Annotated in this window: 53 protein-coding genes (1 of these 53 only partly in view); 33 read left to right on the top strand and 20 right to left on the bottom strand. The window is 48.7% G+C overall.

The features are described from left to right. The 5 genes in view from DEU29_RS06015 to DEU29_RS05995 are tightly spaced (at most 56 nt apart) and all read left to right on the top strand, a layout consistent with a single transcriptional unit that may run on beyond the window. Positions 1 to 535, top strand: the 3' portion of a protein-coding gene (locus tag DEU29_RS06015; protein ID WP_133539350.1) for an SDR family oxidoreductase. It extends 272 nt beyond the left edge of the window; 535 of the gene's 807 nt are visible here — the last part of the coding sequence; its start codon lies off the left edge, out of view; its stop codon occupies positions 533 to 535. Continuing rightward, a complete protein-coding gene (locus DEU29_RS06010) occupies positions 522 to 1181 on the top strand; it encodes a tetratricopeptide repeat protein (RefSeq protein ID WP_133539349.1) in 660 nt (219 codons plus the stop codon). The genes DEU29_RS06015 and DEU29_RS06010 overlap by 14 nt, the downstream gene beginning before the upstream one ends. 15 nt (positions 1182 to 1196) lie before the next feature. Then, complete coding sequence (locus DEU29_RS06005; protein ID WP_133539348.1) at positions 1197 to 1859, top strand: response regulator; 663 nt, start codon at positions 1197 to 1199, stop codon at positions 1857 to 1859. Further along, complete coding sequence (locus tag DEU29_RS06000) at positions 1850 to 3226, top strand: histidine kinase dimerization/phospho-acceptor domain-containing protein (protein WP_243734493.1); 1377 nt, start codon at positions 1850 to 1852, stop codon at positions 3224 to 3226. The genes DEU29_RS06005 and DEU29_RS06000 overlap by 10 nt, the downstream gene beginning before the upstream one ends. A gap of 56 nt (positions 3227 to 3282) precedes the next feature. Then, positions 3283 to 3777 (top strand): cytochrome b, encoded by a 495-nt coding sequence (locus DEU29_RS05995; RefSeq protein ID WP_133539347.1) that lies wholly within the window; start codon positions 3283 to 3285, stop codon positions 3775 to 3777. Positions 3778 to 3826: 49 nt separating this feature from the next. On the opposite strand, the gene DEU29_RS05990 is transcribed toward DEU29_RS05995, so the two are convergent. Beyond that, a complete protein-coding gene (locus DEU29_RS05990) occupies positions 3827 to 4753 on the bottom strand; it encodes a D-2-hydroxyacid dehydrogenase (protein WP_133539346.1) in 927 nt (308 codons plus the stop codon). 29 nt (positions 4754 to 4782) lie between these two features. Continuing rightward, on the bottom strand, positions 4783 to 5220 hold the full coding sequence (locus DEU29_RS05985) for a YqaA family protein (RefSeq protein ID WP_133539345.1): 438 nt from the start codon (positions 5218 to 5220) through the stop codon (positions 4783 to 4785). A 77-nt stretch (positions 5221 to 5297) separates the two neighbouring features. On the opposite strand from DEU29_RS05985, the gene DEU29_RS05980 reads away from it, so the two are divergent. The 5 genes from DEU29_RS05980 to DEU29_RS05960 all read left to right on the top strand — a co-directional run bounded on the left by DEU29_RS05980 (position 5298) and on the right by DEU29_RS05960 (position 8805). Beyond that, positions 5298 to 5903 (top strand): DUF502 domain-containing protein, encoded by a 606-nt coding sequence (locus tag DEU29_RS05980; protein WP_133539344.1) that lies wholly within the window; start codon positions 5298 to 5300, stop codon positions 5901 to 5903. Between the two features lie 76 nt (positions 5904 to 5979). Beyond that, positions 5980 to 6357, top strand: coding sequence for a photoactive yellow protein (pyp, locus tag DEU29_RS05975; protein ID WP_133539343.1), 378 nt, complete (start codon positions 5980 to 5982; stop codon positions 6355 to 6357). After that, the gene (locus DEU29_RS05970; RefSeq protein ID WP_133539342.1) at positions 6357 to 7619 is read left to right on the top strand and encodes an AMP-binding protein; all 1263 of its coding nucleotides are present in this window, start codon (positions 6357 to 6359) and stop codon (positions 7617 to 7619) included. The genes pyp and DEU29_RS05970 overlap by 1 nt, the downstream gene beginning before the upstream one ends. Positions 7620 to 7735: 116 nt before the next feature. Further along, entirely contained in the window at positions 7736 to 8365 is a 630-nt protein-coding gene (locus DEU29_RS05965) for an OmpA family protein (RefSeq protein ID WP_133539341.1), read from the top strand. Then, on the top strand, positions 8362 to 8805 hold the full coding sequence (locus tag DEU29_RS05960; RefSeq protein WP_133539340.1) for a GNAT family N-acetyltransferase: 444 nt from the start codon (positions 8362 to 8364) through the stop codon (positions 8803 to 8805). Before DEU29_RS05965 ends, DEU29_RS05960 begins: the two co-directional genes overlap by 4 nt. Here DEU29_RS05960 and DEU29_RS05955 read toward each other — a convergent pair. From DEU29_RS05955 to DEU29_RS05945, 3 genes are all read right to left on the bottom strand, one after another. Beyond that, positions 8802 to 8951 carry a DUF2256 domain-containing protein gene (locus DEU29_RS05955; protein WP_133539339.1) on the bottom strand — a complete coding sequence of 50 codons (150 nt, stop codon included), beginning with the start codon at positions 8949 to 8951 and terminating at the stop codon, positions 8802 to 8804. The two genes, DEU29_RS05960 and DEU29_RS05955, sit on opposite strands and share 4 nt — an antisense overlap. Beyond that, complete coding sequence (locus DEU29_RS05950) at positions 8920 to 10377, bottom strand: FAD-binding domain-containing protein (protein ID WP_133539338.1); 1458 nt, start codon at positions 10375 to 10377, stop codon at positions 8920 to 8922. The genes DEU29_RS05955 and DEU29_RS05950 overlap by 32 nt, the downstream gene beginning before the upstream one ends. Positions 10378 to 10938: 561 nt before the next feature. Then, positions 10939 to 11829, bottom strand: coding sequence for a LysR family transcriptional regulator (locus tag DEU29_RS05945; protein WP_133539337.1), 891 nt, complete (start codon positions 11827 to 11829; stop codon positions 10939 to 10941). A gap of 116 nt (positions 11830 to 11945) precedes the next feature. Here DEU29_RS05945 and DEU29_RS05940 point away from each other — a divergent pair, with 116 nt between their 5' ends. The 3 genes from DEU29_RS05940 (at position 11946) to DEU29_RS05930 (ending at position 15629) form a co-directional block, all read left to right on the top strand. Beyond that, a complete protein-coding gene (locus DEU29_RS05940; protein ID WP_243734492.1) occupies positions 11946 to 13955 on the top strand; it encodes a ligand-gated channel protein in 2010 nt (669 codons plus the stop codon). Positions 13956 to 14031: 76 nt separating this feature from the next. Continuing rightward, positions 14032 to 15051 (top strand): zinc-dependent alcohol dehydrogenase family protein, encoded by a 1020-nt coding sequence (locus DEU29_RS05935; protein WP_133539336.1) that lies wholly within the window; start codon positions 14032 to 14034, stop codon positions 15049 to 15051. A gap of 65 nt (positions 15052 to 15116) precedes the next feature. Beyond that, positions 15117 to 15629 carry a protein disulfide oxidoreductase gene (locus tag DEU29_RS05930; RefSeq protein WP_133539335.1) on the top strand — a complete coding sequence of 171 codons (513 nt, stop codon included), beginning with the start codon at positions 15117 to 15119 and terminating at the stop codon, positions 15627 to 15629. A 17-nt stretch (positions 15630 to 15646) separates the two neighbouring features. Here the strand turns inward: DEU29_RS05930 and DEU29_RS05925 are convergent, their stop codons facing one another. Beyond that, positions 15647 to 16033: a BON domain-containing protein gene (locus DEU29_RS05925; protein WP_133539334.1), complete on the bottom strand. Its 387-nt coding sequence runs from the start codon at positions 16031 to 16033 to the stop codon at positions 15647 to 15649. A 91-nt stretch (positions 16034 to 16124) separates the two neighbouring features. Here DEU29_RS05925 and DEU29_RS05920 point away from each other — a divergent pair, with 91 nt between their 5' ends. After that, positions 16125 to 16991 (top strand): mechanosensitive ion channel domain-containing protein, encoded by an 867-nt coding sequence (locus DEU29_RS05920; protein WP_133539333.1) that lies wholly within the window; start codon positions 16125 to 16127, stop codon positions 16989 to 16991. On the opposite strand, the gene DEU29_RS05915 is transcribed toward DEU29_RS05920, so the two are convergent. After that, complete coding sequence (locus DEU29_RS05915) at positions 16988 to 17188, bottom strand: hypothetical protein (protein WP_133539332.1); 201 nt, start codon at positions 17186 to 17188, stop codon at positions 16988 to 16990. The two genes, DEU29_RS05920 and DEU29_RS05915, sit on opposite strands and share 4 nt — an antisense overlap. Before the next feature lie 88 nt (positions 17189 to 17276). Between DEU29_RS05915 and DEU29_RS05910 the strand changes: the two genes are divergently transcribed. Further along, positions 17277 to 17423 carry a DUF3149 domain-containing protein gene (locus DEU29_RS05910; protein ID WP_133539331.1) on the top strand — a complete coding sequence of 49 codons (147 nt, stop codon included), beginning with the start codon at positions 17277 to 17279 and terminating at the stop codon, positions 17421 to 17423. Positions 17424 to 17425: 2 nt separating this feature from the next. Here DEU29_RS05910 and DEU29_RS05905 read toward each other — a convergent pair whose 3' ends face one another. Then, positions 17426 to 18607, bottom strand: a complete 1182-nt coding sequence (locus DEU29_RS05905) for an MFS transporter (protein ID WP_133539330.1) — start codon at positions 18605 to 18607, stop codon at positions 17426 to 17428. A 143-nt stretch (positions 18608 to 18750) separates the two neighbouring features. On the opposite strand from DEU29_RS05905, the gene DEU29_RS05900 reads away from it, so the two are divergent. From DEU29_RS05900 to DEU29_RS05880, 5 genes are all read left to right on the top strand, one after another. Further along, the gene (locus tag DEU29_RS05900) at positions 18751 to 19665 is read left to right on the top strand and encodes a M14 family metallopeptidase (protein ID WP_133539329.1); all 915 of its coding nucleotides are present in this window, start codon (positions 18751 to 18753) and stop codon (positions 19663 to 19665) included. A gap of 27 nt (positions 19666 to 19692) precedes the next feature. Next, positions 19693 to 21051, top strand: a complete 1359-nt coding sequence (locus DEU29_RS05895) for an MBL fold metallo-hydrolase RNA specificity domain-containing protein (RefSeq protein ID WP_133539328.1) — start codon at positions 19693 to 19695, stop codon at positions 21049 to 21051. 143 nt (positions 21052 to 21194) lie between these two features. Further along, complete coding sequence (locus tag DEU29_RS05890; RefSeq protein ID WP_133539327.1) at positions 21195 to 23270, top strand: cytochrome D1 domain-containing protein; 2076 nt, start codon at positions 21195 to 21197, stop codon at positions 23268 to 23270. 3 nt (positions 23271 to 23273) lie between these two features. Beyond that, positions 23274 to 25454, top strand: coding sequence for a TonB-dependent receptor (locus DEU29_RS05885; RefSeq protein ID WP_133539326.1), 2181 nt, complete (start codon positions 23274 to 23276; stop codon positions 25452 to 25454). 150 nt (positions 25455 to 25604) lie between these two features. Further along, complete coding sequence (locus tag DEU29_RS05880) at positions 25605 to 26165, top strand: porin family protein (protein ID WP_133539325.1); 561 nt, start codon at positions 25605 to 25607, stop codon at positions 26163 to 26165. A gap of 1 nt (position 26166) precedes the next feature. On the opposite strand, the gene DEU29_RS05875 is transcribed toward DEU29_RS05880, so the two are convergent. Next, the gene (locus DEU29_RS05875; RefSeq protein ID WP_208107610.1) at positions 26167 to 26892 is read right to left on the bottom strand and encodes a nucleoside-binding protein; all 726 of its coding nucleotides are present in this window, start codon (positions 26890 to 26892) and stop codon (positions 26167 to 26169) included. A 273-nt stretch (positions 26893 to 27165) separates the two neighbouring features. Here DEU29_RS05875 and DEU29_RS05870 point away from each other — a divergent pair, with 273 nt between their 5' ends. The 3 genes from DEU29_RS05870 to DEU29_RS05860 all read left to right on the top strand — a co-directional run bounded on the left by DEU29_RS05870 (position 27166) and on the right by DEU29_RS05860 (position 30305). Beyond that, positions 27166 to 27720, top strand: a complete 555-nt coding sequence (locus DEU29_RS05870; protein WP_133539324.1) for a DUF6436 domain-containing protein — start codon at positions 27166 to 27168, stop codon at positions 27718 to 27720. 70 nt (positions 27721 to 27790) lie between these two features. Beyond that, on the top strand, positions 27791 to 29392 hold the full coding sequence (locus tag DEU29_RS05865; RefSeq protein ID WP_133539323.1) for a sensor domain-containing phosphodiesterase: 1602 nt from the start codon (positions 27791 to 27793) through the stop codon (positions 29390 to 29392). Between the two features lies 1 nt (position 29393). After that, a complete protein-coding gene (locus DEU29_RS05860) occupies positions 29394 to 30305 on the top strand; it encodes a GGDEF domain-containing protein (RefSeq protein WP_133539322.1) in 912 nt (303 codons plus the stop codon). On the opposite strand, the gene DEU29_RS05855 is transcribed toward DEU29_RS05860, so the two are convergent. Beyond that, the gene (locus DEU29_RS05855) at positions 30298 to 31620 is read right to left on the bottom strand and encodes a DASH family cryptochrome (RefSeq protein ID WP_133539321.1); all 1323 of its coding nucleotides are present in this window, start codon (positions 31618 to 31620) and stop codon (positions 30298 to 30300) included. The two genes, DEU29_RS05860 and DEU29_RS05855, sit on opposite strands and share 8 nt — an antisense overlap. Positions 31621 to 31694: 74 nt before the next feature. Between DEU29_RS05855 and DEU29_RS05850 the strand changes: the two genes are divergently transcribed. Then, a complete protein-coding gene (locus DEU29_RS05850; RefSeq protein ID WP_133539320.1) occupies positions 31695 to 32150 on the top strand; it encodes a DUF3429 domain-containing protein in 456 nt (151 codons plus the stop codon). A 53-nt stretch (positions 32151 to 32203) separates the two neighbouring features. Here the strand turns inward: DEU29_RS05850 and DEU29_RS05845 are convergent, their stop codons facing one another. Further along, a complete protein-coding gene (locus DEU29_RS05845) occupies positions 32204 to 34984 on the bottom strand; it encodes a M16 family metallopeptidase (protein WP_133539319.1) in 2781 nt (926 codons plus the stop codon). Between the two features lie 213 nt (positions 34985 to 35197). Between DEU29_RS05845 and udk the strand changes: the two genes are divergently transcribed. Together udk and DEU29_RS05835 are read left to right on the top strand one after the other, a co-directional pair. Beyond that, a complete protein-coding gene (gene udk / locus DEU29_RS05840) occupies positions 35198 to 35830 on the top strand; it encodes a uridine kinase (RefSeq protein ID WP_133539318.1) in 633 nt (210 codons plus the stop codon). A gap of 11 nt (positions 35831 to 35841) precedes the next feature. Further along, positions 35842 to 37050 carry a NupC/NupG family nucleoside CNT transporter gene (locus DEU29_RS05835; RefSeq protein ID WP_133539317.1) on the top strand — a complete coding sequence of 403 codons (1209 nt, stop codon included), beginning with the start codon at positions 35842 to 35844 and terminating at the stop codon, positions 37048 to 37050. A gap of 121 nt (positions 37051 to 37171) precedes the next feature. On the opposite strand, the gene tesB is transcribed toward DEU29_RS05835, so the two are convergent. Further along, positions 37172 to 38032: an acyl-CoA thioesterase II gene (tesB, locus tag DEU29_RS05830; RefSeq protein ID WP_133539316.1), complete on the bottom strand. Its 861-nt coding sequence runs from the start codon at positions 38030 to 38032 to the stop codon at positions 37172 to 37174. Between the two features lie 277 nt (positions 38033 to 38309). Here tesB and acnA point away from each other — a divergent pair, with 277 nt between their 5' ends. Further along, positions 38310 to 40982 (top strand): aconitate hydratase AcnA, encoded by a 2673-nt coding sequence (acnA, locus tag DEU29_RS05825; protein ID WP_133539315.1) that lies wholly within the window; start codon positions 38310 to 38312, stop codon positions 40980 to 40982. 516 nt (positions 40983 to 41498) lie between these two features. Here acnA and DEU29_RS05820 read toward each other — a convergent pair. Then, positions 41499 to 42206, bottom strand: coding sequence for an SDR family NAD(P)-dependent oxidoreductase (locus DEU29_RS05820; RefSeq protein ID WP_133539314.1), 708 nt, complete (start codon positions 42204 to 42206; stop codon positions 41499 to 41501). Beyond that, a complete protein-coding gene (folK, locus tag DEU29_RS05815; RefSeq protein WP_133539313.1) occupies positions 42203 to 42580 on the bottom strand; it encodes a 2-amino-4-hydroxy-6-hydroxymethyldihydropteridine diphosphokinase in 378 nt (125 codons plus the stop codon). The genes DEU29_RS05820 and folK overlap by 4 nt, the downstream gene beginning before the upstream one ends. Before the next feature lie 216 nt (positions 42581 to 42796). On the opposite strand from folK, the gene DEU29_RS05810 reads away from it, so the two are divergent. From DEU29_RS05810 to asnB, 5 genes are read left to right on the top strand one after another with little or no spacing between them, the layout of a single operon-like run. After that, the gene (locus tag DEU29_RS05810; RefSeq protein WP_243734491.1) at positions 42797 to 43282 is read left to right on the top strand and encodes a hypothetical protein; all 486 of its coding nucleotides are present in this window, start codon (positions 42797 to 42799) and stop codon (positions 43280 to 43282) included. Beyond that, a complete protein-coding gene (locus tag DEU29_RS05805) occupies positions 43275 to 44696 on the top strand; it encodes a sodium:solute symporter family protein (RefSeq protein WP_133539312.1) in 1422 nt (473 codons plus the stop codon). The genes DEU29_RS05810 and DEU29_RS05805 overlap by 8 nt, the downstream gene beginning before the upstream one ends. Further along, complete coding sequence (locus DEU29_RS14180; RefSeq protein ID WP_279513220.1) at positions 44696 to 44818, top strand: hypothetical protein; 123 nt, start codon at positions 44696 to 44698, stop codon at positions 44816 to 44818. The genes DEU29_RS05805 and DEU29_RS14180 overlap by 1 nt, the downstream gene beginning before the upstream one ends. Positions 44819 to 44822: 4 nt before the next feature. Next, complete coding sequence (locus DEU29_RS05800; RefSeq protein WP_133539311.1) at positions 44823 to 45890, top strand: aspartate/ornithine carbamoyltransferase family protein; 1068 nt, start codon at positions 44823 to 44825, stop codon at positions 45888 to 45890. An 18-nt stretch (positions 45891 to 45908) separates the two neighbouring features. Beyond that, positions 45909 to 47924 (top strand): asparagine synthase (glutamine-hydrolyzing), encoded by a 2016-nt coding sequence (asnB, locus tag DEU29_RS05795; RefSeq protein WP_133539310.1) that lies wholly within the window; start codon positions 45909 to 45911, stop codon positions 47922 to 47924. A gap of 10 nt (positions 47925 to 47934) precedes the next feature. Here the strand turns inward: asnB and msrB are convergent, their stop codons facing one another. Beyond that, positions 47935 to 49071: a peptide-methionine (R)-S-oxide reductase MsrB gene (gene msrB / locus DEU29_RS05790; protein ID WP_133539309.1), complete on the bottom strand. Its 1137-nt coding sequence runs from the start codon at positions 49069 to 49071 to the stop codon at positions 47935 to 47937. Positions 49072 to 49117: 46 nt separating this feature from the next. Here msrB and DEU29_RS05785 point away from each other — a divergent pair, with 46 nt between their 5' ends. Further along, on the top strand, positions 49118 to 50143 hold the full coding sequence (locus DEU29_RS05785; protein WP_133539308.1) for a hypothetical protein: 1026 nt from the start codon (positions 49118 to 49120) through the stop codon (positions 50141 to 50143). Here DEU29_RS05785 and DEU29_RS05780 read toward each other — a convergent pair. From DEU29_RS05780 to DEU29_RS05760, 5 genes are all read right to left on the bottom strand, one after another. Next, entirely contained in the window at positions 50098 to 51858 is a 1761-nt protein-coding gene (locus DEU29_RS05780; protein ID WP_133539307.1) for an ExeM/NucH family extracellular endonuclease, read from the bottom strand. The two genes, DEU29_RS05785 and DEU29_RS05780, sit on opposite strands and share 46 nt — an antisense overlap. Continuing rightward, complete coding sequence (locus DEU29_RS05775; RefSeq protein WP_133539306.1) at positions 51858 to 52340, bottom strand: MarR family winged helix-turn-helix transcriptional regulator; 483 nt, start codon at positions 52338 to 52340, stop codon at positions 51858 to 51860. Before DEU29_RS05775 ends, DEU29_RS05780 begins: the two co-directional genes overlap by 1 nt. A gap of 31 nt (positions 52341 to 52371) precedes the next feature. Further along, positions 52372 to 53460 carry a CsiV family protein gene (locus DEU29_RS05770; protein WP_133539305.1) on the bottom strand — a complete coding sequence of 363 codons (1089 nt, stop codon included), beginning with the start codon at positions 53458 to 53460 and terminating at the stop codon, positions 52372 to 52374. Beyond that, positions 53457 to 56942: a transcription-repair coupling factor gene (mfd, locus tag DEU29_RS05765; RefSeq protein WP_133539304.1), complete on the bottom strand. Its 3486-nt coding sequence runs from the start codon at positions 56940 to 56942 to the stop codon at positions 53457 to 53459. Before mfd ends, DEU29_RS05770 begins: the two co-directional genes overlap by 4 nt. 67 nt (positions 56943 to 57009) lie before the next feature. Further along, positions 57010 to 57639: a PilZ domain-containing protein gene (locus tag DEU29_RS05760; RefSeq protein WP_133539303.1), complete on the bottom strand. Its 630-nt coding sequence runs from the start codon at positions 57637 to 57639 to the stop codon at positions 57010 to 57012. Positions 57640 to 57671: the final 32 nt, after the last annotated feature.

The following is a 57671-nucleotide window of genomic DNA, read 5'->3' as shown; positions in this document are numbered from 1 at the left end:
GCATGAGGGATTATTCCGGGATGCGTCTGCAGAGGATATCGAGCTAGTTATTAGTACCAATTTAACCGCGCCCGTGGCGCTGACCCATCAGCTGTTACCGTTGCTTAGTAATGAGCAGGGCTGGGCATTAAACGTGGGCTCGGTATTCGGTGCTATAGGTTTTCCGGGGCAAGCGTTGTATTGCGCTAGTAAGTTTGGTTTGCGTGGTTTTACGCAAGCCCTGCAACGCGAATTAAAACCATCTGACGTACGCGTCATGTATGCAGCGCCACGAGCTATCAAAACGTCGCTTAATCACGGCGTACTAAATCGCTTAAATCAGCGTCTTAATACACCACAAGATCAGCCGCAACAGGTTGCGCAGCAATTAGTTAAACAAATTGAGCGACAACAGTTACTGCAAACTCTCGGTTGGCCGGAGCGGTTATTGGTGCGTTTAAACGGGCTATGGCCGGAACAAGTGAGTCGCAGTTTAGGCAAAACACGAAATATGTTGTATCAACTCATCGAGGAATACCGTCATGAAAAAAATTAACTTTACTGCCCTGGTCGTTGCCGGCTTCTTAAGCTTGCCGGTATCTTCTACCGCGTTGGATCTTAGTGACAACAGTCAGCAACGGTTGCATGACCTGCAACAACGCTGGGCAACGGTCAATTATGAACTAAAAGACGATGCTCAGGAAAAAGCGTTCGAGCAATTAGTTGCTGATGCCCAGCAATGGGTAACACAGGAGCCCAATTCAGCGCCTGCACATATTTGGCTGGGTATTATAAAAAGTACGTATGCCGGGGCTAAAGGTGGCTTAGGCGCATTGAGTCTCGCAAAAGAGTCGCGTAAATCGCTGCAGAAAGCCCTTGATTTAGAACCTACTGCACTGGACGGTTCGGCCTACGCGTCGCTGGGCACGCTGTATTATAAGGTACCGGGATGGCCGTTTGGGTTTGGCGATGAGGACAAAGCGCAGGAACTGTTAGAACAAGCCTTAACAATAAATCCGGATGGCATTGACCCGAATTACTTTTACGCCGATTATTGGTTCGAACAGGGCGATTATATAAAAGCTGAAAATTATGCTAATAAAGCACTCGCAGCAGCACCGAGACCTGAGAGACCGCTCGCGGACGAGTTTCGGCGAGAGGAAATTAAACAGCTGTTGGTGCGAATTAAAGGCGAAAAATAATAGCAAGGATAGTGCATGGACTTATTGTTGGTAGAGGACGATGCCATGTTGGGACAGGCCGTTGAAATCGGCTTGTCTGAACGGCAATTTTCAGTGCAATGGGTACGAACCGGTGCTGCCGCTATTAGTGAGAGCCAGCGCATACCTTATGACGTGGCGGTTCTGGATTTAGGGCTACCGGACTTAGATGGTAGTCGGGTGCTGTCGGCACTGCGTAAAAAGGGGCAAGTGATGCCGATATTAGTGCTGACTGCCCGTGATGACAGTTCGGAGATCGTCAAACTGTTAGATCTCGGCGCGGATGATTATATGGTCAAACCCTTCGATATGAATGAACTCGGGGCACGTTTGCGCGCACTGGTGCGACGCCAACGAGGCTATGCTACCCCGGAATTAGTTGTCGGACCTATCCGCGTTGATGAGTCAAACTTTCAGGTATGGGCACAAGAGCAACCGGTTAATTTATCCCGACGGGAGTTTGAGCTATTACGCGCATTGATGGCGTCACCTGAGCGCGTGCATAGTCGTGATAAATTAGAGCAGGTTGTGTTTCGTAACGAACAACAGTTAGAGAGCAACGCTCTGGAAGTGCATGTCCACAACCTACGAAAGAAACTAGGCAATAAAGAATGGATTCAGACCATTCGCGGCGTAGGATATCGTTTAGCATGTGGCTAACGAGTAGGGTAAAAACGAAACTTAACTCCATACGCCGGCGAATCCTTGTTGCTGTCTCTGCGGTTTACTTGTTAAGCGCAACGGTGTCTGCCAGATGGATTTACGCGGAAATAAGTCACGAGGTTGATGAGTTATTTGATGCAGAGATGGTTCAGCAGGCAAAAACCCTATTGGCATTATTGCCAAGTGATGGAGCTAGTGTAGCGCGTGACATAACCATTAGTCGTATCAATGCGCATTCATACGAAGACAAGCTCTCCTATCGTATTGAGACGATTAACGGCAAGCGCATAATGCAAACGGAAGGTTCGTTGGACCCCTCTGTTATCCCTTTTAAAGAAGGCTTTTCAGTTAAGACGGTAGATAGTGAACTTTGGCATAGCTTCGGTTTGAGTTCGCCGGCTAGAGACTATCGCATTCTTCTTTTGCAGCAAGATGAATTTCGTTCTGAAATACGCGGTGACCTGACGACCGATATGGTTGTGCCTATCTTAACTTTATTGCCATTAATGTTGTGGTTAGGTTGGTGGACCATAAACCAAAACTTTGCCAGCTTCAGAAGGCTGGCAGAAGCACTTAGGCGCAAGCGCTCAGACGATTATAGGCCGTTCGTTGAGTCGAATGACACTGAGGAAGTGTCGTTGGTGAAAGGCGCGTTAAATCATTATCTGACGCGTATTGAGCAAACATTCCTGCGGGAAAAACAATTTTCTGCAGATGCCGCGCATGAGCTCAGAACCCCTCTGGCAGGCCTAAAAGCGCAGTTGCAGAATCAGTGGCAAAAAGCTTCAACTCAGCAGCAAAAAGAAGAGCTGGAATCGCTGTTAGCCAGTACGGATAGATTAGTAAGTCTGGTCGAAAGTCTACTTTTACTCTCCAAGACGGAACTACCGCCGCAGCATTGGAAGCAGGTTAATGCTGCCGCTATTCTTCGGCAGGTTATTTCAGATTATTACCAGTGGGCTGATTTGCGGCGGTTAGTGATGGATGTGAATCTTCCCGACACCGTCTTATGGCGCTCAGAAGAGCGTTATCTAACGATGTTATTCAGTAACCTTGTTGATAATGCGATTAAATATGCAGCACCTCAGTCGTCGATTGACATTAACTGTGATGGCTCTCTTTTTACCATACGCAATCGTATTGAAAAATCTCACCACGTTGACGCTAAGCGGCTGACCGAGCGTTTTTATCGTGGTGGTCAGCTGAGGGAAGAAGGCGCTGGGTTAGGTCTGAGTATTGTCAGTAATTTAGCCAAACAGTTAGGGTTAAAGTTGACTCTTGCGCTTGAAGACGATTGGTTTGTTGCAAAAGTTGAGGTTGATCAAGCATCGGTTGAAAAGCCTGTAATCTCCAGACAGCCTTAATGTTGGCTTAATATTGTCCTGTTACTCTGAAGTCAATGACTAGAAGGAGTAACATTATGGATAGGCATTATTCGCCATTGTCGCGCACAATGCACTGGTTAGGCGCAATGGCTGTTATTGTCATGCTGACACTCGGGTTTATGATGTTTTTTGCCGACTCTCGGGAGGTAAAACATTTTTCTGAAGCGACCCACATCGGTGTTGGCTTTTTTGCCTTCTTATTAATAGGCTGGCGCAGTGTATTACGACTGTATCAGGGGTTCCCTGAGCCGGCCCACACTCTCACCGAAAAGGTTGCCAGATATCTTCATTACGCTCTGCTATTAACAATGCTGGTGTTAATTGTAACGGGACCACTGTATTTATTTACTGAAAATGAGTCGCTGTCAGTTTTTGGTTGGTTTGCCGTATCATTTGACTTAAGAGTTATCGAATGGATTCATGAGCCGGTAGAGGAAGTGCACAAGGTGTTGGGTGCTTATATACTGCCGTTGCTATTGATACTACATATTGGTGGCGGGGTTCGCAACTTCTATAAACAACGTGCTTAACTCGCGTTACTTTTCACGAGTTAAGCCGTTATCAGTAGTAAGAAGGCTATCATTTTAACGCTGAGATATTTTCAGCCGTTAATTCAATAATGCGTTGTCGTGCCTCCGGAGAGGTCCAGGCGTTATGCGGCGTTACAATGAGGTTCAAGGGCTCATTTAACGCATCTAGCAACGGATGACCGTCTTTTGGCGGCTCTTGCGGAAGAACATCCGTTGCATAGCCGCCAATTTGGCCTTTCCGTAATGCCTCCAGTACGTCGTGCTCGTTAGCAACGCCACCCCGGGCATTATTAATGACTAAAGTATGAGGCTGGCAATGCTTGATATTATTGCGGTTAAGCAAGCCTTTTGTGTCCTCGGTTAGCGGGCAATGAAACGAAATAACGTCAGCTTCAGGCAAAAGTGCGTCAAAACTTGGGCGCGAGTCGTCTGTTTTACCCGGTCGAGCGGTAAAGGTCACGCGCATACCCAATGCTTCGGCTTGTTTTTTTACTGCTTGTCCCAGTTCGCCTGAGCCCACAATAACTAAATGCTTGCCGGCCAGTTGATAGGTCGGCGGATCCAGCAAGGTAAATAACGGTGACTGCTGCCAGTCACCCGCCGCCATACGTTTTTGCATAACCGGCATTTTTGTTGCCAATGACAGCATCATCATCAAGGTATGCTGAACCACGCTGGGAGTTCCGTAAGCTTCGACATTCTTTACTGCAATACCGAGCTCGTTGGCGGTGTCGCGATCGATGTTATTCATCCCCGTCGCGAGCACGCAGATAAGTTTAATTTGGTTAGCATTGCGCAGCGTATCGCCGTTGAGCACCACTTTGTTAGTGATAACGATATCTGCATCAGCTATGCGCTGGTTAACTTCGTGCGGCGCGGTTAGTGGATGACATACCAATTCATCAACCTGTTGTTCGAGAGGCGACAGATCAATGCCTTCACCCAATGAGTCGGCGTCAAGAATGACTGCTTTCATAGCAACGTCCTCTAAAATATGTGTTTTGGTTACACCAAGCTTAAAACAACCGCATAACGAGCGAATTTACCTAGTGTTACCAGCACGATAAATAAACTGACTGGTGTTCTTAATACGCCCGCCACCAAGGTCAGTGGATCACCGATAATGGGCAGCCAGGCAAAAAGTAATGACCACCAGCCAAAACGATTGAAAACCTTCTCGGCTTGCTTTAACCGTTGCTGGCTCTTATCTGCAGGGGAGTTAACCAGTCGATGATGAGCCCAGCGCCCGATAGCGTAATTAACACAGGAACCCAGTACATTACCGGTAGTGGCAACGGCTAGCAAGCTTAATGGCTCGCCGCCCTGGTAAGCCAGCGTCAACAGTACCGCTTCTGAGCCCATCGGCAACAAAGTGGCAGCAATAAAGGCCGATAAAAACAGACCTAAATAGCCAAATGATAACAAGGTATCAGTAAATTCCATGCAAATCCGTGGTTTCAGTGATAGCGTTTACCAAGGTTTATAGTAACAGCAACTCGTCAGAGGACGGACTCATTGCCATGAAAATTATTATTCAGTCGTTATTAAAAGGACTTGCGATTCTGTTGCCGATTATTGTCACCGTTTACCTGGTGCAGTGGCTATTGGTAACAATAGAAACCTGGCTATCGCCTATTTGGAAGGCGGTACTGGGCGAGACCTATTACTTTCCGGGACTGGCATTTATCAGTTTTTTGGTGTTAACCGTATTAATCGGTTTTAGTACCCGTTGGCGTTTTATGAACTGGGTATGGCAACTGCCTGGTATGTTGATGAACAAGTTGCCTTTGCTGCGTAGTCTATACGGCACCGTTAACGATGTCTTTGAGATGATGTCGGGTAAAGATTTTGCTGAAGAGTCGGTGGTGTTGGTGACATTGCCGAACAGTGAAACTCGTCTCATTGGCATTGTGACGAAAAAAAGTGGTGACGACGATGACCGCCTCTCGAAGATGCTCAACGATGATCAAGTCGCGGTATTTTTACCGATGAGTTACAACGTGGGTGGCTATATGATTATGGTGCCGAAAAATTGCGTCGAATCTATCGATCTTAAGCCTGCGGACGCGCTGCAAATGACAATTAGTGCCGGGTTAGGCAAAAATCGCGATCATAAATCAAACTAATTTCCTTTAACCGCTGATCTAAATGGCAACCGTTCTTCTAAAAGAAGGTGAGCATTCGCAAAATTAGGAGAATTGAATGGAAATCGTGCAGTTTGGATCTAACGATATCGAAAATAAACTAGCGTCGATGGATAACGGTCAGTTAGATGACGTTGCATTTGGCGCTATTCAACTGGATGGCAACGGCAAGATTATTCAGTACAACGCTGCCGAAGGTGATATCACCGGCCGTGATCCATCAGCGGTAGTGGGCAAGAACTTTTTTACTGACGTAGCGCCGTGTACGAACAGTAAAGAGTTTAAAGGTAAGTTTGATGAGGGTGTTAAGAACGGTGACTTAAACACCATGTTCGAATACACCTTCGATTATGAAATGAAGCCGACTAAAGTGAAAGTACACATGAAGAAAGCCTTGTCAGGCGATAGCTACTGGGTTTTTGTTAAGCGTCTGTAATGAGTACCTTATCGCAGGCTTCAATTATTGCCATCATCGGCGCGCTGACGGCCGATGAACTGGCAAAGATCCGTAAAAAAGACAGCCAGCTCTGGAAGGGGCGTCAGTGGAAGTCAGATACGATTATCACTACCGCGTCGCGTGCTCAGGGCAATGATAACGAAGTTAAAGTAGACTCATTTGAGTGGATGTCGATTGCCAGTCGCGTGGTTGACTTTTTTCAGCTGGATAGTACTGGTTTGGAAGATTACTTGCTCCGTGTGTCTAGTTTGGGCGAGTGGGCTGAGGTGGTACAGACCAGCAGAGAGCAGGGCAGCAAGGATATTACCTTCTCGTCGTCAGGTTCGAGCGGACAGCCTAAGAAATGTAGCCAGCGCTGGGATGACCTTTACCGTGAAGCTGAATATTTTGCGAGCTATTTAGGTGATAACTTAGGTGACAACGATGCACAGATAAAGCGTGTTATAAGTGCCGTTCCCCCTCACCATATCTATGGCTTTATCTTTTCTGTGTTATTACCGGAAGTGATGAGTGTACCCGTCATCAGAGGGTTAAAGGCGTTCACGTTAACGCAGGGTCAGCGACTCGCTAACGGTGACCTTTTAGTTGGCTTCCCGGGTTGGTATCGACAGTTAGCACAAGCCAATGTGGGCTTCCCGCAACAAGCACATGCGGTTTGTTCCAGCGGGCCGGTGGCGTCAGATGTTTTACAACAGTTACACCAGCAGGGCTTGAGTCAAATAATCGAAGTCTATGGCAGTAGCGAGACGTCGGGCTTGGGCGTGCGCATTATGCGCGACGGTTGGTATGAATTATTGCCACGTTGGCAGCGCCGTGATCTGGAGCATGTCGTCGATATTTCGACCAATGACAGCGTTGCAGTTCCGGATGACCTTGAATGGCGTGACGAGCGTCATTTTAAACCGCTAGCGCGCAAGGACCATGCCGTACAAGTTAACGGCTATAACGTTTACCCTAAGCGCATCGCTGCGCTGATGGCAGAGCATCCGAGTATTAAAGAGGCGCGGGTTCGATTAATCGAAAGTGACAGTGACAGCGGTTTAAAAGCGCTAATTGTGGCTGAGCAACAAGCGTTGAATATGCCGACGGAAGCATTGATCGCCCAGGTGCAGTCGTGGCTTGCAGAAAAGCTTGATGATGCTGAAATGCCACGCAAATTTGCAGTCTCCGGCGATGTGCCTGTTAATGACATGGGTAAAGAGATTGACTGGGATCTGCAAGCGGACCTAATGAGTCGCTAAGTAGCGCGTGACAACGACTAAAATTTAATATCTGTAAAGATGCTGTAAACCATTACAGCGAAAATTTTTGATTATGCTAAAGTGATTATCAGTTTAGGCAAGAGGGAAGTGTCGCAATGAAAAAACTGATTTTAGTAACTGCATTATCGTCGTTTGTTGTTGCCGGTTGTGCCAACATGAACAATACTCAAAAAGGTGCGGCAATTGGTGCGGTAGCCGGTGCGTTACTTGGTAAGGGTACTGGCGACCATGATAAAAGCCGCTATGTATGGGGTGCTGCAGTAGGGGCCTTGGCCGGCAGCGCCATCGGTAACTACATGGATAAGCAGGAGCAAGAGTTCCGCGACGAATTATCCGGTAGTGGCGTACAGGTTATTCGCGAAGGTGACAATATACGCCTGCAGTTACCCGGTAATATTACCTTTGCAACGGACAGTGCCAGTATTTCACAGAACTTTTATCCGGTATTGGATGACGTAGCTAAAGTGCTGAAAAAATACGAAAAAACCACCATGATGGTTGAGGGTCACACCGATAGCACGGGTGATGCGGCCTACAACCAACAGTTGTCGCTAAATCGCGCTATGGCAGTACGCAACTATCTGGTCGGTAATAGTATCGATCAGCGCCGCTTAACGACCTATGGCTATGGCGAAAATCAGCCGATTGCTGACAACAATACGGCCAGTGGGCGTGAGCAAAACCGTCGGGTCGAGCTGAAAATCATTCCGAATACTCAGCAATGAGCAGTTTAATTCGGTTGGCGGAGGTTACAGATCTGCACAAGCTGTCGCTTTATGAGCGGCAGCTTTATGGTGCCGAAGGGTATCCAGAACTGTTGTTTTACCAGGCTTATCGGCAGTGGCCGCAGTTGCTTTTGGTATCGCAGAACGATGACGTTGCGTCGGGGTACAGTATGATGGTGCCACTGGATCCACAACGCGTGATGCTGATGTCACTATTGGTAGCAACAGACTTCCAACAGCTGGGGCTGGGCAAAGCGCTGTTGCAACACAGTATGGTCGTTGCCAAACAAGAGGGCTATGAGACTATGGAACTGAGTGTTGCGCCAACTAACACCAAAGCGGTAGCTCTGTATCAAAAAGCCGGCTTTAGTGTGCTTGACGAAGTTGCTGACTACCTTGGCAAGGACGAAGACCGCTTAATAATGAGTAAACAGCTTTAATTCGTCTGCTTGTGGCGTTGTCGTCTGCAACGTTCGGAGCAATACTTCACCTCGTCCCAACAATCCCGCCATTTTTTGCGCCAAACAAAAGGACGCTCACAAACCGGGCAAATTTTACTGGGTAAATTTTGTTTTTGGTGCGGCATGGCGATTGAGTATCCGTTTTTTATGCGCAAGAACTTGTGGTTTTTTACGCCAACTCCAGAGTCTGTCGCGGGCCGTTTTTGCCGCCGCATCGACATCGATAATGGGGGCAGGATAATCCTTTCCCAGGCTAAAATCATAGAGTTGCTGTTCCATGGCGGTAAGTTCCCACGGCTGGTGAATAAAGTTTACCGGTAACTCTGCCAGCTCCGGGCACCAGCGACTGATAAATTGCCCTTCGGGATCTTTTTCCTGCCCTTGTTTAATGGGGTTATAGAGCCGAATGGTATTAATACCGGTAACGCCCGCTTGCATCTGAAACTGGGCATAATGGATACCGGGCTCAAAATCCAAAAATAATCGTGCCAAATGGGTAACCCCCAAGCGCCAGTCGAGTGCCAGGTGATGAGTCAAAAAGCTCACCAGCATGGCGCGCATACGAAAGTTAATATACCCCGTGGTCTGCAGGCAGCGCATACAAGCATCAACCATTGGTATACCCGTTTGCCCCTGTTGCCAGGCTTTCAGGTGCTGTTGTGCCTGGTCGCCGGTGGTGAGTGGCATATCGTTATAGCCGGGATTAAGATGACGAAATTCCATTTCGGACTCGCTCTCAAATTTTTGAATAAAGTGGCAATGCCAATGCAGTCGGGAGCTGAAAGCCATGAGCGTGCGCCGCCAGCCCGGACGTTTCCATGACTTGAGCACAGTATGGTAAACCTGCCGTAAACTGATGTTACCCCAGGCTAAATAGGGTGACAGCCGCGAGCAGGCTGTTTCGGCGGTTAATGGGCTGGATAACTGACGGAAGTAATGCTGGCCACGGCCGGCATAAAAGTCGTTAAGCGTTGCCCAGGCGCTAGTTTCGCCACCGGTTTGAAAATTTTCGTCGGGTTGCTGCCATTCGGTCGGCAGAGTGTCTGATGTCGGCACATCAATTAACCATTGGGCATTATTTACATCGGGATGCTGGGCTTTAGCACGCATCACCTGATGCCAGTGTTTATCCCAATTTCTGCGATGAGTTAAGCCGCGGACAACGGCGCCGGTTGGCGACTCTGACCAATCAATGCCGCGGTTTTTGCACCATTCAGCAACCGCGAGATCACGTTTAAAGGTGTAATCCAGGCCGACTTCCTGATGGCTAAATAGTGCTGAGATACCGAATTCCTGGTGCAGCGCTTTTAACACCTCTAAAACCGGCGCACGTTTTACCCACAGCGCGATATCCGGACACTGACGCCTGAGGTCATCCAGGCTTTGCGTAATAAAACGAAAATGCCGCTCGCTTAAGTGCGGATCATTGACCATGTCAGGTTCAAATACGTATACCAATAAAACGGGCTGACCGGCTGCTATAGCCCGCTGTAGCGGCTCGTGGTCGTGCAAACGTAAATCGCGTTTTAACCATACAATAGACAGTGGCATGAATAACATGTGTAGTAAAAAAAAATTTAAACGTGTCTAAGTGCAAAAAAGATCATGTTGATGAAGGTTGGCTCAGATAGTAGGCTTTACTCCACATATTTTTTACATAACAACCATAAATCCCTCGGGTTTAGACAAAAGGCGACTAGATGAGCAGGACCAGATTGACGAATACACAGCGTGCGTTGATACGCTTTATTCTAAGTTATGTTGCTATCTTAATAGGACTTGTCATTTTTTCTTTATTTTTGGGTGTTCAACTTTCTGGCTATATGTTGAGCCCGATGTTGGCGGCTGTTTATGGTTATAATCACTTGGCATCACTCGTTGCACGTAAGCCATCGGCGAGGAAGAGACGCAGTTTATTTTTTATGGCATTGGCTTCTTGTTACTATGGAATATTTTCTTCATATATATAGCGGTCGTTGACGACGGAGTGATGGATTGGTTTGCCTATGGTGTGACGGTTACGTTACAAATGGTTTTGGATATTATCGGTCTACTAGTCGGAATTTTTATTGCCACGAAATCTAAACATATCCGCCAATTATCGACATAGACTTAAATCGCATTAAAATGCGCCTTTAACAGCTTAATAGCGGTTTGTGTTTTAGCCGGAATAAAATCGCGTTGAGGCGTCACTGCATGCACAGTATAGTTAGGTACAGTCCAGTCAGTCAGTAACTCAACTAGCTCGCCGTCAGCAAGTGCCTGTTCAACCTCGATCTTTGGCACTAAGCCGAAACCCACGTTATCTTTTATCATTTGAATAAGTGACTGCATATTATTGACCATCAGTCGGCGTTGTTTTAATTCAAATAACTCGCCACCCGGGTGCGATAGCTGACTAATCGTATTTTGTTCGCGAATATGGCTAATGTAATCTTGAGCGTGCAACTGTGAAGGATGTTTAGGCGGAGAGTCGGCCAGGGGGTGTTGGCGGCTCACACACAAGCACATCTGCCATTCAGCTAATTGTCTTGCCACCATCTGCGAGTCACTTAACGGGCCGATACACAGGCCCAGGTCGGCTCCCTGGCGTACTAAATTACAGGGCTCATCGGTTAATGTTAAATGCACACCCATGTCGGGAAACTCGCTCATCAATTGCTTTAACGGCCCACTAAGCAAACCGCCGCCAAAACCGGCCGGAGCGACTAACTTGATAACGCCTTGCGGTTGTTGTTTCAGCATCGCCAATTTTGACTGCATCAACTCGGCTTCGTCTGCAATTTTTCGGGTGGTTTGGTAATACAGTTCACCGGCCTCGGTTAATGACATCGAGCGGGTGTTGCGAACAAAAAGCGACAGGCCAATTTCCTCCTCCAATTTTTGTAACTGTTGACTGACGGCAGATACCGTCATATTGAGCTCGCGTGCCGCTTGGCTCATGCTGCCGGTGCATGCTGTTTGGTTAAATACCCGTACTGCTTTTAAGAGGCGCTGGTTCATTCCTTTAAGTGTTCCTTAATCCTGAATTTAACAGATTGCGATGGTTTGCGCGTTTACAATGCGTATTATAGCAAACACGAATAATTCGCATTAACAATTTATCAGGAGAATGAGAAATGTCAATTGCGCGATGCACGCAGACAAGAATTGCTGCAGCAATAACCATGGCAACGACGGTAGCTACTTTGGCCTTACCGGCTCATGCCCAGGATAAGCGGCATCACCACAAGCAGGAAAAGGTCATGGAAACCATGGTGATAACTGCGTCGGCCGGAGAGCAGTTGTTAAAGGATGCGCCGGCATCGATTAGCGTTATTGATAAGCGTCAGATATCTAAACGCTTTTACCGCGATCTGACCGATGCACTAACAGACGCACCTGGCGTTATCGTAACCGGAGGTGGAGACCGTCAGGATGTCTCTATTCGCGGTATGGGGCGAGATTACACCTTAATATTAGTGGATGGACAGCGGCAAACATCGCGTGAAACGCGCCCCAATAGCGATGGTCCCGGGGTAGAGGGTGCCTGGACGCCGCCGCTGGCTGCTATCGAACGAATTGAGATTATACGCGGACCGATGTCGTCACTTTACGGCTCTGATGCCATTGGTGGCGTTATTAATATTATCACGCGTAAAACGCCTGACGAGTGGCGCTCAGAAGTTCGCTTTGACGCCACCCTGCAACAACGTGATGAGTCGGGAAATATTTACCAAACGAACTTGTTCACTTCTGGCTCTCTGATTGATGACGTGCTTGGGGTTCAGTTATACGGGCAGTTCAGCAAACGTGAAGAAGATGCCATATACGAGGGTTTCCGCGGCCGCGAGGCAGATAATATTACGGCTAAACTGGCGTTCACACCGAGTAAATCACACGAGTTCTTACTGGAAGCAGTCAGCCAGAATCAAACCCTGGATGCAACCTTGGGTAAAACCGTTGAACCGCTGGCAGCAGGAGAAGAGTGTGGTCGTCGCGGTTGCCCTGAATCATCGACAACCGATTATCAGGGGCAGTCAATTTCTTTAGCGCATAATGCATTTTGGGATTTTGGCAGCTCACGGAGTTACCTTAAAAAAGACGAATTTGATAATAAGTCACGCTTGATCAGCGTCGACAATCTGGATTTTCAAACACTCTGGTCAGTACCGCTAAATGATCAACATAGCCTGAGTTTGGGCGGCTCATACTATAAAGAGGAGCTGACCGATTTAACCACCAATCAGGTTAGCGATTTAACCTTTGTCGAGGGTTATCAGTGGTCGCTGTTTGCGGAGGATGAATGGCGACTGGCGCCAGCGTTTGCAGTAACAGTTGGCGCGCGTTACGACGAGGATAAAACCTTTGGCGGTCATTGGAGTCCGCGTATTTATGGGGTTTGGACGGCAAATAACCGCAGCACGCTTAAAGGCGGTATTTCGACCGGCTTCAGAGCTCCCGGACTGCGAGAAATTACGCCGCAGTGGGGACAGGTCAGCCGCGGTGGTAACGTCTACGGTAACCCGGACTTACAGCCGGAAGAGTCGATAAATTATGAATTGGGTTGGTACCAGCAATGGCGCCATGGTAGCGGTAATATCACCGTTTTTTATAACGAGTTTAAGGATAAAATTACTCGCGTTGCGTGCCCTCAGACAATTTGTGATGCCGGGCCGAATGAATTCGGTAGTTTACCGACTACGCGAGTTAACGTGGATGAAGCGGTGACGCAAGGGGTGGAATTGAGTGCCAGCCACAAATTTACGCGTCGCTGGAAGTTATCGGGTAACTATACCTATACGGATTCAGAACAAAAAACCGGCGAATATGCCGGCAGTCCGTTAAATCAATTACCGAAACATCTGATTCAGTTATCTATGGATTATGCCTGGAATAAGCAGACCAACAGTTGGATACGTGTGCATTATCGCGGCGAAGAGAGCCAGCCGGTGACCGGCCCCTCGCAAGATAGCTTGATTGCACCATTTTATACGTTGACTGACCTGGGAGTTAATTATGCGCTAACGCCCGCAGTAAAATTGAGTGCCGCTCTTTACAACGTCTTTAACGAACAGATCATGGTTGCGGACTATGGATATGTTGAAGACGGGCGGCGCTTATGGCTGTCGGCTGCGGTAAGTTTTTAAGGTAACCTTATTGATCTAAAAGCGGGTCACGCAATTATAGTAAGGCGTGACCTTTTTATGCGATGGGGAGAACCTAATGGCTGAGCAAATTACTGCGTTAAAACTTAAACAACCCTTCGGCCTGGATAATATCGAAGCGACAAAAATAGACGATCCCGGCCAGCCGGGTGCGGGTGAAGTTCGCGTCCGTATCAAAGCGAGCTCTTTAAATTTTCACGATTTTGGTGTCGCCGCCGGTTTTATTCCAACCGAAGAGGGGCGCATTCCACTGTCAGATGGCGCGGGTGTGATTGAAGCCGTCGGCGAGGGCGTCGAGGATTTTTCCGTTGGCGATAACGTGGTATCGACGTTTTTCCCATACTGGCTCAGCGGGCCGGCGCCGATTGGTGATTTTCGCACAACGCCGGGAGATGGAGTCGATGGCTATGCCCGCGAGGTTGTGGTTTGCCCGGCGCACTTTTTTACTGAGCAGCCGCAGGGGTTTAGTCACGAGCAATCAGCGACATTGACCACTGCCGGATTAACTGCCTGGCGTGCTTTGGTGGTTGATGGCAATATCAAACCCGGCAACACGGTGCTGGTGTTAGGTAGTGGTGGGGTGTCGGTGTTTGCCTGCCAGATCGCAAAAAGTCTGGGCGCCACCGTTTTTGCGACCTCGTCGTCGGATGCAAAATTAGAACAGTATAAAAAGCTGGGCGCCGACTACCTCATCAACTATAAAGACGATCCCGAATGGGGCAAAACGGTGCGTAAGTTAACCCATGGTCGTGGTGTTGATCATGTTATCGAAGTCGGCGGCCCGGGCACCTTGCCGCAATCAATAAACGCCGTGGCGATTGGCGGTCATATCGCCCTGATTGGTGTGCTAACCGGTAACGAGGGTGAAATACCGACGACCCGGTTAATGGCTAAGCAAGCACGCTTACAGGGGCTTATTGTGGGCAGTCGTGACAACCAGAAAGACTTGGTGCGGGCGCTTAACGTTAACGGTATAAAGCCGGTCATTGATAAGACCTTTAAACTGGATGAACTAGCCGACGCCTTTCGCTATGAGGAAGCCGGCAAACACTTCGGTAAAATTTGCATTTCGTTTTAAAACAGATCGTTAATTAGTGATAAGCTGGGCCACAACAAGTGCACTACAGGTAGTTGGAGTTGTTTGTGGCCTTTAAAAATTCAGTATGGGCTAAACGCATCGCTAAAACGGTGGGTTATTTTGTTGCGATATTTATTATCGCGATGCTTGTCGACTGGTACCGCTCTGCAGATATAGAGACCACAGTCCCTGAGCAAAGCACCACATTGAGGACATTGCAGGGCGACACCGTCGATATTATTGAACGCTCAAAGGAAGCGCCTGTGTTGGTCTATTTTTGGGCGACCTGGTGCCCTTATTGCACGGTTGTTTCACCGATGGTTGATGGTATTGCGGAGGATTACGACGTTGTTACTGTGGCTTTTTCTTCCGGTGCTGACGAAAAAGTTATGCAAATTGCGCAACAAAAAGGTTATGAGTTTGCCACGGTTAATGACCAAACCGGTGTGCTGGCGAGGCGCTGGGGCGTGTCGGTAACACCGACCATACTGATTATTCGTGATGGTGAGGTTCAGTCAGTAACGACCGGGCTAACCACGTCGTTAGGCATGCGAGCCAGACTGATGCTGGCTCGCTAAAACAGCTATTACTCGTCTTAATTACCGCCGACAACAATATCGTTTTCGACGTCCTCAACACCCTCAACTCCCGCGGCCAGTTGCCCCGCGGTTTCTACATCGTTATCACTGGCAAGCGTGCCGGATAGGTAGACCGTACCGTCACGCGTTTCTACCGATACGTTGGCGCTGTCAATACCACCGTTATCGAACAGTGCGGTTTTAACTTTTGCAGTAATTTGCGCATCGCTAAGGTAGTCACCAGCTTGCTCCATTTGTGCTTTTGCCGCTTCGCCCATATCCTCGGCAGCCTGTGACGCCGAATCCATTGCATCTTCGGTTTTGCTGTCAGCAGATTCCTGACTACAACCGGCGATAGTAAATAAACCCAATAACGTCGCTGTCGCTAAAGTCATCTTTTTCATTATAAATTCTCCTTTCCTTGAAACCCAATAAAAACTATAGTTCAAGTCATTGAATTCGCCACCATCTTTACGACAATTTACTTAGAGAGTCATGAACTTACAGCAAATCGTTAACCAAATTGTGGAGCAACTTCAGGCTTCAGATTCCCTTTTACGACTATTACTCAGTACATCGGTTTTAATCGCTGTAGTGGTGTTTGCACGCTGGGTATTGCGCCGCTTTATTCGCCGTAACGTCAATTCCAGTGATTTACGCCGCCGCTGGCTGGTGCAGTTAAGGAATGGGCTATTGTTGGTGCTGTTGTTCGGGCTGTTCATGATTTGGAGTAATGAACTCAGAACCTTTGCGTTGTCATTGGTTGCGATTGCGGTGGCTTTGGTTATCGCGACCAAAGAGCTGATTATTTGTATTAGTGGTACTTTGATTAAAGGCGGCGCGCACGCGTTTCATTTAGGCGATCGTATTCAAATAAAAGAATATCGCGGCGATGTGATTGACCAAAACCTGTTAACGACTACGATTTTAGAGGTTGGGCCGGGTAAATACATGCAACAGCGCAGTGGTCGCATGATTGTTATTCCCAACTCTTTATTTGCTACGGAGCCGGTGATTAACGAAAGCTACAGTAAAGACTATGTGCTGCATACCTTTACCGTCCCTTTTAAGCGAACCGATAACTGGCAGCTTGCACAGCAGGAGTTGCTGCGAGTGTCACAGGCTTACTGTAAAGACTATATTGCCGACGTAAAACGACATTTTGACCGCATTAGTTACCGTACCGGCCTGGATACTCCGGCAGTTGAACCACGGGTAACATTGCAGGTTGAGGACCCGGAAGACATTACTTTGGTAGTACGTGTGCCCACCCGGGCAGAAGGGCGCAATTGGCTCGAACAAAGTATTCTCAGCGATGTTTTTAGTGCTAATGATTTTAGCCGAATTATTCCGACAACTTAATCGTCGTTGTTATCCTTAGCCTTTTCTGTACTTTGTTTGCGCTTCAGGGTAGCCCCATAAGCCACACCAAAAGCTATGCCCAGCGCGACACCCAAAGCAATTTGATCCATCACCACGCCAATGGCCGTGCCGACGGCCACGCCAACACCAATAGCAACGCCCATAGGGTCGGTTTCACTGGGTTTCTGTTCGCTCATAAGATTGATCCATATCAATTGGTTAAGTGAGTAAGTTTTATAAACTAAAACCATAAACTCAATAGGGTAATTTACAAGGAGTACCGTCATGAGCTTATGGCAGGAATTTTTTAAAGACCCGGTAATCTTTATCTCTTTTGTGGGCCTTGGAATCGTTATTGGCCTATGTATTTTTTACGCTATTTTCTTTTATAAGAAAATGGTTGCCGCAGAAAATAAACAGCGGCACTCGTAATTTTAAAGGCTTTCGGCGTAATTAACTTTACGGCTGTGATGTTTAGTGACAAAAAATACCAGCAAACCGGTTGCTGCCAGCAGACAACCGACCCATCCGGTACCCTGCCACTGCAATGGCGATACAATGGCGAGGCCGCCTAAATAGGCGCCCACGCCATTGGCGATATTAAATGCAGCATGGTTAAGTGACGCCGCCAGAGTTTGCGCTTGTCCGGCAACATCCATTAGCCGGACCTGCAAGGTGGGTACGAGTGCAGCGGTGGTGCCCAGTAAGAATACCATCGGCAAAATGGTTACCAGCTCATTGATGCTGAACGGAAAAATAAACAGCACCACGGTTGCCCAGGCGAGCGCACCGCCAATAGCCCACTTCATATTGACGTCAGTAGCCCAGCCGCCGACTAAACTGCCAACAAAAGAACCCACGCCGTAAATGAGCAAAGCGATAGGTATCCAGCCTTGGTTAACCTGAGTCGCTTCTAACAAGGTGGGGGCCAAATAGCTCAATACGGAAAACATGCCGCCAAAGCCAATACTGCCAATAGCCAGAGTTAGCAGCACTTGTTTATTTTTTAGCGCAGTTAACTCAGTTCGCGTGCGCGTGGACTCGCCGGCATTGATAGCGGGCACGGCCACAACAATTAGCATCGCAGCGGCCAGTGCGGTCATACCGACGCCCTGGTATACAACACGCCAGTCGAGCAGTTGACCAAACCAGGTTGCCAGTGGGTTGCCGACTAAAATGGCAATGGTTAATCCCATCATCACCAGAGTCACTGCCATACCGCGCTGATCTTTTCTGACCATTGCGGCTGCTAACAGGCATACGATGCCGCCGTAGGCACCGTGTGGCAAACCGCTAATAAAGCGTAACCACTGCAATTGCGTAAAGCTTTCGGCGTAAGCGCTGGCGATGTTACTGACGGCGTACAGGCTCATTAAGGCAATTAGCAGCGGCTTTTTGGCAAGCCGGGAAAACAACAGCGTGATTACTGGCGCGCCAACCACAACACCGAGCGCGTAAAGACTGATTAAATGCCCGGTTTGCTGGGATGAGGTGCCGAAATCAGCGCCGATGTTGGGCAACAATCCCATCATTACAAATTCGCCAATACCAATAGCGAACGTACCGATGGACATGGCGAATATTGCAGTGTAAATTTGCAATCTGGAATACGACATTGGATTCGAGGATCTCTTTGCAGCTGAAAGAAACAAGGATAATCAGATCTTGGCATAGTACCTTAAGCAGCTAAATATCGCTATCACCAAGGTGATTTATGTTAGTCTGGTAGCATGCTAACGTTGTTGAATAAGGAGTGAACATGACCGAGCAAAACCGTATTTATCCTATTGGTACGCCAGGCAAGCCCTGGGGTGAAGAAGAAAAGATGCAGTGGTTGCAAGCACAAACTAAAAAACGCGATTATCGCGAGCAGGTACTGACAAAGCTGGAGGCCATGGCGCCACGCTTTGATATTCAACAATATGGCAGCCTGGAGTACTCGGTAGGGCAGTATCCATTGTTTGTGGTGCGTAATAAAAACTGGAATAGCGAAAACCCAACGGTGTTAGTGACTGGCGGTGTGCACGGTTACGAAACCAGTGGTGTACAGGGCGCTTTACAGTTTATCGATACCGAATTGGAAAACTACAGCGAGCACTTTAATTTTGTGGTGTTTCCCTGCTTGAGTCCGTGGGGATACGAAACCATTAATCGCTGGAACCCTGATGCCGTCGATCCAAATCGCTCGTTTATTGATGACAGTCCGGCGCAAGAATGTGCACTGGTCATGGAACATTTGGAACAAGCAGACATTGATATTCTTGTGCATATCGACTTACATGAAACTACTGACAGCGATAACTCAGAGTTTCGTCCTGCTAAAGCGGCACGCGAGGGCGAAGTCAATACGAACTGGAATATTCCGGATGGTTTTTACCTGGTGGGTGATTCAGAAAACCTGCAATTGGACTTTCAGCAAGCGGTTTTAAACGAAGTCCGGCAGGTAACGCACATTGCTGATGCCGATGAGGATGGCAAACTGATTGATGCAACGGTTGATACCGAGGGCTTAATCAGCTTTCCGGTTAATTCCTTAGGTTTATGCATTAGCATGACCAATGCCATGTATACCACCACCACTGAGGTTTATCCTGATAGCGCCCGTGCTACTCCGCAAGAATGCAATCAGGCGCAAGTTGCAGCCGTAGTTGGCGGGTTAAAGTTTTTACAGTAGGTCGCAAATAGGCTGAGGAGGCCGGTTATGAAAATCATTTTTTTAGGTGGTACAGAAACAGTCTCCGGCTCCAAGTATTTAGTCGAGACCGAAAACACACGTATTTTAGTCGATTGTGGGTTATTTCAGGGCTATAAATGGCTGCGCAAACGCAATTGGCAGCCTTTGCCGATGGGCATAAACCACGTCGACGGTGTGGTGCTAACGCATGCGCATCTCGACCATTCCGGCTTTGTCCCGGTACTCTATAAAGAAGGCTACCGGGGCCCTGTGTTTGCGCATCAAGCGACCACCGAACTTTGCCAGATAATGTTGGCTGACAGTGGTCGAATTCAGGAAGAAGATGCCAAGTTCCTGGGTAAGCACGGCTTGAGTAAGCATAAAGATCCACAACCGCTATATGACGAAGCAACAGCCAATGCCAGTATAAAACTCTTTCAAAGTGTTGAGTTCCATCAGCAATTTGCGATTGGTGATATCCAGGTTACCTTGCAACCGGCCGGGCATATTTTGGGTGCAGCCAGCGTTATTATCGAGGCCGAAGGTAAACGGGTGGCCTTTTCCGGTGATATAGGCCGGCCCAACGACATCATGATGTATCCTGCCGAAAAACTACCCGCCGTTGATTTGTTATTACTTGAATCGACTTACGGTGATCGCCGTCACGAAGCGACAGACAGTGCTGAGCAGCAGCTGGCTGAAGTTGTTAACGAATGCGCATCGGGCGGCGGGGTGCTGATGATACCAGCTTTCTCTGTTGGCCGTGCGCAGCTGATGCAACACTTATTAGTTAAATTGATGGCAGAAGGACGGGTTCCGAAACAACCTATTTTTCTTGACTCGCCAATGGCCATTAACGTGACCGAAATTTATCGGCGTCACCATAAGCTTCATCGTTTAAGCAATGATGACTGTCAACGTGCTTTTAACACCGTTATCTATACGCGCAGTGTCGATGAGTCAAAGGCTATCGCATCGCAAAATGGCCCACATATTATTATTGCCGGTAGCGGCATGGCCACCGGTGGGCGTATTTTGCATCACTTTAAGCGCTGGCTTGCGGACCACCGCGCTACCGTATTATTTAGTGGGCATCAGGCTGGTGGCACACGCGGTGCGAAAATGTTGCAAGGTGTGGAATCAATCAAGGTTCATGGCAGCTGGCTGCCGGTTAAAGCACGTGTGCGGCAACTTGACGGCTTGTCAGGGCATGCTGACTACAGTGAACTCACAGACTGGCTGAAAGCATCTGAATTGCGTGCTGACACGCCGATTCAATTGGTTCATGGCGAACCTGACGCGATGGAAGCGTTTCGTGATCACTTGTCGCAGACAACTAACTTTGACGTCGACATTGCGGACTATCAGGGCGTTTATCACCTGTGATACCCACTTGTGGATATCACATAAGAACCTGAAAACACTCACTTTAGTTAATAGCTAAAGAATAAAAAGTCGCCTAATTTGGGTCTGGGAATAACACAAATCTATTGCTAGATGCCGTGTCCAGGTCCAAAGGAGGGCTATCAATGGCGACTTTTATAAAAACATACCTACCCAAACTCTCAATGATGTCGGTCGCGATTAGCGCGACCTTTATGCTGGTAACGCCAGCAACAGCTCAAGATGGCGAACAGGCTTACGCAAAAAATTGTCAATCATGCCACCAGGCAAATGGAACCGGTTTAGCCGGTGCCTTTCCTCCGTTAGCAAATAACCCGCACTTAGCTGACGACAAACTGCATGTGGTAAGAACGGTATTAAAAGGTATGTCGGGCCCTCTCGAGGTGAATGGCAACAAATACAACGCCATGATGCCGCCAATGCAGCATTTATCAGATGATGAGATAGCGGCCATTGCGAACCATGTGCTGTCGAGTTGGGGTAATGATTTTGGCTCGGTGAGCGTGGCAGATGTCGATGCTATGCGCGTTGAGTTGGGCTTAAAAGACCGCGCAGCGGGAAAACCTCATGCCGAAGCAACAGCCGCTGAGATGCAGTATAAAGGTGCGCCCACTGCGATGAAAGGTGGTAAGCAAGTGGTAACTCCGGGTGCGCCGCCAATGACTGAGGACGAGTTCGCCCAAGCGCAGGAAATTTACTTTCAACGCTGCGCTGGCTGTCATGGCGTTTTACGAAAAGGGGCAACAGGGCTTCCTTTGACAACCGATATTACGCAGGAAAAAGGTACTGAATACCTCAAAGCGCTTATAAATTATGGTTCGCCTGCTGGTATGCCAAACTGGGGAACATCCGGCGAATTGACTGCGGAAGAAGTCGATATGATGGCGCGTTTTATTCAGCACGAACCGCCAGTGCCGCCAGAATGGGGTATGCCGGAAATGAAGGACAGCTGGGTGGTACATGTCGCACCAGAGGATCGTCCTCAACAACCGCAACACGATTATGATGTCGACAACATGTTCGCTGTTACTCTGCGCGACGCGGGACAAGTCGCAATTATAGATGGGGATAGCAAAAAAGTACTGAACTATGTAGAAACCGGCTATGCAGTGCATATTTCGCGCGCATCCAGTTCAGGCCGCTATTTCACGACCATTGGCCGCGATGGCAAGATTGATTTGATTGATTTGTACATGGAAGTCCCGTCTGTTGTTGCTGAAATAAAAATTGGCTTAGAAGCGCGTTCAGTCGAAAACTCTCGTTTTAAGGGCTATGAAGACAAGATTGCGATAGCCGGCGCTTATTGGCCACCCCATTACGTGTTAATGGATGGACAGACACTAGAACCGCATAAAATAGTATCGACTCGCGGCATGACGGTTGATACCCAGGAATATCATCCGGAACCACGGGTAGCTGCGATTGTGGGTTCACACAAACACCCGGAATTTATCGTTAACGTTAAAGAAACCGGTCAGATTAAACTTGTCGATTATTCAGACATGGATAACTTACAGGTAACTACCATTGATGCCGCACCTTTCTTACACGACGGTGGTTGGGATTCGAGTGGTCGTTATTTTTTAACCGCTGCTAACGAGAATGACAAAATTGCCGTAGTGGATGCGCTGGAACGTGAACTCGAAGCACTGGTTGACGTTGAACGTATTCCACACCCGGGACGGGGCGCAAACTTTGTCGATCCTGAACATGGTCCGGTTTGGGCAACAAGCGCACTGGGTAATGCCAACATCACCTTGATCGGCACCGACCCGGAAGGTCATCCTGACAACGCTTTTAAAGTAGCCCGCATCTTAGAAGGTCAGGGCGGTGGTTCACTATTTATAAAAACCCATCCAAAATCGTCTAACCTTTGGGTTGATACACCGTTGAATCCAGATGAAGAAGTTTCTCAGTCGGTTGCCGTCTTTGATATCAATAATCTCGATGCTGGTTATGAGGTGCTGCCAATTGCCAAGTGGGCGGATTTGGGTTCGGGACCAAAACGTATCGTACAGCCGGAATACAACAAGGCAGGTGACGAAGTTTGGTTCTCTGTTTGGAGTGGCATGGAAGAACAATCAGCAATCGTCATTGTTGATGATAAAACGCGCAAACTTAAGCACGTCATCAAAGGTGAGAAGATTGTTACACCGACCGGTAAGTTTAATAACTACAATACACGAAACGAGGTGTATTAAACGATGCAGCAAAAACACATGGGTTTAGCGGGTGTTTTGTTTGCTGTGACAACGGGGCTATTTAGCCCCGTTGTTTTTGCGCAGCAAACAGACAACCAACAAGTTAATGATGCGTCGATTGAGCGTATTACCGTGGTGGCAACACGCCAGCCGCGGGCAGTTTCTGACGTTGCAGGAACTGTCAGCATAATTGATCAGCAACAGTTGCAACAAAACCTGGTCATTGATGCGGCAGATATGGTTCGCTACCAAGTTGGTGTTAGTGTTGATGAGAGCAGTACACGCTTTGGCAATGACGGCTTTAGAGTGCGTGGCATTGGCGGAAATCGCACATCAATTATTGTCGACCAGGTTCCTGTAGCGGAGCAGTTTGCTGTAGGTAGCTTTTCTAATAGTGGGCGAGGATTGCTTGAATTAGGCTTAGTTAACCAAGTCGAGGTGTTGCGTGGCCCGGCATCGACACTATATGGCAGTAAGGCGTTAGGCGGTGTAGTTGCGATTGAATTGTTGGATGCAGATGACTTGCTATTGGGTGAATCGTTTGCCGGTGTTTTTCGTAGCGGTTTTGATAGCGATAAAAATCAGGCGCGCCTGATGACAGCTGTTGCAGCTGAAAAAGACGGAAATCGTTGGTTATTAGGTGCCGCTGCTCAATATGGTGAAGAACGCCATGTTGATCCTCAACATCATCGCCAACAAGCGGTTTTACTGAGTTTTGAATCGCGTTTAGCCGCTGGTGAAATAAAGCTAAGTGTTGATGCGCTTAATGATGAACGTGACACCCAAATTGAATCAATCATCGGTACCGGAAGGCTTACTAACACCACAGCGATGCAGGCTGATGATCAACGAGAGCAATGGCGCGCATTACTTGAATATGACATCCGGGATCTGGATTTTGCTGACTCGATGCAGTCACGGTTGTTCATACAAAACAGTGAGGCGCAACAATACACGGATGAACAGCGACTGTCAGCGGATCCCGCATTATTTATTGAGCGCGATTTTTCCTACCAACATCGGCTGTATGGTGTTGGCGCAGACTTTGCCAGTAGCTTGCGTATCGGTGATGTTGATCAACAATTGGGCTACGGTTTTGAGTGGCTAAAGTCAACGTATACTGATCTACGTGATGCTGAGCAACTAAACTTGGAGACTGCCGAATCCACAAAAGTATTACTGGGTGAACAATTCCCGTTACGTGACTTCCCTACCACCGAAGTTCGAGAACTGGGCGTTTACGTGCATAACGAGATTGCATTAATGCCCAAATTAATGCCCAACGTGACGTTAATCCCAGGGCTGCGCTATGAATACTATGAGTTAGAAAACCAGCCCGATGCTTTGTTCGCTGAGCGCTACCCGCAAGCCGACGTAACCGATTTAAGCGAGGATGCGTGGCTGCCAAAACTTGGGTTATTATGGCAGAGTAGCAAGCGTAGCGAAGTTTTTGCACAGTACGCTCGAGGCTATCGCGCGCCACCTTTTGCCGACGTGAATGTCGGCTTGTATTATCCTCAGTTTGGGGTGTTGGCTATCTCCAATCCTGATCTTAAGGCAGAACGTGGCTACAGCCTGGAAGCTGGATTTAGACAACGTTTTGATGAGGGCCGCTGGCAGTTAGCCGTTTACGACAACAGCTACAGGGATTTTATCGAGTCACGGGCGCCGCAGGGGGTTGATCCGCAGCAGGGGTTGTTGATTTTTCAATCCGTTAACCGGGATCGTGTTTCTATCAAAGGAGTTGAACTAGAGTGGCAGCAAAATTGGAACCCTCGCTGGGCAAGTCAGGTCGCACTTTCTTACAGCACCGGGGAAGATGACAGAAGCGGCAGAGAGTTAGCCGGTGTTGCGCCGGCTCATGGCGTGTTTGAACTAAGTTATAAGCCCGGTTCTGGTGACTGGCAAAGCCGTTGGGTACTCACCGCATATGATGGACAACCCGAGCTTGAAAGTAGTGATGCCGAACCTTTGTATGAAAGCGCGGGTTACGCGACGGTAGACTGGTTAGTGAGTTGGTATCCGGCTAATAATATCGATATAAATATAGGGCTGTTTAATGTGTTTAATCGTGACTATTGGCATTACAGCAGTGTTCAGGGTTACGAGCCCGATAACCCTGCTATCAGCGGACTGAAGGCTGCTGAAAGACATCTGGCACTCAACTTCGCGTTGAACTTTTAAGACTTTACCAAATTTAGACTGTAACAGCAGGCTAAATCTCCTTAAGTTAGTCGTTTATCTCTGACAAAGGAATTCGCCGGACAGACCTGTTGTTTGTTATATGGAGTGCTATCATAGGGAAACTTTTGGCCCCTTAAGGAAGAGGAAATAATGCAAGGTATATTTAAAAAGCTATCATTGGTTACTTTGTCTGCGCTGGCGTCAACGTCCGCTTTGGCGCAACAACCCATGCAATGGAATGATTATTACATTGCGGTGCAGGGTAGCCAGTTCAGTGCGGATTCGGGAGCGGCGGACATTCCGACTGCTAAACCTAATGTGCTGAGCTTTGCGGTTGGGCAGACGATTCATCCTAATGTGGCGGTCGAGGCACGTTTAGGTTTTGGCGTAGCCAGCGACACCATCAGTTATGAAGTTATGCCGGGTACGTCGATTAATAGCGAAGTGGAATTAGATTACGCGGTCAGTTTATTGGCAAAACCGCAGGCGCAGTTAACCAATCAATTGTCGGTATATGCGTTGGCTGGTTGGTCACGCAGCGAAATTAGCAGTGGTGGCGCATCGGGTGCAGAGAGCGGCTTGAGTGTGGGTGCCGGCTTTGAAGTAAAAACATCACAACAGCTGGGTTTTTACTTGGATTGGTTGAGGCTAATGGACGAAGATTACTTTGAATTGTCGTCCATTAACCTGGGTATGACTTATCGCTTTTAGCTTAAAAATGCCACTTTAGCAGCAAGTTCGGATTATGCTCGTTTACTCCGTCAATATAAAACTTGTTGCGCCAGTAAACATATTCCAGGCCCACGTAAAGTGGGCTTTTTAATTCCAGGTAGGGGGCAATATCCAGTTTCAGCTGCGAGGTGAAGTTAAGGTTTGCCGGACCAACGCCGGAAATTCCCGAAGCATAGTCAATAAAACCATCATATAACCAGCGGCTATTACCTAAGCTAAAGGAGGTGGCCCAGGTTGCCGTTAACTGGTAGTTATTGGCGAACCCGTCGTTATTGCGGCGATAAGCGTCCAGCTCTAAGTAGTCGAACCCCGGAGCATTGAAAGCGACACCCAAACCATAAAGGTAGTGGGTAAAGCCATCACCGATTTCTACCGTGGTGGTAACGCTGGTGTTACTAACCCAACTGTCGCTGTGCTCGGTAAGATAAACTTCAGGTGACACCTCGATATAGGTTTCGGTATCACCATTTCCCGATTCTAACCGATCAGCGAAGCTAAACAATTTGCCCCAGCTATAGCCCGAGACGTATTCAAGGGTAAGCACTTGCCGATCACTATCGCCAACCTCGTAATCGTCGCCATACAAGTAAGTTAAGCTGGTATCAGACCAATATTGTTCTGCCGCTATCGGCGTGGTGGCCAACAAAGCCGACAGAGCGATTGACGGGGTTGCGATGCGCTTAACTATTTTTGAACGTTCATACATAAAAAAGTGGCCAATTGTCTAAAAAGGCGTCATTATATTTATCTCAGACGATTAATCCAGCCTTAGGCTAATTAACGTAAAAACGTCTGTACTTGCTGTGTTAGAGGCTTTCATGACCACTTACCCCTGGGTTCTTTCCGCACACCGCGTGTTTACTGGTGTTTTGCTTGCGCATGGTATCCGATCAGGAGCAGCGTTTGGTCGATAGTAACGATCGTAAAGCGCAGCAAATGGCCGAGGCGGCAGAGCGGTTGCGTCAGCAGGTGGAGCGCTTTGCTGTCTAAACGCTGGCGTCAGCGCAGCCTGTGGCTGTTGATCGTAGCTTGGTTTGGTGCCGTTCTGGTTGGTCTTTGGTGGCTGCTGGAGGCGCGCTTGGTATGGTTCGATGCCGAGGGCCGTTTACAGCAGCAGGTCAGTAGTAATGACTTTGAGCAGCGGCTGGCTAGCCAATTGCAACACATTGCGCCGGACCTGAGCTCATCGGTTTTTCACGTATTCGCGGAGAGTTGCCAATGCAACTGGCGTACACGCGCGCACCAGCAAGCTACAGAACGTTCAGTCAAGGTGCAAGGTGGTCACAATATCACCATTGATATCGATCAATACCCCGAATTAAAAACACTGCTACCGTCAACACCAGCGGTGATTATTTATAACGCGAACCAGCAGTTAGTGTATTTGGGACCATATGCTGATGGTGCGTTTTGTACTACTGAAACGAGCTTTGTCGAACAACTGCTACCCGAAATCAACAGCAACAAGTTAAAAGCCAACGGTGGCTGGGTAAACACAGTTGCAAATGGTTGTTATTGCAATGTCGCAATTTAATTCCAGTCGGGTTAGAGTAGAACGATAATAATAAAAAATTCACATTACAGTCGTTGTTAAGGGGTCGTTGGTGCATAATCAACAATTGCTCTCGCAATATGTTGCGGCATTAGAATCTTCCGCATTGTGTGCACGCTTGGATGCGCACGGGCGAGTTGTCTTTATCAGCGAGTCACTTCAGAAGCAGTTACACACTGATGCTGCCGTTATTGGCACACGTTTTACGCAATTTATTGAGCCATCCAACCGTGACCAATTAACCGATCGGATAAACTACGCGATTGAGTTTAAGCAGAGCTGGAATGGCATTGTGCGGTTGGTTTCCGCAACGACAACTGACAAGGACAGCGGTGCCTGGTTTAAGTGCTTGACTATTCCGTTATTCGAAAATGAACAGTTGTCAGAAATTGTCTTGTTGCTACAGGATATCTCCCGCGAAGTCTATCTGGATGAACTCCTCAACGAAACGCGTTTTGACGCAGTAACCGGGTTGGCAACCCGTGTTGATTTGCTTAATGACCTGAAAAAAGCTCGGGCACAATGTTTAGCGATATTAGATATTCGCAAATTTCGTTCGTTTGTGGACTTTTATGGCCTCGAGTTTGGTGACCAGTTACTGCGCGCATTCAGCAATTGGTCAGCTCAGTACTTATCCGAGAGTCGGTTGAATATTTACCGGCTCTATGGCGATAAGTTTGCCATTGCCGCCGATTTTAGAATGATCCCAAACCTGTTTGAAGTTCACTTACAGCAATACTACGATGCACTCGCCAAAGCGCAGTTCACAGTCGATGGCGGCGATGTTGAAATTGATATTGCATTAGGTATGGGAGTTGGCCGTAAAAAGCTTATTCAGCTGGCGGAAAGCGCTCTGGCAAAAGCTAAAAAAGTGTTTTCCGGGTACCAAATAGAGTGTGTTAAAGAGCGTGACTTTAGTCATTCGCACCAAATTAACTGGATGCCGAAGATTCAGGCTGCGCTGGACAATGATAATTTTGTTAATTATTACCAGCCGATAAAGAGTAGTAATGGTCAGCACGTGGATTATTATGAGGCGCTGGTGCGCTTACGTGACGGTAAAAATGACCTGCCGCCCGGTTTGTTTTTAGACAAAGCGAAAACCACGCGTTATTACAGTCAAATCACCCGCTCGGTTGTACAACAGGCGATGGTGCAATCGGAACGTCATCAGGTTGCGATATCGGTTAATGTTTCTATCGAGGATATCCTTAATCCGCAGACCGTGGAATTCATCCTGACAACTCTCGACCAACATCCCGCAGCGCAACTGATTTTTGAAATCACAGAGACTGAATCGACCGAGGATTTTTCAGCGGTCGAGGAATTTGCACAGCAAGTCCGTCAACGAGGAGCTAAAATAGCCATTGATGACTTTGGTGTGGGCTACTCAAACTTTTCGCGTTTGATTCAACTGCATCCTGATTATTTAAAAATTGACGGCAGTATCATCAAGAACATTCTGGAAGATAAAAGCAATGCCAGTATTTTAAATGGCATGATCAGTATCTGCCGCGAACTGAATATACCGATGGTTGCTGAATTTGTCGAAAACGAAGCCATTAACGGCTATCTGACTCAGCAACAAATCGAATACTTGCAGGGTTATTACATCGGTAGGCCGGCGCCGCACATATCGCAGTGGTTGAATTAATATGGAAATTGAAAAGACCTTTCGTGAATTCTTAGAAATCATTCCGGATGGTGCCCTGGTTATTGACCAGGCAGGGACTATTGTCGCCGCCAATATGGCCGCAGCAACTATGTTTGATTATAGTTCAAGTGGCTTGATTGATTTGCCGCTTGATCAACTCATTCCGGTCGAGTTTCGACAGGCGCATGCGGGGCATTTAAAGCACTTTTTTGAGCACCCGGGTAAACGCTCTATGGGCAATGGCCTGCGGTTTCCTGCGGTAAAACGCAGCGGTGTCACGTTTTACGTGGATATCATGCTTAATCAAATGGATGTCGACGGTGCGCTTTACGGCGTTGCCATTGTTCGCGATTATACCCTCCAGCAACAAGCCGAAGAGAAGATCCGCCGCGAGCTGGAATTTGAAAAGCGCCAGGCCTTAACCGACCATTTAACCGGCGTGATGAACCGCCGTGCGTTTGTGGCTCAACTGAATGAAGAACTGCAACAGCTAGCTGAGCATGGCACGCCTTTCGCGGTCGGTTTTATCGATTTGGATGACTTTAAAGAGGTGAATGACAAGTTTGGTCATCAATATGGCGATGAGGTGTTGCAGGCTATTGGTAAGATGATTACCTCGTGCAGTCGTCACTCTGATCATGTTGCCCGTATTGGTGGCGATGAGTTTGCCACCATTCATCCGATGATTTCAGCAGAAAATGCCCAACAGATGATGGAGCGGTTACGCACACAATTAGTCTCGGGTATCGCGTCAGAACACTTGCCTGTTACTTTATCTATCGGCTTATGCCAGTGCGACCAACTCTCTCAGGGGCATACGGTCGAAAGCATTATCGATATGGCTGACAAGGCTATGTATCAGGCAAAAAGCGCAGGTAAAAACGCGGTGGTGTTGGCTAAGCCGGCTAACTAACCGGCCAATCTGCAGCGTCAGTACTGTCCATCGAGCGCGTGGTATTGCCTTGCCAACGTGCAATAAACTCGCCATCCGGGTCAAACTGATTAGTCTGCTTGTCCAGGTTAAAATGCCTACCGCCGCGTGGGTCAGCGCCAACTCCCGCAATGTATTGCCAGTTGCCCCAGTTTGAACCGATATCATAATCCAGTAATTGTTGTTCAAAATAGGCGGCACCATAGCGCCAATCAATAGCTAATTCGTTAACCAGACAGCTGGCGACGATTTGACGGCCACGGTTGGACATATAACCGGTCTGGTTGAGTTGCTTCATACAGGCGTTAACTAATGGGAAGGGGGTAGTGCCGCAACACCATTGTTTAAACCGGGCAGGATAAAATGTCGTCTGCGGCTTGATATTATTAATGCCACCGACGGCGAAGACACGCTCCTGGTAATGCCGTAGATACCAGAAAAAATATTCCCGCCACAGTAATTCAAAGACAATCCAGTAGGTCGATTCGTTTTCGCCGTGCTCTGCTTCGTACTTGCGTAATCGGTTAATCACTTGCTGTGGCGAAAGGTTGCCGTGAGCAAGGTAGGCTGACAACTTGGTCGATTGATCAAAACCGTCCAGAGCATTACGGGTTTGTTTATAGGTTGCCGGTGCCGCGCTGCTAAAATAGCTGTGCAGGTGACGTTGTGCCGCAGACTCCCCCCCGCTTAGCCAGGTGTCAGACAGGTTTTGGGTAAGCTCAAGTGGGGGCGCCGTCGAGCCGCCCATTGCTTTGTGGTCAAAATTTATTGGCTGCTCCGGCTTCGCAGTAATGCTTAATGACAAAGGCTCGAGACGCCGCCGGAACTGGCTATAAGAAGCGGGAAACTGTTGCTCGTCAAAGGGCAGGTGGTGTTCACTCAACAGGGTACTATTGGCTGATGCGTTGAATGCAATAAACCGAAACTGCTTTTGCAGTTGTTGCCACCGGCGTCGCTCATAGACGCCGTTTTGAAGCCCGGCGAATACCGCTTCTGGTTGGTATTGGCTGATTAACTGGCTGATTTCGTCCAGTGGTTCTCCCACACGAATCAGCAGTTGGTGGCCGGCTTGTTCTAATTGGTGCTTTAGATCTTGCAGTGACTGCCAAATAAAACTGAGGCGTTGTTGACCAAGACTAGGCATACCATAGCGGCCGCGCGATAGGCTGTTTTTATCAATAACATAGCAGTAGCACAGTGCGTCTGATTGACGTTGTGCGGTTTGCAAAGCGATATTATCCGATAAGCGCAGGTCATGGGTAAACCAATAAAGCGAACGGGAATAAGTTTTACTCATCAACTAAACTTAACCAGGTTAATTCTCGTTATAACAGTCAATTACGCAAAAACTAACAAAATGGACGTGTTCTGATGGAATCTGCAAAAACAAAACTGATGCAACTTTTGGGTTATGCCGGGCTTGTTCCGTTCTTGATTTCTGCACTGGCCGAATTAATGGCACTAAACCTACCGATACCGGTGTCACCGATGACGCTGCTACTGACTTATGGTGCCATCATTTTAAGCTTTATGTCGGGCACGCTCTGGGGAAGAGCGATTCACAGGGCGGATAGTGAAGCGACTAATAGTTTGTTGTTACTCAGTAATCTATTTGCGTTGCTGGCCTGGTTAACATTATTGCTCGAAAGCGTGTTTTGGGCATTGTTGGTGCAGATGGTCGGTTTTGCGTTGGTGCTTGTGTTTGAGCGTACATTGGCCCGAGGCACACTAATGACAACGCAGTCAGGCTATTACCCCATGCGTCTTATTCTTACCACCGGCGTTATTGTTTGTCAGCTGTTGGTGCTGGGTAATCATATCTTTTAGACACAAAAAAAGTGCAGGACACGGGTCCTGCACTTTTTAGTTTTAAGGCGCTGTTATTTTACGTCGTCAAGAATCGTGACTTCGCCCAGATTTAGCGAACGGACTTTCTCTTCGATTTGCTCTAAATCACCAACGATAACCCATGTCATGGCGTCGGGACGCAGCACACTATCAGCAGTTTGCTTAACGCTATCCAAATCGATATTTGAAACACGTTGCGCATAGGCTTCTAAGTACTGCATGTCTTTGCCTTTGTTCAATGTGTCACTGACTGCATTGATCAATTGACCTTTGGTCTCGTAAGCGCCCGGCAATTTAGCTACTTTATTAGCTTTTACTTTCGCTAACTCGTCAGCAGTAGCAGGATTTTCACCCTCGTATTGAGTAAATTCTTTAACAATTTCCTCAATTGACTCCTGGGTTTTATCCGTTTGTACCGGAGCTAAGGCGATTAACAGGCCCGGACCCAGGTTATCTAACCACATGGAGCGCGCTCCGTATGACCAACCTTTGTCCTCACGCAAGTTCATGTTTAAGCGGCTGGTAAAGCTACCGCCTAAAATGGTATTCATGACATCGATAGTATCAGCATTATCTACCGTACCCGATGGGGCTAATTGACCTGCGATGATCAATGATTGCGGTGTGCCGGGTTTATCGATCAGGAATACCCGCGCTTGTTCCTGCGCAGCAGGGCGTTCTAAGACTTTGCTCGGCTTAGCGCTCGCCGGAGCCTGCCAGTCTGCCAGTTGCTGCTCCAGTAACGGCTTAATCTGCGCCTCTGTGGTGTCACCAACAATAACCAGTCGGGCGTTATCCGGACGTAACCAGGTTTGTACATGGTCGACTAAATCGTCGCGTGTTAACGCGTTGATTGAATCAACAGTACCTGAGCCCGTTAACGGCTGGCTGTAAGCGTGGTCTTCACCAAACATTAAACCGGGTACAACGCGCAGTGCCTGAGTTTGCGGACGAGCCTGTTCTTTGCGAATGTCTTCAAGCCAGTTAGAGCGTTTACGATCGATTTCAGCTTGTGGGAAGGTCGGCCGCAAAATAATCTCGCTCATCAAGCCTAAGCTTTGTTCCAGGTTAACGGTCAAGCTGTTAAGGCTAATGGTTGAGGTGTCTAAGCTGGCGTATGCATTCAAACCCGTACCCAGATTTTCCAGTTTTGCGGCAAGCTCCATAGGGCCATAATTTTCGGTGCCTTCTTTAAGCATCGACATGGCAAAGCTGGCGGTACCGGCGTGAGTGCCTGCGTCAGCTGCGTAACCGGCGTCAGCAACCAAACGCATTTCAACGGTAGGTGTATCGTGGCGTTCGGCAAGATATACTTCCAGGCCATTGGACAGCGTAAAGGTATTTAATTCCGGTAACTCAAGTGTTGGCAGATCACCAACGTCCGGAAGTTGGTCACGGCTTGCCTGCGCTTCGCCGGCCTGATAACCAGGTTGTGGCTGTACGTGCAGAATGAAGTCGCCGTCAGTTAACCAACGTTTACCAGCTGCTTGTAAATCGCTAACGGTGGCATTTTTAAGCCAGTCCATTTCTTTCGCATAAAAGCCGGGGTCACCATGGTAAACCTCGCCTGAGGCAAGTAAATCAGATTTACCACCAAAACCACCCACTTTTTCGACGCGACGCACAAAACCTGCGGTGGTGCTGAACTTGGTGCGTTGCAACTCTTCCTGTGTCGGACCTTCAGTTAACAAGCGGTTAAGTTCTTCGTCAATAATGGCTTCTACGCGGTCCAGGTCGACACCTGCTTTGGCGTCAGCAGTGATAAAGAACTGACCGGCCAAATCACGACCGAATTGGAAGCCACCGACTGAGCTGGCAATTTGCTCTTCGTATACTAAGCGCTCGTATAAACGCGAGTTTTTGCCATTAGCCAGAATATCTGACAGTAAGCTGAGGTATTCATGGTCTGCAGTACCTAACTGAGCGGTATTCCAGATACGATAAATACGCGCAGCCGGCACGTCATCCTGCATGGTGGCACGTTTAGTACCCTCGCGCTTAGCAACCCAGGCTTCAAGCTTTTGCAGCGGTTTACCGGGTGCAATATCAGCAAAATATTTTTCTACTTTTTCTTTAGCGGTTTCGACATCAATGTCACCGGCTAACACTAATACTGCGTTGGAGGCGCCGTAATAGTCTTTGAACCACTGGTGGACATCATCTAACGAAGCATTGTTTAAGTCTTCCATCGAGCCAATAACGGACCATGAATAGGGGTGACCTTCAGGGAAGGTTTGCTCTGCTAAGTAGCCCCAGACACGACCGTAAGGTTGTGCTTCGCCCTGGCGTTTCTCGTTTTGTACAACGCCACGCTGTTCGTCTAACTTTTCCTGAGTAACTGCCCCCAGCAAATGACCCATGCGGTCAGATTCCATCCACAACGCCATATCTAAGGCCGGGGTGGGAACATTTTGGAAGTAGTTGGTGCGGTCATTGTTGGTGGTGCCGTTCATTTCTGTTGCACCAGCGCGCTCAAACGGGCCAAAGTATTCGTCGTCGTAGTTTTCTGTGCCATTAAACATCAGGTGTTCAAATAGGTGAGCAAAGCCGGTTTTGCCGGGTTTCTCGTCTTTAGAACCCACTGCATACCACACGTTGACGGCAACGATAGGGGCTTTACGGTCTTCATGCACAACTACTGTTAAGCCGTTGTCCAGTTTGAATGTTTCGTAGCTTACCTCGACTTCAGGAAACTGTTGTTGATTTACCGATTGTTCAGTTTGGGTCGTAGCATTGGCGCTTTGTGTCATTTGGCATCCGCCAAGTAACGCTGCGCTAACAGCCACTGCCGTTAAAGTTTTTATCATTTTCATTCGTAAAAGTTCCTTAGAACGTTCTCTCGAACATAACGTCATACAATAAATAGCCAAGCTACTATAGCGGGACTACTTGTATAGCTGTAGCAAGATGCGTTACAAAATTGTAACGAAATTAGACAAAGCATTTCGACCACTGGACTTTTAATTGTGGTAACAATCAAGGATAATTGCGCGCGGTCAGAAAAGCTTAAGGGAAAACACACGCTTGTGAGTAAGACGACAGTTATTGCAATCGCAGGGGCCTCAGCCTCGGGTAAAAGCTTGTTTGCTTCGACGGTTTATCACGAACTGGTCGAGGAACTGGGTAGTGATGGTATCGCTATTCTTGCCGAGGACGCCTACTATCGGGATCAAAGTCATATGACCATGGAGCAGCGAGTGCTGACCAATTATGACCAACCCTCGGCGTTTGAGCATGATTTATTATTGCAGCATATTCAGCAACTGCGCCGCGAAGAGGGCGTTGACATGCCGCAGTACAGCCATACAACGCACACCCGCCTGCAAGAAAGTATTCGTGTTGCTCCTGCTAAAGTGATAATGGTAGAAGGAATATTACTGTTAACTGACCCCGCGTTGAGGCAGGAATTCGATATTGCGGTGTTTATGGATACGCCCTTAGATATTTGTCTGCTGCGCCGCATCAAGCGTGATATAGAAGAGCGTGGCCGTACTTTGCAGTCAGTTACAGAACAATATGAGCAGTATGTGCGTCCGGCATTTTTCGACCACATTTTTCCGTCCAAGCAGTACGCTGATCTGGTTGTCACCCGCGGTGGTCAAAACGAGATCGCTATCGACATTATAAAAACAAAAATACGCCAGTTGCTGGCAGAATAAGTTGGTCCTATATGAATAGTTTACTCGGCATTGCCGTTATCCTTCTGGTTGCTTACTTACTGTCAACCAATCGCAAGAATATTCGCTGGCGCACCGTTATCGGTGCGTTTGCTATTCAAATGTCACTTGCCGGCTTTGTGCTTTACGTGCCCCTTGGGCGCGAGATGCTGTTTAGCTTTGCTCAAGGCGTCTCGGCGGTTATTGGCTACACCTCCGCCGGTATTAACTTTTTGTTTGGGGGGCTGGCATCAGAAGAGTTTGGCTTTGTTTTTGCTATCCAGGTACTCAGCGTTATCGTTTTCTTCTCGTCACTGATTTCGGTGCTTTATTACCTTGGTATCATGAAGTGGATTATTCGTATTCTGGGTGGCGGCTTACAAAAATTACTGAATACCAGCCGCCCCGAGTCGATGTCGGCGGCAGCTAATATTTTTGTCGGCCAAACGGAAGCGCCGATGATGGTCAGACCCTTTATCGGCACCATGACCCGTAGTGAGTTATTTGCTGTCATGGTCGGTGGTATGAGCTCGGTATCCGGGTCGGTATTGGCCGGCTATGCAGGAGTCGGAGTTGAGCTTAAATACCTTATTGCAGCAAGCTTCATGGCTGCGCCCGCGGGCTTCTTGATGGCTAAGATGATGATTCCGGAGTGCGAAACTCCGCGTAATGATCTGGAAGAAGTTGAAGTCGAGGACAACTCTGCCAACGTCATTGATGCAGCCGCATCAGGGGCTTCCAGTGGTCTTCAGCTTGCCATGAACGTGGGTGCGATGCTGTTAGCCTTTGTTGCGTTAATCGCTCTGGTGAATGGCATATTTGGCTGGGTCGGTGGCTGGTTTGGTTACCCCGGACTAACCATGCAGGAAGTTTTTGGTTATGTGTTCCAGCCGGTGGCTTATGTGCTGGGTATCAGCTGGGATGAGGCACAAATTGCCGGTAGCTTTATTGGCCAGAAGCTGGTTATTAACGAATTTGTCGCCTACCTGGACTTTGTTAACTACAAAGATCAGCTGAGTGAACACTCGCAAGTCATTATTACTTTCGTGTTGTGTGGTTTTGCCAACTTCTCCTCAATCGCCATACTGCTCGGTGGGTTAGGCGGTATGGCGCCAAGTCGACGCCATGATATAGCTCGTTTGGGCATGCGCGCTTTACTCGCGGCAACAATGGCAAACATGATGAGCGCCGCAATCGCTGGCTTCTTCGTGTCACTGACCTAAGCCAAGGTCACGGCGTTCAAGGCACCAACGGTGCCGCCAGGCAAATGGCCACAGGCCATGTCAAGCAAAGCGCGAAGCGCTGCCAAGCAAGCTGCACGGCAGCGCCAAGCAAGCCAACGCGTCAGCGTTGGCGCCGCATCACACCTTCCTGAATAGTAGACGCAACCAGTGTGCCGTCACGTGTATAGATTTGCCCTCTGACTAAGCCACGATTACCGCTCGCCGATGGGCTGTCGATAGCATAGAGCAACCAATCGTCCATGCGGAAATCGCGATGGAACCACATGGCATGATCAATGGTTGCAACTTGCATGTTCGGTTGTGCAAAGCTCATGCCGTGTGGCTGCAATGCCGTGGGCAAAAAGTTAAAGTCTGAGGCGTACGCCAATAGGTATTTGTGCACGCGCAGGTCAGCCGGCATTTCGCCGTTGGCTTTAAGCCAAACGTAGCGCTTGGGTTCGTCTTTTTCCGGTTTGAACGGGTTGTAGGCGGTCACAAAGCGCATTTCGATTGGCTTTTCGCAAATAAACTTATTACGGATCGGCGCAGGAATTAAATCCTGATGCTCTTTGTAGATATCAATATCTGATACCAGCCCCTCAGGACCGGGGACTTCCGGCATGGTGTCCTGATGTTCAAAGCCGACCTCGTCTTCCTGAAACGAAGCGGTCATATGAAAAATGGGTTTGCCGTTTTGTATCGCTTTGACGCGACGCGTGGAGATGCTTTTGCCATCACGAATGACTTCTACATCGTATACAATTGGCTTTTTAGCATCACCCGGGCGCAAAAAGTAACTGTGAAACGAGTGCGCGCCACGTTCAGGAGGCAGTGTCTCTTTAGCTGCCGACAGGGCCTGGCCAATAACCTGACCACCAAACACAGCGCCAAAGCCCAAATCTTGACTATTGCCGCGGTAAATACCTTGCTCGATAGTTTCTAACTGCAGAAGGTTTAACAAATTATCTAATACTTGGCTCATTGCCTTGCTTCCCTGTGCTTTACTAAGTGTTCATTGATACAATGAGTAATAGTGTACCCAATTGATCTGATTTCGTCTTTATCGACTATGTTCTATAGAAACAATTAATAGTAAAAATAAATGCTTATCGAATAATACATAACCGTCAGGGCTGGCGAGTTTTTGTTGATTGTGTTTGACTATTAACAACAAAATCAATGGCCGATTGATTTTGCATTGACTATAGTTGATGGTATCTATTGGCTAAAACAACGCTCAATGCGAATGGGAGAGTACTATGTCAGGCAAAAATAGTCTGGATACGTTAAGTACATTGGATGTTAAGGGCAAAAGTTATGACTATTACAGCTTGCCTAAGGCAGCCAAGTCATTAGGAAATATCGATAAATTGCCGGCATCAATGAAAGTGTTGCTGGAAAACCTGTTACGTAACGAAGATGGCGAAACCGTAACCGGCGATGATCTGAAAGCGATGGTCGACTGGTTAAAAGAAAAGAAAATCGACCGCGAGATCCAGTACCGCCCGGCGCGCGTCCTGATGCAGGACTTTACCGGCGTACCGGGCATTGTGGATTTAGCTGCAATGCGTGATGCGGTCGATAAAGCCGGTCACAATCCTGAAATCATCAATCCGTTATCACCTGTTGACCTGGTCATTGACCACTCGGTGATGGTCGATAAATATGCCACACCAGAAGCGTTTAAACAGAATGTGCGGATGGAGATGGATCGTAACAAGGAGCGCTACGAGTTCCTTAAGTGGGGACAAGGCGCGTTTGAAAACTTCCGTGTCGTGCCACCCGGCACCGGTATTTGTCACCAGGTTAACCTGGAATACCTGGGTAAAAGTGTATGGACCAAAGAAGAGGACGGCCGCACCGTAGCGTATCCTGATACCCTGGTTGGTACAGATTCTCATACCACCATGATTAACGCACTTGGCGTGCTGGGCTGGGGTGTCGGCGGTATCGAAGCCGAAGCCGCAATGCTTGGGCAACCCGTTTCAATGCTGATCCCCGAAGTCGTTGGTTTCCGCATGACCGGTAAACTACCGGAAGGCGTGACCGCGACCGACTTGGTATTGACCGTAACGCAAATGCTGCGTGAACGCGGCGTAGTGGGTAAATTCGTCGAGTTCTACGGCCCGGGTCTTGATAACCTGCCTCTGGCTGACCGTGCAACGATTTCAAACATGGCACCTGAATATGGCGCAACCTGTGGTTTCTTCCCGGTTGACGATGAAACGATCAATTACATGCGCCTGTCAGGCCGTGATGACGAAACACTGGCACTGGTGGAAGCTTACTGCAAAGAGCAGGGTTTATGGCGTTCCAATGATAACGAGCCAGAATTTACTGACTCTCTGGAGCTTGACTTAAGCAGCGTAACAGCATCACTTGCAGGACCTAAACGCCCGCAAGATCGGGTCAATATGGAACAGCTGGGTAGTAATTTTGACCTGATTCTGGAAACCAACGGTCAGGCCAACGAAACAGACAAAGAAGTACCGGTTAAAGGTAAAGATTACAGCTTGTCGCACGGTGACGTGGTCATTGCTGCAATTACTTCCTGTACCAATACGTCCAACCCCAGTGTATTAATGGCTGCGGGCTTGCTGGCCAAGAAAGCAGTAGAAAAAGGCCTGGATCGTAAACCCTGGGTTAAGTCATCGTTTGCGCCCGGCTCAAAAGTTGTTACTGACTATCTGAAAAAAGCAGGCTTTACGCCATACATGGAAGACCTCGGCTTCCACTTGGTCGGCTATGGCTGTACCACCTGTATCGGTAACTCGGGTCCACTGGATGACGAAATCAGCGATGCAATCAACGAAGGTAACCTAACGGTCTCTTCAGTATTGTCGGGTAACCGTAACTTCGAAGGTCGCGTGCACCCTGATGTAAAAGCTAACTGGTTAGCATCACCGCCGTTAGTCGTTGCATACGCACTGGCCGGTACCACGCGTACAGACCTAAGCAAAGAGCCGCTGGGTAAGGACAAAGATGGCAACGCTGTGTTCTTAAAAGACATCTGGCCAACGAGCGCTGAAATTGCCGAAGCGGTTAAAACTGTTGATAACGAGATGTTCCGTAAAGAATATGCGGAAGTCTTTAAAGGCGACGACGAATGGCGTGCGATCAATGTTGCCGAAGGTAAAGTCTACGACTGGCAGGATGATTCAACCTATGTGAAAAACCCGCCATTCTTTGACGGTATTGATCAGCCGCTGCAAGATCCGCAGGACATCAACGATGCCAACGTATTAGCGGTATTTGCAGATTCGATCACCACTGACCACATTTCGCCGGCTGGCGCGATTAAGCCGGATTCACCGGCAGGTAAATACTTGCAGGAAAACGGCGTCGAGGTTAAAGACTTTAACTCTTACGGTTCGCGCCGTGGTAACCACGAAGTCATGATGCGTGGTACCTTCGCTAACATCCGCATTAAAAACCAAATGCTGGACGACGTTGAGGGTGGTTTTACTCAATATGTACCAACTGGCGAGCAAATGTCGATGTACGATGCCGCCATGAAGTATATGGAGAACGATACACCGTTGGTGGTGCTGGCCGGTAAAGAGTACGGCACCGGCTCCAGCCGTGACTGGGCTGCCAAAGGTACGCGTCTGTTAGGTGTAAAAGCGGTTATCGCCGAGAGCTATGAGCGTATTCACCGTTCTAACTTAGTTGGTATGGGCGTACTGCCGTTACAATTCGAAGACGGTCAAGGCGTCGAAGCCCACGGCTTAACCGGCGAAGAACAGATCTCAATTCACGGCCTGAGCAAAGACCTGAAACCAGGACAAATGCTAGACGTAGTCGCCAAACGCAAGAATGGCGAAGAGGTTAAGTTCAAAGTCAAATGCCGCATCGACACCGGCAACGAAATGCAGTACTACAAAAACGGCGGTATCCTGCACTTCGTACTCCGCCAAATGCTCAAAAACTAGTCGCTCGCGCTAGGGCGCGAGAGCAAACAAAAACCGGCCTCGCGCCGGTTTTTTTGTTGCCGTCGGATGGCGAAAGGGTGACAACAGGGCTTTTTAGACTTCACGGCACGCCTATTCTGGGGGGACGCTGCAAGTACGTCCGTGTACGCTTGTTTCCGGCCATCCATGGCCTCCAACACCCCCCAGAATAGGCGTGCCATAAAGCCTAAAGCCCTGCTGTCACCCTTTCGCTTTTAGCCTGGCAACACGTTGGTGTCGGTGAGGACGTTGGGAGAAAGCGGCGTTAAGGTGATTGACCGCAGCGTCGAGGTTGGCGTTAGTGTTTTAGCATCCCCATCTCAGGGGGTGTTGGAGGCCATGGATGGCCGGAAACAAGCGTACAGGGATGTACTTGCAGCGTCCCCCTGAGATGGGGGTGCTGAAGCACTAAAAAGCCATCCTCGTCGCTGCGGTCAATCACCAGCCGCATTTCTCGCAACGTCATCACCGCCGCCCAACGTCCCCACCGACACCTGTTCAGATCTTCAACGCGCGGCCGCCGTCGACTTTGATGGATTCGCCGGTCAGGAACGGGTTGTCGCGGAAGAATTTGACGGTGTCGATCATGGGTTGCAGGCCGCCTTCGACGGTCAGTGGGGTTTCTGCCAGGACTTGTTTACGGTGGTCGCTGTCGTGTTCCGGGAGGAACAGAATCGGGCCTGGCTGGATGGCATTGACACGGATATTAGGGGCTAGCGACTTGGCAAATGCCAGGGTCATGTTGGCTAGTGCTGCTTTGGCACCGCAGTAGGCAATGTAGTCGGTTGATGGACGATCGCTGTAGATATCGGTGATGTTGATCACCAAGCCGTCGTTGGCTGTTGACAGTACGTCTTGTAAGCCCGTGATTAATTTGTAGGGCGCAATAGCATGAACCGCGTAGACTGCTTGTAACTTATCAGCGTCATCGTCAACATCGCTGTTATTAAAAAAGCACGAGGCATTATTAACTAACAGATCGATGTGCTGAGCTTGCTCTTTTACCGTGGCAATCATGTCGTCGATGGCTGCAATGTCACTGAAGTCAGCTTGCAGGCCGATGGCACCGCGCTGCTCTAGTTGCTCAACACCCTGTTTAGACGAATTATAATGGGCATACACCGTATAGCCCTGATCCAATAAATCATTGGCGAGCTCATAGCCAAACCGCCGGCCGGCGCCGGTAATCAATGCGACCTTACTCACTTTGTTTCTCCTACTGCTGTTAAATCCGGGATCAGCTGTTGCAAATAGTCGGGCACTTCCGGGTTATCATCAAGTTCGCCCAAAATATCAATATCAATTGGCCGATCTTTAACGCTGCAAAGTGGATCGGAACGATCGCGGCCCAGCAGCACTTCAATCTGATTAAATTCCGCTTTTAGTGCGGTCGGCGTAAGTGCTGTTTCGAGTATGAATAACGCGTTTAAAAACGGATGATTGGTATTCATGCCGACGGGCTTGGTGGTGATGTCTCTGGAGAACTCCAGTTCGTCTGCCAGTTTTGCCAAATAATGTTTAGCGCGAGAAAAGTGAAGCTCGGGTTCGATATTTGAGCCGAGGCTGCAAAGATACTTCATGCTGTTGTTGTTCCCTGATCCGCCGGTGGCTTAGTCGTATGAGTTAATTAGTCATATTACTACGGTAGCCTGCGAAAAATGGTTTTTGTTTGCAATGTTTATTCGCGATTGTTAACTAAAGTTTGCATGCGTATAGGCGCGATTATGACTAAAGTTGAAATAAACGTGGGGGGCTGATAGCCTGAAATTCATGTACTGCAAGCCAAAGCGGACTTTATGGTTAGCCTGAAAACCAGACAGCCTGGCATCGCTAAATGCGTTGTTACATTGTTGAGTTTGTGTTTATTGCTGCTATTGCCGCGGCTTGTGTCTGCGCAATCACTGACCCTGTCTGGTCCTGAAGATACTGTCCGCGAAGGCTATTTTACGGTTTCCGTCAGTGAATCAAATAGCGAGGTGGTTAAGAATCTAGTCATCGAATCATCGACTTCTGCCGGTTTTGATCAGGCCGTAACGCACTTTCCCGCGCTGGGCGATTTTAAACAACTATCGCTGACAGGGTTCAGTAACGGCACCTATTACCTCCGAGCCCGGGCGGACAATATCGAAGCCCCCAGCAATGTAATTCAAGTTAAGGTTAATCATTATCCCTTATGGCAAGCGCTGGGCCTGTTTTTTGTCGGTTTGCTGTTGTTCATCGTGCTGGTGGTCGTCTTGTTGACCTTTCACCGCCGGGTTCAGCGAGGTGCTACTCATGACTGAGTTTGCTCTGGATACCTCGGTAGGACTCACCATTGTCGTTCTGTTTGGTATTTTTTGGGTGGTTTTTGGTTTTTGGCTCGGGCGCAAAAACAAAACCCATGAGGACTTTGCCTTAGCCGGTCGTAACGTTGGCTTCGCTTTTGCTGCGGCCACCGCTATGGCAACCTGGGTCACCAGTAATACCACGTTGGTAGCGCCGCAGTTGACCTACCAATTTGGCATTTGGGGAATGATTGGGTACTCCTTCGCGGCATTGGGGTTACTGCTGTTTGCGCCTATGGCTAAACGCATCAAGAAGTTATTGCCCAATGGCTATACCTCGGGCGATTTTGTGCGGCTACGTTATGGTCAGGCAGCATGGTGGGTGTTTATCATCATTTCAGTGGTTTATGCATTTGGCTGGCTGATTAGTTTAGGCATGGCCGGCGGCATTTTACTCGAGTCATTAAGTGGCCTCGACTACCACATTGGCATGACGGCAATTTTGATTATTTGCGTCGGCTACACCTTATTCGGCGGTATGCGTGCTGTTATTGCTACCGATTTTATTCAGGCGCTGATTATTATCGTCGGCATTAGCGCCATTGCGTTCTGGTTGATCAACAATGTCGGCCTGGACAGCATTCATCAAAACTTGTCCGCCGAGCATCCGCAACTGCTGGATTTGCTGTTTCCGGCAGCGGTCATGTTTTTATTTAACAATATCTTTTTCGGGCTAGGCGAAATCTTCCATTCTAACGTGTGGTGGTCAAGGGCTTTATCATTCAAACAAGGCGTGGCCTACAAAGCTTACCTTACCGGCGGCCTGATGTGGTTGCCGATTCCCATTGTGACAGGTTTTATTGCCTTAGCTGCGCCGCAACTGGGAATTTTTCCGCCCAGTGCCGACATGATTGGCCCAACGGTAGCGGCTGCAGTACGGGGTACGACGGGCGCTGTGCTGGTCTTTATCGTTATTTTTTCAGCCTTGGCGTCCAGTCTCGATTCACTGTTAGCCGCAACCTCAGATCTTGTCACGCAGGATTTATTCCATAAAAAGCTCTGTCCGAATGCGTCTGACAAAAGCCTGTTACGCTTTAACCGTTACTGTATTTTAGGCTTGGGTGTAATGACCTGGCTGTTTTGCTTACCCCGAATCGCCACGCTGGGGGCTCTACTGAACTTTGCTGGTGCATTTGTTGCCAGCACCATTTGGCCCATTGTACTGGGTCTTTATAGTCGCCGGCTTAGTGGCGGATATGCAGCGCTGGCGATGGCGGCAGGCACCGGACTGGGTTTGGTTGGCTATTTTATGGTCGGTTTTTATGTTGCTGCACTTATTTCCTGCGCCGTATCCGGATTAATTTGTGCGCTGGGAGTATGGCGCGCTCAGTCGTTGTTTGACTGGCAACAGCTAAACGAGGAGGGCGGGTAATGCAATTACCGGAACTCGCTTTTGCTATTTTGATTATCGCTGCGCTGGCATTATCGTGTTTAACACCGATCATTTTGCTGGCGCTGTTCGTAAAAGATTATTTTTCTAAAACAATATGGTAGCCCTATGAACATAAAAGATGTGTCGTTTGAAAGGGAGCGACCGGATGTCTGCGGTGATGCACACCCCAAGGCATTACTCAGAGTCATTCAGGAAGATGGCGACTATCTGTTAAAGCTGGCGAATCAACACATAGTGTCGTCAGACCAATTTACCCAGAACGGGTTGCTGCAGTTGTTTCGACTGGCGGCAAAATATGAAGCGAATCCACGGCGTTTCAGCACCTCGCTACAGGGCAAGATATTAATTTCCGCATTTTATGAGCCAAGCACGCGTACGCGGCTATCGTTTGAAAGTGCCTGGCATCGCTTAGGCGGTGACATTATGTCGATTACCGATCGTTCTACCACAGGTATCGCTAAAGGCGAGTGTCTGGCCGACGTTGCTGAAATGTTCAATAACTACGGCGACTGTGTGGTGTTGCGGGATAATAATGAAAGCTCGCTGGAGGAAATGATCGATTCGCTGCGTATTCCGATTATCAACGCAGGTAACGGTAGTGATGAGCATCCGACGCAGGCGATGGCGGATTTGTATGCGATGTTCAAGTGGAAGCCTGAACTGGTGACTGAGCAAGCGGCAGAGCATGCTGTTCGCATTGGCATTATTGGGGTGCCGGATAAAATGCGTACCGTGCGTAGCCTGATAAAATTGCTCTGTAAATTCCCTAATGCAGTGAAGGAACTGGTAATTATTCATGACCAGACGGTAACCGATGAGCTATTTGGTCAGGCTCAGCGTGAGCAGATAGAGCAGGCAGGTATTAAGGTAGCCACTGCGACTGATGTGGATAGCGTGTTACCGGAGCTTGACGTGGTTTATATTAATGCGATTTCGTGGGAGGGTGAGACCTTTAATACCTATGGTAAAACGTTCTCGTTAAGCGCCCAATCGCCGCTAAAAGAAGATGCCATTATTTTACATCCGTTGGCTCGCGGTGCTGAGCTCAATACCGACCTCGACCATACCTCACATAACTGGTACTTCAGCCAGGCTCGCGGAGCGGTATTTTTGCGGATGGCGTTACTGACTTGTATGGTGCAGCGCGCAGAGCGCGTTATTGATGTCGTTTAATAAAAGGAAAAGCAAAGAATGTGCGGAATTGCTGGAGTTTTTCATCACCAAACGGATCGTTCAATCGACGCGCAGACGTTAGTGAATATGGCCGCGATTATGCATCATCGCGGCCCTGATGGTTATGGTTATCAAGTTAAACAGGAACACGGCGTTGGTTTTAGCCATGCCCGACTGTCGATTATTGACCTGAATGAACAACGGGGTCGTCAGCCTTTTATGTCTGCGGATAAACGACTGATGCTGACACACAATGGCGAGTTCTATGATTTTAAACGTATTCGTGCAGACTTGACCGCACGGGGAGCAGCGTTTCGTTCAAAGAGTGACTCTGAGATTGTTTTACACTTATTTGAGCGCTATGGACTAGAGCATACGCTAAGTGAACTGCGTGGTGAATTTGCGTTTGGTTTGTTTGACGAGCAGGACGATAGTCTTTATCTAGTGCGCGACCGGTTTGGTATTAAACCCTTATACTGGACAGAGACCGAGCACGGCGTTGTATTCGGTTCAGAGCTAAAAGTTTTGTTCGCGCACCCTGACGTTAAGCGCGAGTTTTCTCCCGAAGGGCTCTATCACCAGTTGATTCAAGTGATGGTACCGGGGTCCACAGCGTTTGCCGGAATCAATCAGGTGCAGCCGGGTTATGTGGTAAAAATACAACGAAACAACGGTAAATTGAGTATTTCTGAACATAAATACTGGGACGTGAACTTTCCTAACGAACATGATTATCCGGGCGATGATGTCGACGAAGAACAGTATATCGAAGGTGTGCGAGCTAAATTACTGGAAGCCGTACAGCACCGGATGACCGCTGATGTGCCGGTCGGTTGTTACTTGTCGGGAGGTATCGATTCCTGTGCGATTCTGGGCTTAGCATCAGCATCGACACAAACCTCGGTAAAAGCGTTTACCATCGGGTTTGACTCTGACGCTTATGACGAAACCCCGATTGCCCGCGAAATGGCAGAAGCCACTGATGCCGACCACCATATCATGGCGCTTAAAGCCAATGACTTATATGACCATTTTGTAAAAACACTGTGGCATACCGAACGCACCATCTATAACACGCTGGGCGTGGCGAAATACTTGATGAGTAAGGAAGTGCATGAAGCCGGATACAAAGTGGTAATGACGGGAGAGGGCTCGGATGAACTTTTTGCCGGCTACCCAGCGTTTCGTAAAGACATGTTTTTACATGGCCTTGATCATTTGCCGGAAGTCGAGCGGGTAGAATGGCAAGAGCTATTAGAGAAGAACAATAAACTGTTTAAAGGCGCGATGCTGGCACGAGAAGAGTTTGTCAGCGACGCGTTTAATCAGAAAATGGGCTTTACCCCCAGTTGTGTGCAGCCGTGGCTGTCGTGCAGCAGCGTCGCGTTACCGTTAATGTCTGCAACCATGCGCGAGCAGGTAAGCGAATACGATCCCAGCAAAGCGATAGCTGATACGCTTGACGAAACCATGTTAGACGGGCGTCACCCCTTAGATCGGGCACAGTATGTGTGGATCAAAACCATGCTGGAAGGGCAAATATTGACCTGGGGAGGTGATCGCGTTGATATGGCAAACTCAATGGAAGCGCGACCGGCGTTCCTCGACCATCATTTAGCCGAGTATGCGTTTACCGTACCGCCGCATTTGCGCATTAAAGGTAATAAAGAAAAATACGTGTTGCGCGAGGCAATGAAAGGACTTCTTCCTGAAACTTTGTACAAGCGCGAGAAGTTCGCCTTTATGGCGCCGCCGGCCCACACCGACCCGGAAAAGTGGCAGGCCGTAGAAAAGCTGGCCGAGCAGTTTTTAAACGAGAAGGCGGTAAAGTCGGCAGGTTTGCTGGATTATGAGCAGGTCGTCAGAACCTTTGAGCGACATCAGGATGACGATGTGCCTGCTGAGGAACAAGTGCAACTAGATGCCGTAATCAACCATATGTTGGGCGTGCAGGTACTGCATCACCACTTTGTTGCGACCGATGTACCGCAGCAAGCGGCACAAAGGGCGCAGGAGTTAGGCTGGATAGCTTAGGCTACGCAGCTTATTCGACGTATTTAATATACTCACCATAGCCGCGTTGCTTCATTTCAGCTAACGGAATGAATTCCAGCGCGGCGGAATTCATACAGTAACGCAAGCCTGTTGGCTGTGGTCCATCTTCGAATACGTGGCCCAGATGGGAGTCGGCATAGCGGCTGCGAATTTCGGTGCGCGTGTAAAACCAGCTGTTATCCTCTTTTTCCACCACTGCATTGCTGGTAATCGGCTGGGTAAAGCTTGGCCAGCCGGTTCCGGATTTGTATTTATGTTTTGAAGAAAAAAGTGGTTCGCCACTGACGATGTCAACATACAGGCCGGGCTCTTTGTTATCCCAATAGCGGTTGTCAAACGCCGGCTCAGTCTCGTCTTCCTGTGTGACGGCATACTGGATAGGGGTCAACAGCTCACGTAATTGCTGCGTAGCTGGCTTGTTAAAATTCACCCAGGGTTTGTCACTAGCCGACTGAGACGAAGCTGTATCCTCACCGCCGGGGTTAGCGTTAGTGAACTGCTGATAATCAATATCACTGGTATCGCCCCAGTGTTTCTCGACAAAGTCATAACGACCGGAATTGTAGGTATAGACTTTGTAGCGTATCGGATTTTTATCGTAGTAGTCCTGATGGTATTCTTCGGCACGATAAAAGTTGGTGAACTCGGTTATCGGCACAACGATGGGGTCTTCAAACGGACCGTTTTCGATAAGCCATTGTTTGGATTGCTCAGCAATACGCCGCTGTTGTTCGTTATGTACGAATATTTCCGGGCGATACTGCTTACCGCGGTCAACAAACTGACCGTCAGCGTCGGTCGGGTCCATGATGCGCCAGAACTTTTGCAAAATGCCTGCGTAGCTGATGATATTAGGATTGTAATAAATCTGAGCTGCTTCGGTATGGCCGGTTTGACCGCCAGATACTTGTTTATAAGTCGGGTCTTTTTCAGTGCCGCCGGCATAGCCAGACACGACTTCGCGGACACCGTTTAATTGTTCAAAAGCTTCTTCTACACACCAAAAGCAACCGCCCGCGAGCGTTGCAACTTGTTCATTTTGTTGCTTTTCTGTTGCTGAATTTTGTGCCATGCTGAAACTACTGAAGAACAGCAGACAGGCACCTAATGTTACGTGGTAGCGCATACAACCTCCAACGTTGGAACTACTCTAAGTTTATAGGTACAAAGCAGTGAAAAAGTTTGCTTTGGCAATCAATTTTTTTGCCTTGTGCTCGTCTGCATTTGTTGCCGGAGCGCAGACGCAAACAGATGAGCAAGAGCAGGATGCCTGGCTGGATGGGTTTAGATCGGGACTGGAGATCTCGGTTGATGAAACCGCACGCTGGATTGACGGTTTTTTTGCTGAAGATCGGTTTGAACAACCTTATTCCTCCTACGGCCGCCTATCGATAGCACCGCAATGGAGCGGCTACGACGGCTTTGAAGTCAAATCACGTTTTCGTGCCCGGGTTAATTTACCCCATGCAAAAGAAGAGCTGTCAGCCTTTATTGGTCGAGTTGACAGCGATGAGTTTATCGACGAGGGCTCAGCAGGGCGCCCATCGATTATTCGCTCTCCCAGCTCGGATGAGGAATGGTTGGTTGGGTTAGGGTTTGACCCACACATGAACGAGAGACATCGCGTCTCTTACAGTGTCGGTATTCGGGGTGGTTTAGACTTCGATACCTACGTTCGCGGCCGTTACATGACCGATGTTGCGCTGGGTGAATCGGCGTTGGCGCGGTTTCAGAGTTCGGCGTTTTGGCGGGATAGCGATGGTTTTGGCGTGGCGCAACGAGTTGATCTTGAAGCGAGTTTGACTGACAGCATGTTAGCGCGTTGGTCGTCGTTAGCTACCTTTGCACAAGAAACTAATGGCTTACGCTGGAGTTCGACTATGCGAGCCTACAAATTGTATGGCGAAGACAAAGCGCTGGCACTAGAAACCTGGATCGAGGGGCAAACTGACTACGAGGTACCAATTAACGACTACGGCTTACGCTTACTAAACCGACAACGTTATTTACGTGAGTGGTTATTTGTTGAGACCTGGGTTGGTTATCATTGGCCGCGTGAGTATCTGGCTGAACGTCGGCAGGGTCACTGGATGCTGGGGCTGGAGTTGGAGGTGCACTTTGGCACCACCAACGCCTATTTGCCGCGTACTGATCAATCCGGTGACGCAAAAACAAGATCGACTAACAGTGGGTCGTGATCGGATGCACGATAAGGACCGGGTCGGTAGTACTGATCATCACGGTAGTCATAACTTATCGGCTCGTCAGCATTAAAGTTAAGGTGCTGCACGCGTGTTAGCATGGACGTCAGATCCTGATGGATTAAAATGTGATCAAGCGCACCGGCCTGGCTGTCATAAACGTAGGAATAGTCATCTGCTTCGGATACGTTTTGATATTCGTTGTCGGTGAAATAGCGCATCGGATCTTCGTAATAGTACGCGTTAAAATCCCCCAATAGAATCGGTTGCGGCATTTGTTGCTGTTCAATCCAGTCTAGCAGTGTCGCTGCGGATTCAACTCGCAGAGCGTTCCAGCAGGACTGTCCGTCTTGTTGATTAGCATTAACGCCGTCATCGGGGCAGCTACCTTTGGATTTAAAGTGATTGACCACTGTGGTGAATGTTTGCTCGGTAATTTTATCGGTAAATACTTGCGCTAACGGCACCCGGCTGCCGCGCCGGAAAGGCCCCTGGGTTAACGTCAGTGCATGGGTCGAGGTTTTGAAGCGTTCGGCGTTATATAAAATGCCGACACTGATTTGGTCAGTGCCAACACGGGCCGAGTGCGGCTGTGCAATGGCATAATTAATGTCGCTTACTGCGTTTACCGCATCGGTTAACTGCCGTATTGCACTGTGCTGCTCAAAGCCATCATTTTCGACCTCCATCAGGCCAACGATGTCCGCATCCAGTGCGTCAATGGCAGCTACAATTTTAGCTTGCTGGCGTTGCAATTGTTGCGGGGTCTTGGCGCCTCGTTCGGTGGGGAAGCCACCACCCATGCCATCACCATTAAAGTAATTCAAGACGTTAAAGCTGGCGACTCGCACCTCGTTTTTGCGTTTAGGTAAAATCGCCGTGATACGTGAACGTTGCGCCAGTTGCGGTGGTTTTGTTGGTTGCAGTCGGTAGTCATCACGAAATTGCGACAAAACACCAGACAGTGGCTTAAGGGTGGCGCCACTGCGCAGACTCTGTTGGGGGCCGTGGAATAGCTGTTGGTGCGGCAACGACTTTGGCTCTAACTGACTATTATCGTCAATCTGCAGTCGGTTGAGTTCATTAGCCTCTGCCACTGCAGCCGCCTCAGAGCCGGGCAAAGCTACCTGAGTCGGTGTAAATAAACGGCCTGAAGATACGTCAAAATAGCCATAGCGGGCTAACGGGTAATGACCCGATATGGTCAGCGGCTTTTGCCCATTTACGGTTACCAACATCCCCTCGTGAGCTTCTGCTTGCTGCCGTGATGAAAAGGGCAGTGTAACAGTGACCGGTGCAACCTGAGGTTGTTGACCACATTCATATAATTCAGTGACGTCGGTCAGCTGAGTCAAACCATTTTGTTCGCTGACCTGTCCTGATAGTTTGACCAAAGTGCCTACTTTCAGGTCGGCAAAGGTGGTGCTGTTGGCGCTAACAAACAGACCTTCCGATGTTTTTGGGTCATCGTCTTGTAGCGATTCAGGTGACTGAATGTAAACGCCACCGAGCTGTTCGGGCGCGGCGAGGTTTTGGGTTACGATACCCATTGTCGTGAGTTGCTCACCGATCTTGTCCGACTGGTCATTAGCGCCCTGAATTGTTGATATCGAGGTGAGTTCTTCACTGATATCGCAGTTTTTTTCTTGCGCCAATGTTGCAACCGGGGCACACAAGGCAACGGTGGCTGTAGCATAAATCCAGTTCTTCATTATTCAGTGTCCATTTTATGGTAGCTGCCGACTTCCAATACCGGTGCAGCGTCTAAGCGTTCTGCATCCATCATGGCCGCGATACGTTGCATCGAAGATAACAGTAGCGACTGTTCCCACTCGTCCAGGGCCTGAAACTTTTCTATAAAGTCTTCCTGCAATGGTTGTGGTGCTTTTTGCAGCAGCGAACGGCCTTCTTCAGTTAAGTATAAAAGTACCCGCCGTTTGTCGGTGTCGCTACGGTGGCGGTGGATCAAACGACGATGCTCCATACGCTCAATCACGTTAGATACCGTTGCCGGGCTGAGCGTGATGTTTTGCGCGACTTCACTGGCGGTGATGCCGTCGCGGGCGACAATTTCACGTAAAATCAGTAGCTGTGGAGCAGTCAGTCCGGAATATTTATTGAGTTGTTTTGAATACAGGTCAATGGCCCGAATCACTTTACGCAAGGCGAGCAAGAGTTCTTCGTATTTTTCCATAACCCAATCCCTAAGTATGAATAAATTAAGTTCAGTAACGCGGCGCTGATAAATCTGTGCGGCGAATTTGTATTACCATACCAACTTTTGGATGGTCAAAGTAATGTGTTTCGTGACTGATTACCCGGCGGCGTTGATCAAAATTGAATGCTCGCAAAAAAGACTGTTCAACAGATTCACCCGACAATGCGTGTTTCGCTTGTTGTGATAAACCCTCTGGTATCAACTCAGCTTGTGCAACCTCGCGCAGGTTAAATTCGTTGTCGATATGCAGGTAATTACCAATTAAAAATATATGCAGCAATCCATCGAGCTCCCATACGCTTTGCGGATAAGAGGAATTGTCCAGTCGTGGTGGGTTTTCGGGTACGTCAGTTTTAAACCGTAGCTGATTATTATCGACCTGAGATAACAGCGTTTGCACGCGCTCTATTAGCGAACGCTCCATGTTGTTATCAGTACCTGTTGTCGCTTCTTTTTTGTAGCCATCATAGCGAAACTCATCACTGAATTGTTTGCCACCGAATAATCGGAATTTGTAGTTTTGCTTTTCGGTAAATACGGGTTGCCGCCAGGCGACATGTAACAGCGGCTTGGCGAGTCCTTTGCGGGCCAGTTCGGTGCGCGTCTCAGAAAGAACGTGGGTTGCAGAGGGTAATAGAAATGCGCTTCGAGCGGTTTCTATATTACCGCCGTTGCCGTCAACGACAACCGCAGTAGTATCGGTTAAGGACAAGTTACTGGGCGGTGCAAACGGGTTGCCGGGTATAGTTACCCATTGATTTTCGTCGCTGTAGTAACAGTCAAAACGCCAGGAAAAATCATTGAACTGACCGAACTCAGGCCATGAGTCACACTCACCCAGCCCAGTGCGCAGCGCAGTAAAGTCACGGTTGTAGTGCGCACCTAACAAGTCATTAGCTGACGACACTGCAATTGGCTCAATAGCCAACGGAAACTGCTCGTTGATGTTTTGCTCGACAGTGTGTTTAAACAGCAGTACCTCTACCTCAAACCAGCGCCAGTAATTGTGGTCCGGTAGTTTTGCAAAGGCTGAGCCTGCGCTTGCTAACAGCCCAAGGGGCAAAAGCAGGGTGGTCAGTATCTGCCGTCGCGTCATTCGGTTTGCTCCTGAGAAAAATCGCTAAGCAACGACTCTACCAGTTTTAGCCGGCTTTGAGTATCCTCCAGCGGTTGGGTAATCCGCAGTCGATTAGGGCCGTCCAGTTTGTAGTGCTTAGGCGCTGTTTGCATTAAGCCGATAATAACTTCCGGTTTTACATTGGTATTATCAGTAAATTCAATCACACCGCCTTGATTTCCCATATCGATTTTACGAATTCCTAACCTTTCTGCGTGATTACGCAGGCTGGTTTGACGGATTAAGTTTTTAGCAGCGTCAGGCAGCAGGCCAAAGCGATCGATAAGTTCGACCTGGATCTCTTCCAGTTGCTGTTCAGTATCACTGCTGGCGATGCGCTTATAAAGGCTCAGGCGATTGTTGATATCGGGAATGTAATCATCCGGTAGCAGCGCCGGCACGCGCAGTTCAACTTCCGAGCGGTGGCGGGTTAAGCCCTCCAGCGATGGTTCTTTGCCGTCTTTAAGGGCCTGTACTGCTTGCTCAAGCATGTCCATGTAGAGGGTAAAACCAATGCTTTCTATTTGCCCGCTTTGTTCGTCACCCAGTAACTCACCGGCACCACGAATCTCAAGGTCATGCGTTGCCAGCATAAAGCCGGCACCTAAGTCTTCCAACTGCGAAATAGCTTCTAAGCGTTTGGCCGCGTCTTTTGTCATGCGTTTGGGGTGAGGCGTTAACAAATAAGCGTAGGCCTGATGGTGAGAGCGGCCGACACGGCCTCGCAGTTGATGCATTTGCGCCAGACCCAGGTGGTCCGCTCTATCCATGATAATGGTGTTGGCGCTGGGCACGTCGATGCCGGTTTCAATAATGGTCGTACATACCAGCACGTTAAAGCGCTGGTGATAAAAGTCCGACATAATACGTTCGAGATCACGTTCTCGCATTTGCCCGTGTGCCACCGTTATACGAGCCTCGGGAACCAGCTTTTCAATATCGCGGGCGGTTTTTTCGATGGTCTCGACGTTGTTGTGCAGGAAATAAACCTGACCGCCGCGCAAGATTTCGCGCAGAATAGCCTCGCGTACGGTGCTGTCGTCGTATTCGCGGACAAAGGTTTTCACCGCTAGTCGTTTAGCCGGCGGGGTAGCGATAATCGATAAATCACGAATGTTATTCATCGCCATGTTCAAGGTCCGGGGTATTGGCGTTGCAGTTAACGTGAGTATGTCGACATCAGCGCGCAGCCGTTTTATGGTCTCTTTCTGGCGAACACCAAAACGGTGTTCTTCATCGACAATCAATAGCCCCAGGTCGTGACATTTGATGTTGTCCTGCAACAATTTGTGGGTGCCGATAACAATATCAACTTTGCCGTCCTCTAAGTCCTGCAGTATTTGCTTAGATTGTTTTGCTGTTTTAAAGCGGGACAAGACTTCTACCCGAACAGCCCAGTCGGCAAAACGGTCTTTAAAGTTTTCATAATGTTGCTGTGCCAGCAGGGTGGTGGGTACCAACACCATTACTTGCTTGCTGTCGTTAACGGCAATATACGCAGCGCGCATGGCAACTTCAGTTTTACCAAAGCCAACGTCGCCACAAATAAGTCGGTCCATCGCTCTTGGCGTGCGCATGTCCGCAGTGACGGCGGCAATCGCCTGTTGTTGATCAATGGTTTCTTCAAACGGAAAACTATCGGCAAAACGGCGATAGTCTTCGTCATTAATGGCAAATGCATAGCCCGGCTTGGCCTCGCGACGGGCATAGACGTCGAGCAATTCGGCAGCTACATCGCGAACTTTTTCTGCTGCACGCTTTTTGGCTTTTTCCCAGCTGTCATTGCCGAGTTTATGCAGCGGGGCATGGTTGTCTTCACCGCCGCTATAACGACTTAACACATCCAGCGATGATACTGGTACGTAAAGCTTTGATCCGCCGGCATATTCAATGGTGACAAACTCGGTGGTTACTGTGCCGGCATCTAAGGTAGTCAAACCCTGATAACGACCGACACCATGGTCGATGTGCACCACGGGCTGTCCAACCTGCAGTTCGGCCAAATTGCGAATGAGTGTGTCGGGGCTAATCGTGGCCTTTTGGTCACGGCGGCGTCGCTGGGCGACTTTATTGCCGAATAATTCCGTTTCGGTAATAAACCACAGACTATCCTGAGGTAAATAAAACGAATTAATGACCGGGCTGACGATCAGCCCAAGTGGCTCACCGGAGGCGATGAAGTCATCAAAACTGCTAAACGATGCCAGCTGCCAACCGAGTCGTGCAACGGTTTCGCGCAGTGTTTCTTTGCGCCCGGCACTTTCCGCCGAAAATACCAAACGTTCGTTATTATCCAGTGCTTCGCTTATACGTTGTTTGAGTTTGGCAAAAGGTTGTTTTTGCTGATGATCCGCGGCAATGTCGGTAACCATCTCGGTGGTAAACTGAATCGCACCCGGCGTGGGTTTATCGGCAGGGATAGCGCTACGGATACGGCGTAAACGCTTGAATCCAGCATGCACTTCGTTGGCTGGCAAAAACAATTCATTCGGGTGGAGTAGCGGTCTGAGCTTGTCGTAGCGGCGTTGTTCATACCGATGGCTGATGTCTGTCCATAAACGCTCTAACGCGCCCTGAATATCGCCAAAAGATACCAGTACGGTGTCGTCAGGCAGGTAGTCGAATAACGATGCTGTTTGTTCGAAGAACAATGGCAAATAGTATTCAATACCGCCGGGTAATTGTGATTTGCTGACTTGTTGATAAACCGAATCACGTTCGGTGGTTACCTCGAAGCGCTCGCGAAATTGGCTACGAAACCGTTCGATACCGTTTTTGGTTAACGGAAACTCATGTGCAGGCAGTAATCTTACTTGGTTGACGGGCTCCTGCGATAATTGTGTTTCAGGGTCGAATGGCCGAATGCTGTCGATTTCGTCGTCAAAAAAGTCCAGCCGGTAAGGCGTTGAACTGCCCATCGGGAACAAATCCAGAATCGAGCCCCTGGAGCTAAATTCGCCATGCTCCATCACTTGGTTGACGCTGCGGTAACCTGCTTTCTCCAGCTCCTCGCGTAAGGCCAGTGCATTGAGTGTCTGGCCGACGGTAAAGTTAAGTGCCTGACTTTTTACAAAGTTTGTTGGCGCGATGCGTTGCATTAGCGTGTTAACACTAACGATGAGTGCGCCACGCTTAGCGCTGGGTAACCTTGCCAGCACGCTCAAACGTTCCGAGATAATATCCTGGTGTGGCGAAAAACTGTCATACGGTAGTGTTTCCCAGTCAGGGAACAGCGTTATGTCGTCATGGTATTCCGTGTTCTCACCAGCGAAATAGCGTACCTCCTGCTCCAGGCGGTGAGCCTGATTGGCATCGGCGGTGACAATTAAAACGCGCCCGGGGGTCAGATCAATTAAACGGGCAAGTGCCAGTGCCTCGCTACTGCCGCGTAAATTGACCCAACTGATATCGCGCTCACTGGTGTCTGGAAACGGAGGATTAAATACAGAAACTTCAGCCATGATATTCCAACTACCCATGAAAAGACTCGGGCATTATACCGATTTGGCAACGCTTTTGGATGTCTGTTTAGTCAGATTTATTGTCGTCGCTGTTATTCTTACTTTGGTCGCGCTCTTGGGCGCGACGTTTTAACTGGCGACTTTGTGAGTGCAGACTTGCGCGTATTAGGTGTTCCTGATCCTGTTCCAGAATCCGCTCAAACTCAAAGGTGGCACTGTAACCCGGTTCGTCGGCGAGTGACTCGCAGGCACTGCAACGCAAATAGCAGTAGATAGCCAGAGACTCGTTTTTAAAAAATAATTTTGCCCGGAACAGGGTGTCGTTATCGATAGGATCCGGAGTTATTAAGCGAATCCCGCCGCCGCCGAATTCGGTGCCCTGAAAACGGTGTTTGGGGTCATCTTCGTAACGCAACAAATAGCCCAGCATGGTGATCATGCGCTGGTTCATTTGTTCAAGCACTTGCACTAAAACAGGCGACTGATGACTGTCCATTTTTAGTTGTTGTAGTAAATCCTGATCACTACCGGCCATATTAGACGCCATAGTAAATAATTCCGGCATCTCTGATTCAAATTCCCACTCGTCCGGCACCACGGCAGCTTCCTCAAGCTGATGAAGATTGACGGGGAACGATTCAGCGACGGTAAAGAAATCGCCGATTTGTTGTGTCTGAGATAACGGGGAATTTGCCATGTTCTGCCCTTATTCTGCCCTTTTTGTTGTCA

The organism is Idiomarina aquatica (assembly GCF_004362895.1).
Lineage (GTDB): Bacteria > Pseudomonadota > Gammaproteobacteria > Enterobacterales > Alteromonadaceae > Idiomarina.
Note: the sequence above shows the minus strand (reverse complement) of the source record. Positions and strands in the feature narration are given on the sequence as shown.

What these genes read in the sequence shown, in the direction of transcription:
- DEU29_RS06010 (WP_133539349.1), top strand. Translation starts at nt 522, where the DNA reads ATGAAAAAAATTAACTTTACTGCCCTGGTCGTTGCCGGCTTCTTAAGC.
- DEU29_RS06005 (WP_133539348.1), top strand. Translation starts at nt 1,197, where the DNA reads ATGGACTTATTGTTGGTAGAGGACGATGCCATGTTGGGACAGGCCGTT.
- DEU29_RS06000 (WP_243734493.1), top strand. Translation starts at nt 1,850, where the DNA reads ATGTGGCTAACGAGTAGGGTAAAAACGAAACTTAACTCCATACGCCGG.
- DEU29_RS05995 (WP_133539347.1), top strand. Translation starts at nt 3,283, where the DNA reads ATGGATAGGCATTATTCGCCATTGTCGCGCACAATGCACTGGTTAGGC.
- DEU29_RS05990 (WP_133539346.1), bottom strand. Translation starts at nt 4,753, where the DNA reads ATGAAAGCAGTCATTCTTGACGCCGACTCATTGGGTGAAGGCATTGAT.
- DEU29_RS05985 (WP_133539345.1), bottom strand. Translation starts at nt 5,220, where the DNA reads ATGGAATTTACTGATACCTTGTTATCATTTGGCTATTTAGGTCTGTTT.
- DEU29_RS05980 (WP_133539344.1), top strand. Translation starts at nt 5,298, where the DNA reads ATGAAAATTATTATTCAGTCGTTATTAAAAGGACTTGCGATTCTGTTG.
- pyp (WP_133539343.1), top strand. Translation starts at nt 5,980, where the DNA reads ATGGAAATCGTGCAGTTTGGATCTAACGATATCGAAAATAAACTAGCG.
- DEU29_RS05970 (WP_133539342.1), top strand. Translation starts at nt 6,357, where the DNA reads ATGAGTACCTTATCGCAGGCTTCAATTATTGCCATCATCGGCGCGCTG.
- DEU29_RS05965 (WP_133539341.1), top strand. Translation starts at nt 7,736, where the DNA reads ATGAAAAAACTGATTTTAGTAACTGCATTATCGTCGTTTGTTGTTGCC.
- DEU29_RS05960 (WP_133539340.1), top strand. Translation starts at nt 8,362, where the DNA reads ATGAGCAGTTTAATTCGGTTGGCGGAGGTTACAGATCTGCACAAGCTG.
- DEU29_RS05955 (WP_133539339.1), bottom strand. Translation starts at nt 8,951, where the DNA reads ATGCCGCACCAAAAACAAAATTTACCCAGTAAAATTTGCCCGGTTTGT.
- DEU29_RS05950 (WP_133539338.1), bottom strand. Translation starts at nt 10,377, where the DNA reads ATGCCACTGTCTATTGTATGGTTAAAACGCGATTTACGTTTGCACGAC.
- DEU29_RS05945 (WP_133539337.1), bottom strand. Translation starts at nt 11,829, where the DNA reads ATGAACCAGCGCCTCTTAAAAGCAGTACGGGTATTTAACCAAACAGCA.
- DEU29_RS05940 (WP_243734492.1), top strand. Translation starts at nt 11,946, where the DNA reads ATGTCAATTGCGCGATGCACGCAGACAAGAATTGCTGCAGCAATAACC.
- DEU29_RS05935 (WP_133539336.1), top strand. Translation starts at nt 14,032, where the DNA reads ATGGCTGAGCAAATTACTGCGTTAAAACTTAAACAACCCTTCGGCCTG.
- DEU29_RS05925 (WP_133539334.1), bottom strand. Translation starts at nt 16,033, where the DNA reads ATGAAAAAGATGACTTTAGCGACAGCGACGTTATTGGGTTTATTTACT.
- DEU29_RS05920 (WP_133539333.1), top strand. Translation starts at nt 16,125, where the DNA reads ATGAACTTACAGCAAATCGTTAACCAAATTGTGGAGCAACTTCAGGCT.
- DEU29_RS05915 (WP_133539332.1), bottom strand. Translation starts at nt 17,188, where the DNA reads ATGAGCGAACAGAAACCCAGTGAAACCGACCCTATGGGCGTTGCTATT.
- DEU29_RS05910 (WP_133539331.1), top strand. Translation starts at nt 17,277, where the DNA reads ATGAGCTTATGGCAGGAATTTTTTAAAGACCCGGTAATCTTTATCTCT.
- DEU29_RS05905 (WP_133539330.1), bottom strand. Translation starts at nt 18,607, where the DNA reads ATGTCGTATTCCAGATTGCAAATTTACACTGCAATATTCGCCATGTCC.
- DEU29_RS05900 (WP_133539329.1), top strand. Translation starts at nt 18,751, where the DNA reads ATGACCGAGCAAAACCGTATTTATCCTATTGGTACGCCAGGCAAGCCC.
- DEU29_RS05895 (WP_133539328.1), top strand. Translation starts at nt 19,693, where the DNA reads ATGAAAATCATTTTTTTAGGTGGTACAGAAACAGTCTCCGGCTCCAAG.
- DEU29_RS05890 (WP_133539327.1), top strand. Translation starts at nt 21,195, where the DNA reads ATGGCGACTTTTATAAAAACATACCTACCCAAACTCTCAATGATGTCG.
- DEU29_RS05885 (WP_133539326.1), top strand. Translation starts at nt 23,274, where the DNA reads ATGCAGCAAAAACACATGGGTTTAGCGGGTGTTTTGTTTGCTGTGACA.
- DEU29_RS05880 (WP_133539325.1), top strand. Translation starts at nt 25,605, where the DNA reads ATGCAAGGTATATTTAAAAAGCTATCATTGGTTACTTTGTCTGCGCTG.
- DEU29_RS05875 (WP_208107610.1), bottom strand. Translation starts at nt 26,892, where the DNA reads ATGTATGAACGTTCAAAAATAGTTAAGCGCATCGCAACCCCGTCAATC.
- DEU29_RS05860 (WP_133539322.1), top strand. Translation starts at nt 29,394, where the DNA reads ATGGAAATTGAAAAGACCTTTCGTGAATTCTTAGAAATCATTCCGGAT.
- DEU29_RS05855 (WP_133539321.1), bottom strand. Translation starts at nt 31,620, where the DNA reads ATGAGTAAAACTTATTCCCGTTCGCTTTATTGGTTTACCCATGACCTG.
- DEU29_RS05850 (WP_133539320.1), top strand. Translation starts at nt 31,695, where the DNA reads ATGGAATCTGCAAAAACAAAACTGATGCAACTTTTGGGTTATGCCGGG.
- DEU29_RS05845 (WP_133539319.1), bottom strand. Translation starts at nt 34,984, where the DNA reads ATGAAAATGATAAAAACTTTAACGGCAGTGGCTGTTAGCGCAGCGTTA.
- DEU29_RS05835 (WP_133539317.1), top strand. Translation starts at nt 35,842, where the DNA reads ATGAATAGTTTACTCGGCATTGCCGTTATCCTTCTGGTTGCTTACTTA.
- tesB (WP_133539316.1), bottom strand. Translation starts at nt 38,032, where the DNA reads ATGAGCCAAGTATTAGATAATTTGTTAAACCTTCTGCAGTTAGAAACT.
- acnA (WP_133539315.1), top strand. Translation starts at nt 38,310, where the DNA reads ATGTCAGGCAAAAATAGTCTGGATACGTTAAGTACATTGGATGTTAAG.
- folK (WP_133539313.1), bottom strand. Translation starts at nt 42,580, where the DNA reads ATGAAGTATCTTTGCAGCCTCGGCTCAAATATCGAACCCGAGCTTCAC.
- DEU29_RS05810 (WP_243734491.1), top strand. Translation starts at nt 42,797, where the DNA reads ATGGTTAGCCTGAAAACCAGACAGCCTGGCATCGCTAAATGCGTTGTT.
- DEU29_RS05805 (WP_133539312.1), top strand. Translation starts at nt 43,275, where the DNA reads ATGACTGAGTTTGCTCTGGATACCTCGGTAGGACTCACCATTGTCGTT.
- DEU29_RS14180 (WP_279513220.1), top strand. Translation starts at nt 44,696, where the DNA reads ATGCAATTACCGGAACTCGCTTTTGCTATTTTGATTATCGCTGCGCTG.
- DEU29_RS05800 (WP_133539311.1), top strand. Translation starts at nt 44,823, where the DNA reads ATGAACATAAAAGATGTGTCGTTTGAAAGGGAGCGACCGGATGTCTGC.
- asnB (WP_133539310.1), top strand. Translation starts at nt 45,909, where the DNA reads ATGTGCGGAATTGCTGGAGTTTTTCATCACCAAACGGATCGTTCAATC.
- msrB (WP_133539309.1), bottom strand. Translation starts at nt 49,071, where the DNA reads ATGCGCTACCACGTAACATTAGGTGCCTGTCTGCTGTTCTTCAGTAGT.
- DEU29_RS05780 (WP_133539307.1), bottom strand. Translation starts at nt 51,858, where the DNA reads ATGAAGAACTGGATTTATGCTACAGCCACCGTTGCCTTGTGTGCCCCG.
- DEU29_RS05775 (WP_133539306.1), bottom strand. Translation starts at nt 52,340, where the DNA reads ATGGAAAAATACGAAGAACTCTTGCTCGCCTTGCGTAAAGTGATTCGG.
- DEU29_RS05770 (WP_133539305.1), bottom strand. Translation starts at nt 53,460, where the DNA reads ATGACGCGACGGCAGATACTGACCACCCTGCTTTTGCCCCTTGGGCTG.
- mfd (WP_133539304.1), bottom strand. Translation starts at nt 56,942, where the DNA reads ATGGCTGAAGTTTCTGTATTTAATCCTCCGTTTCCAGACACCAGTGAG.
- DEU29_RS05760 (WP_133539303.1), bottom strand. Translation starts at nt 57,639, where the DNA reads ATGGCAAATTCCCCGTTATCTCAGACACAACAAATCGGCGATTTCTTT.